48 protein-coding genes and 1 tRNA gene (2 of these 49 cut by a window edge) are annotated in these 57,671 nt (G+C 28.9%); 8 read left to right on the top strand and 41 right to left on the bottom strand.

Features of this window, described 5'->3' with window-relative positions; all coding sequences use genetic code 11:
* From oraE to lon, 7 genes are all read right to left on the bottom strand, one after another.
* Positions 1 to 1,396: the 5' portion of a D-ornithine 4,5-aminomutase subunit OraE gene (gene oraE, locus MARPI_RS07555; RefSeq protein WP_014297002.1), read on the bottom strand. It extends 803 nt beyond the left edge of the window; the window shows 1,396 of its 2,199 coding nt (coding positions 1-1,396); its start codon is at positions 1,394 to 1,396; its stop codon lies beyond the left edge, outside the window.
* A complete protein-coding gene (locus MARPI_RS07550) occupies positions 1,393 to 1,764 on the bottom strand; it encodes an ornithine aminomutase subunit alpha (RefSeq protein WP_014297001.1) in 372 nt (123 codons plus the stop codon). Before MARPI_RS07550 ends, oraE begins: the two co-directional genes overlap by 4 nt.
* Complete coding sequence (gene ortB / locus MARPI_RS07545; protein WP_014297000.1) at positions 1,764 to 3,176, bottom strand: 2-amino-4-oxopentanoate thiolase subunit OrtB; 1,413 nt, start codon at positions 3,174 to 3,176, stop codon at positions 1,764 to 1,766. The genes MARPI_RS07550 and ortB overlap by 1 nt, the downstream gene beginning before the upstream one ends.
* Entirely contained in the window at positions 3,173 to 3,478 is a 306-nt protein-coding gene (gene ortA / locus MARPI_RS07540) for a 2-amino-4-oxopentanoate thiolase subunit OrtA (RefSeq protein WP_014296999.1), read from the bottom strand. Before ortA ends, ortB begins: the two co-directional genes overlap by 4 nt.
* A 20-nt stretch (positions 3,479 to 3,498) precedes the next feature.
* Positions 3,499 to 4,512, bottom strand: coding sequence for a 2,4-diaminopentanoate dehydrogenase (gene ord / locus MARPI_RS07535; RefSeq protein WP_014296998.1), 1,014 nt, complete (start codon positions 4,510 to 4,512; stop codon positions 3,499 to 3,501).
* 241 nt (positions 4,513 to 4,753) lie between these two features.
* Positions 4,754 to 5,332 carry a ribosome biogenesis GTP-binding protein YihA/YsxC gene (gene yihA / locus MARPI_RS07530; RefSeq protein ID WP_014296997.1) on the bottom strand — a complete coding sequence of 193 codons (579 nt, stop codon included), beginning with the start codon at positions 5,330 to 5,332 and terminating at the stop codon, positions 4,754 to 4,756.
* Between the two features lie 2 nt (positions 5,333 to 5,334).
* Complete coding sequence (gene lon, locus MARPI_RS07525; protein ID WP_014296996.1) at positions 5,335 to 7,695, bottom strand: endopeptidase La; 2,361 nt, start codon at positions 7,693 to 7,695, stop codon at positions 5,335 to 5,337.
* A gap of 199 nt (positions 7,696 to 7,894) precedes the next feature.
* Here lon and MARPI_RS07520 point away from each other — a divergent pair, with 199 nt between their 5' ends.
* Positions 7,895 to 8,629 carry a WecB/TagA/CpsF family glycosyltransferase gene (locus MARPI_RS07520; protein WP_041639012.1) on the top strand — a complete coding sequence of 245 codons (735 nt, stop codon included), beginning with the start codon at positions 7,895 to 7,897 and terminating at the stop codon, positions 8,627 to 8,629.
* Between the two features lie 35 nt (positions 8,630 to 8,664).
* On the opposite strand, the gene MARPI_RS10790 is transcribed toward MARPI_RS07520, so the two are convergent.
* On the bottom strand, positions 8,665 to 10,752 hold the full coding sequence (locus MARPI_RS10790) for a HAMP domain-containing methyl-accepting chemotaxis protein (RefSeq protein WP_014296994.1): 2,088 nt from the start codon (positions 10,750 to 10,752) through the stop codon (positions 8,665 to 8,667).
* Positions 10,753 to 10,963: 211 nt separating this feature from the next.
* Between MARPI_RS10790 and MARPI_RS07510 the strand changes: the two genes are divergently transcribed.
* On the top strand, positions 10,964 to 13,099 hold the full coding sequence (locus MARPI_RS07510) for a hypothetical protein (protein WP_014296993.1): 2,136 nt from the start codon (positions 10,964 to 10,966) through the stop codon (positions 13,097 to 13,099).
* 40 nt (positions 13,100 to 13,139) lie between these two features.
* Positions 13,140 to 14,342 (top strand): flagellin N-terminal helical domain-containing protein, encoded by a 1,203-nt coding sequence (locus MARPI_RS07505; RefSeq protein WP_014296992.1) that lies wholly within the window; start codon positions 13,140 to 13,142, stop codon positions 14,340 to 14,342.
* A 42-nt stretch (positions 14,343 to 14,384) separates the two neighbouring features.
* Here MARPI_RS07505 and MARPI_RS07500 read toward each other — a convergent pair whose 3' ends face one another.
* Both MARPI_RS07500 and MARPI_RS07495 read right to left on the bottom strand, forming a co-directional pair.
* Positions 14,385 to 16,508, bottom strand: coding sequence for an efflux RND transporter permease subunit (locus MARPI_RS07500; RefSeq protein WP_014296991.1), 2,124 nt, complete (start codon positions 16,506 to 16,508; stop codon positions 14,385 to 14,387).
* Positions 16,509 to 16,521: 13 nt separating this feature from the next.
* The gene (locus tag MARPI_RS07495) at positions 16,522 to 17,118 is read right to left on the bottom strand and encodes a TetR/AcrR family transcriptional regulator (RefSeq protein WP_014296990.1); all 597 of its coding nucleotides are present in this window, start codon (positions 17,116 to 17,118) and stop codon (positions 16,522 to 16,524) included.
* 184 nt (positions 17,119 to 17,302) lie between these two features.
* On the opposite strand from MARPI_RS07495, the gene MARPI_RS07490 reads away from it, so the two are divergent.
* A complete protein-coding gene (locus tag MARPI_RS07490; RefSeq protein ID WP_014296989.1) occupies positions 17,303 to 19,825 on the top strand; it encodes an adenosylcobalamin-dependent ribonucleoside-diphosphate reductase in 2,523 nt (840 codons plus the stop codon).
* Positions 19,826 to 19,847: 22 nt separating this feature from the next.
* Here MARPI_RS07490 and MARPI_RS07485 read toward each other — a convergent pair whose 3' ends face one another.
* The 18 genes from MARPI_RS07485 to MARPI_RS11330 all read right to left on the bottom strand — a co-directional run bounded on the left by MARPI_RS07485 (position 19,848) and on the right by MARPI_RS11330 (position 38,360).
* Entirely contained in the window at positions 19,848 to 20,075 is a 228-nt protein-coding gene (locus MARPI_RS07485; RefSeq protein WP_014296988.1) for a hypothetical protein, read from the bottom strand.
* 166 nt (positions 20,076 to 20,241) lie between these two features.
* Complete coding sequence (locus tag MARPI_RS07480) at positions 20,242 to 22,449, bottom strand: methyl-accepting chemotaxis protein (protein ID WP_014296987.1); 2,208 nt, start codon at positions 22,447 to 22,449, stop codon at positions 20,242 to 20,244.
* 62 nt (positions 22,450 to 22,511) lie between these two features.
* Positions 22,512 to 25,244, bottom strand: a complete 2,733-nt coding sequence (locus MARPI_RS07475; RefSeq protein ID WP_014296986.1) for a hypothetical protein — start codon at positions 25,242 to 25,244, stop codon at positions 22,512 to 22,514.
* Positions 25,241 to 26,383, bottom strand: a complete 1,143-nt coding sequence (locus MARPI_RS07470) for an Ig-like domain-containing protein (protein ID WP_014296985.1) — start codon at positions 26,381 to 26,383, stop codon at positions 25,241 to 25,243. Before MARPI_RS07470 ends, MARPI_RS07475 begins: the two co-directional genes overlap by 4 nt.
* A 28-nt stretch (positions 26,384 to 26,411) precedes the next feature.
* Entirely contained in the window at positions 26,412 to 28,178 is a 1,767-nt protein-coding gene (locus MARPI_RS10785) for a tetratricopeptide repeat protein (protein WP_014296984.1), read from the bottom strand.
* Entirely contained in the window at positions 28,175 to 28,444 is a 270-nt protein-coding gene (locus MARPI_RS07460) for an EscU/YscU/HrcU family type III secretion system export apparatus switch protein (protein ID WP_014296983.1), read from the bottom strand. Before MARPI_RS07460 ends, MARPI_RS10785 begins: the two co-directional genes overlap by 4 nt.
* Complete coding sequence (locus tag MARPI_RS07455) at positions 28,437 to 29,609, bottom strand: hypothetical protein (RefSeq protein WP_014296982.1); 1,173 nt, start codon at positions 29,607 to 29,609, stop codon at positions 28,437 to 28,439. Before MARPI_RS07455 ends, MARPI_RS07460 begins: the two co-directional genes overlap by 8 nt.
* Positions 29,610 to 29,663: 54 nt before the next feature.
* A complete protein-coding gene (ylqF, locus tag MARPI_RS07450; RefSeq protein WP_014296981.1) occupies positions 29,664 to 30,488 on the bottom strand; it encodes a ribosome biogenesis GTPase YlqF in 825 nt (274 codons plus the stop codon).
* Positions 30,489 to 30,542: 54 nt separating this feature from the next.
* Positions 30,543 to 30,617: transfer RNA gene (locus MARPI_RS07445), tRNA-Arg, on the bottom strand.
* A 214-nt stretch (positions 30,618 to 30,831) separates the two neighbouring features.
* Entirely contained in the window at positions 30,832 to 31,554 is a 723-nt protein-coding gene (locus MARPI_RS07440) for an ABC transporter ATP-binding protein (protein WP_014296980.1), read from the bottom strand.
* Positions 31,555 to 31,565: 11 nt separating this feature from the next.
* Positions 31,566 to 32,378, bottom strand: coding sequence for an ABC transporter permease (locus MARPI_RS07435; RefSeq protein WP_014296979.1), 813 nt, complete (start codon positions 32,376 to 32,378; stop codon positions 31,566 to 31,568).
* Between the two features lie 2 nt (positions 32,379 to 32,380).
* Positions 32,381 to 32,542 carry a hypothetical protein gene (locus MARPI_RS11140; RefSeq protein ID WP_156865423.1) on the bottom strand — a complete coding sequence of 54 codons (162 nt, stop codon included), beginning with the start codon at positions 32,540 to 32,542 and terminating at the stop codon, positions 32,381 to 32,383.
* Positions 32,526 to 33,866 (bottom strand): radical SAM/SPASM domain-containing protein, encoded by a 1,341-nt coding sequence (locus MARPI_RS07430; RefSeq protein WP_014296978.1) that lies wholly within the window; start codon positions 33,864 to 33,866, stop codon positions 32,526 to 32,528. The genes MARPI_RS11140 and MARPI_RS07430 overlap by 17 nt, the downstream gene beginning before the upstream one ends.
* Positions 33,863 to 35,158, bottom strand: coding sequence for a radical SAM/SPASM domain-containing protein (locus tag MARPI_RS07425; RefSeq protein WP_041638561.1), 1,296 nt, complete (start codon positions 35,156 to 35,158; stop codon positions 33,863 to 33,865). Before MARPI_RS07425 ends, MARPI_RS07430 begins: the two co-directional genes overlap by 4 nt.
* A gap of 653 nt (positions 35,159 to 35,811) precedes the next feature.
* Positions 35,812 to 37,080: a radical SAM/SPASM domain-containing protein gene (locus tag MARPI_RS07420; protein WP_014296976.1), complete on the bottom strand. Its 1,269-nt coding sequence runs from the start codon at positions 37,078 to 37,080 to the stop codon at positions 35,812 to 35,814.
* A gap of 11 nt (positions 37,081 to 37,091) precedes the next feature.
* Positions 37,092 to 37,823, bottom strand: coding sequence for a GNAT family N-acetyltransferase (locus MARPI_RS07415; protein WP_014296975.1), 732 nt, complete (start codon positions 37,821 to 37,823; stop codon positions 37,092 to 37,094).
* 60 nt (positions 37,824 to 37,883) lie between these two features.
* A complete protein-coding gene (locus MARPI_RS11135; RefSeq protein WP_014296974.1) occupies positions 37,884 to 38,027 on the bottom strand; it encodes a hypothetical protein in 144 nt (47 codons plus the stop codon).
* A gap of 201 nt (positions 38,028 to 38,228) precedes the next feature.
* Positions 38,229 to 38,360: a hypothetical protein gene (locus MARPI_RS11330; RefSeq protein ID WP_014296973.1), complete on the bottom strand. Its 132-nt coding sequence runs from the start codon at positions 38,358 to 38,360 to the stop codon at positions 38,229 to 38,231.
* 300 nt (positions 38,361 to 38,660) lie between these two features.
* Here MARPI_RS11330 and MARPI_RS07410 point away from each other — a divergent pair, with 300 nt between their 5' ends.
* Positions 38,661 to 40,106 (top strand): hypothetical protein, encoded by a 1,446-nt coding sequence (locus MARPI_RS07410; RefSeq protein WP_014296972.1) that lies wholly within the window; start codon positions 38,661 to 38,663, stop codon positions 40,104 to 40,106.
* Between the two features lie 12 nt (positions 40,107 to 40,118).
* Here the strand turns inward: MARPI_RS07410 and MARPI_RS07405 are convergent, their stop codons facing one another.
* On the bottom strand, positions 40,119 to 40,985 hold the full coding sequence (locus MARPI_RS07405; protein ID WP_014296971.1) for a VIT1/CCC1 transporter family protein: 867 nt from the start codon (positions 40,983 to 40,985) through the stop codon (positions 40,119 to 40,121).
* A 629-nt stretch (positions 40,986 to 41,614) separates the two neighbouring features.
* Here MARPI_RS07405 and MARPI_RS07400 point away from each other — a divergent pair.
* Positions 41,615 to 42,691 (top strand): chorismate synthase, encoded by a 1,077-nt coding sequence (locus MARPI_RS07400; RefSeq protein WP_014296970.1) that lies wholly within the window; start codon positions 41,615 to 41,617, stop codon positions 42,689 to 42,691.
* On the top strand, positions 42,639 to 44,102 hold the full coding sequence (locus tag MARPI_RS07395; protein ID WP_014296969.1) for a shikimate kinase: 1,464 nt from the start codon (positions 42,639 to 42,641) through the stop codon (positions 44,100 to 44,102). Before MARPI_RS07400 ends, MARPI_RS07395 begins: the two co-directional genes overlap by 53 nt.
* A 23-nt stretch (positions 44,103 to 44,125) precedes the next feature.
* On the opposite strand, the gene MARPI_RS07390 is transcribed toward MARPI_RS07395, so the two are convergent.
* From MARPI_RS07390 to panC, 12 genes are all read right to left on the bottom strand, one after another.
* Entirely contained in the window at positions 44,126 to 45,217 is a 1,092-nt protein-coding gene (locus MARPI_RS07390) for a tungsten cofactor oxidoreductase radical SAM maturase (RefSeq protein ID WP_014296968.1), read from the bottom strand.
* Between the two features lie 447 nt (positions 45,218 to 45,664).
* Positions 45,665 to 46,894 (bottom strand): molybdopterin molybdotransferase MoeA, encoded by a 1,230-nt coding sequence (locus tag MARPI_RS07385; RefSeq protein ID WP_014296967.1) that lies wholly within the window; start codon positions 46,892 to 46,894, stop codon positions 45,665 to 45,667.
* 4 nt (positions 46,895 to 46,898) lie between these two features.
* On the bottom strand, positions 46,899 to 47,387 hold the full coding sequence (locus MARPI_RS07380; protein ID WP_014296966.1) for a MogA/MoaB family molybdenum cofactor biosynthesis protein: 489 nt from the start codon (positions 47,385 to 47,387) through the stop codon (positions 46,899 to 46,901).
* Positions 47,384 to 47,866 (bottom strand): cyclic pyranopterin monophosphate synthase MoaC, encoded by a 483-nt coding sequence (gene moaC, locus MARPI_RS07375; protein WP_014296965.1) that lies wholly within the window; start codon positions 47,864 to 47,866, stop codon positions 47,384 to 47,386. Before moaC ends, MARPI_RS07380 begins: the two co-directional genes overlap by 4 nt.
* 4 nt (positions 47,867 to 47,870) lie before the next feature.
* A complete protein-coding gene (moaA, locus tag MARPI_RS07370) occupies positions 47,871 to 48,815 on the bottom strand; it encodes a GTP 3',8-cyclase MoaA (protein ID WP_014296964.1) in 945 nt (314 codons plus the stop codon).
* Positions 48,816 to 48,820: 5 nt separating this feature from the next.
* Complete coding sequence (locus MARPI_RS07365; RefSeq protein WP_014296963.1) at positions 48,821 to 49,597, bottom strand: ABC transporter permease; 777 nt, start codon at positions 49,595 to 49,597, stop codon at positions 48,821 to 48,823.
* Positions 49,569 to 50,231, bottom strand: a complete 663-nt coding sequence (locus MARPI_RS07360; protein WP_050899164.1) for an ATP-binding cassette domain-containing protein — start codon at positions 50,229 to 50,231, stop codon at positions 49,569 to 49,571. Before MARPI_RS07360 ends, MARPI_RS07365 begins: the two co-directional genes overlap by 29 nt.
* A gap of 2 nt (positions 50,232 to 50,233) precedes the next feature.
* Positions 50,234 to 51,154 carry an extracellular solute-binding protein gene (locus tag MARPI_RS07355; RefSeq protein ID WP_014296961.1) on the bottom strand — a complete coding sequence of 307 codons (921 nt, stop codon included), beginning with the start codon at positions 51,152 to 51,154 and terminating at the stop codon, positions 50,234 to 50,236.
* A gap of 21 nt (positions 51,155 to 51,175) precedes the next feature.
* Positions 51,176 to 51,619, bottom strand: a complete 444-nt coding sequence (locus MARPI_RS07350; protein ID WP_014296960.1) for an MOSC domain-containing protein — start codon at positions 51,617 to 51,619, stop codon at positions 51,176 to 51,178.
* A gap of 136 nt (positions 51,620 to 51,755) precedes the next feature.
* Positions 51,756 to 52,220 carry a chemotaxis protein CheW gene (locus MARPI_RS07345; protein ID WP_014296959.1) on the bottom strand — a complete coding sequence of 155 codons (465 nt, stop codon included), beginning with the start codon at positions 52,218 to 52,220 and terminating at the stop codon, positions 51,756 to 51,758.
* Entirely contained in the window at positions 52,198 to 54,084 is a 1,887-nt protein-coding gene (locus tag MARPI_RS07340) for a methyl-accepting chemotaxis protein (protein WP_014296958.1), read from the bottom strand. The genes MARPI_RS07345 and MARPI_RS07340 overlap by 23 nt, the downstream gene beginning before the upstream one ends.
* Positions 54,085 to 54,095: 11 nt before the next feature.
* A complete protein-coding gene (panC, locus tag MARPI_RS07335; RefSeq protein WP_014296957.1) occupies positions 54,096 to 54,938 on the bottom strand; it encodes a pantoate--beta-alanine ligase in 843 nt (280 codons plus the stop codon).
* Positions 54,939 to 55,149: 211 nt separating this feature from the next.
* Here panC and MARPI_RS07330 point away from each other — a divergent pair, with 211 nt between their 5' ends.
* A protein-coding gene (locus tag MARPI_RS07330) for a glucodextranase DOMON-like domain-containing protein (protein ID WP_014296956.1) crosses the window boundary here: on the top strand, positions 55,150 to 57,671 show its 5' portion. It continues 1,249 nt past the right edge of the window; only the first 2,522 of its 3,771 coding nucleotides appear in the window; its start codon is at positions 55,150 to 55,152; the stop codon falls past the right edge of the window.

Here is a 57,671-nt window from a genome sequence, read left to right as displayed (position 1 = left end):
TACATCCACCAATTAAGTCACATGGCTTTTCAAGACCTTCTGGAAGGTTGTTATAACCAAAGTGGTGACATACAGGTGCCATGTAGTCTTTGTCTCTTGGAACAACAGAACCTGCTCCAATTCCTCCATCTTTCTTTCTTACAATACCATCGCCCATTCTTTCTGGATATTCGCCATTGTCAACGAACATTCCATTTTCAACAGCTTCAAAGTATCCGCCCATTTCAATTATTTCTTCGAGCATTAATATAGCTCTCATCTTTAATTCTCTAACTTTGTCTCTTACATTATCCCAGTTAATCTGAACCATTTCTTTAATGCCGTCTAAAGCAATTAATGTGTGTTTTGCAGTTTCTACACCACGGATAGAGTTAATGTGCCATGGAACGTTTCTTCCTTCATCTGGTGTAATTGTTGATTGTATATCTGCCTTTGTTAATCTGGAAATTAATGTATCCAATACGTGTATTCTTGTTGCGTCAAAGAGATCGGATTCTATATATCTTGTATTCATTTGTGCCCTAAATTTATAATCTTTGAATAATTCCCTTATTGTTATTGCATATACGAAGTTTAATCTAAATTCTGGTGTTGGTGAAACTATTGGCGGAACTGTGGATAAAGCGATATTTTCTTTTTTCATTCCAGCCTTTACTGAGTATAATGAGTTAATTGCATGTTGTACCAACAATTCTGGCATAACCTTCCATGCAAATTTTGCTGATGCATTTGCATTGTGAGCTCCGTCAATTTGAAGCATATCAACCGATGCCATAATCTTTTTTGCAACAGCAGCATCAACAAATGATCTGATCATATTAATGCCTCTGTATAATACGTTGTATTGTGGATCCTGATGAGCTCCGTTTACACCTTCTTCAGCAAATAATACAGCAACTTCCGGACCTGCAACACCAGAAACATAACTGTGGAAGTTTATAGGTCTACCCACTTCTTCTTCTATTAAGTCAAGAGCCTTTCTTGAAGCTCTTAATTGCTTTCTTGTAATTGGTATACCACCAATACCCTCTGGTGTTCCTTCAATTAAACCGTCCATATGACTTTGACCTAATGTTCTAATAACCATAATATGGTCTGCACCATGCCATGCGGCCATTCTCATTCTTCTTATATCTTCTTCAAATCTACCTGAAGCAATTTCTGATGTAATTACTTCCTGTGGTTGTGGATCAATATTGTTGAAATAATGTGCTGCTGGTAATGCAACAAAGTTTTTTAGAGGTTCGCTTACTTCATAATATTCAAATTCTCCTATTTTGGTTCTTGGAGGTAATTTTTTTCTCCATGTCCAACCTTTTCTTTTTGGTCTGTATTTATCTAAATCCTTTAAGATTTCTTCTACATTTAATTTTTTGTTAGGCTCTAATTTCATCATTTATCGCCTCCATGAATAAAAATTCTATCCACATCGTCCCAGTATTTTCCTGCAATTAAGTCTCTTCCTGCCTGTATATAATCAATATTATGTTCTTTGGCTATTGTATATACAATATTTCCAGCACCTTTGCCAAGTATATTCTTTTCAAAGAATTTATCAACTAATGCTTTTGCTTCCATACTGTTAAAACCCATTCTCAATAATACAGATCTTTCAACAGATGGTGATGTATGTGTTGAAGCTAATTCAATTAGAGGATCTACTACTTTTTCAACAAGATCCCAGAAATATTTATCTAATTCCTCATCGGACATATTCATTAAATGTTTTGCTCTTTCTTCAAAATCTGATTTTCTTGGTTCCATTAGCTCAATACCTCCTTAATAAGGTTTTTCACTTCTTCTGTAGAAATCCTCAAATCTTCTGCAATAAATTCAATTTCCTTTTCTGTAAATTCTGTTTTTCCAAATCTCTTTTTTAATTCTTTTATATATGATTTTCTCATTTTTTCTATTGGATATTTTATTACCTTTAACTTTGATGGATGATCAGGCAATACTATGTTTTTACCTGGTTTATCCTCTTCAATTGGATCTCCAAATTTTATTTCAATACCATTTTCCTTTGCAAATGTAAGCTGTGCTGAAGGCAATTTACCTGCACCTGTATATTCTGTTTCGTTTACAACAATTATCTGGTCTTCTTCCATTTCCATTGCCAATGCAAATGCAGCAGCTAATGATGTGTTCCCGGCAGGTCCTCTCTGCATACCTTCTATATTTGCAAGCATTTCTGTAATATAGAAGACTTCACCCTGAGTTACAAGCACATATTCATCCATATATCTCAAAGGTCTTGCGGCATTTCTTGGAACATCTGATCTATCCGGAAATGTTGCAAATGGTATTCCAAATCCTGTATGACCTGTTGTAAATGATTTTTTGTTAAAGTCTGTATCTGATGCCATATGCAATCCATGAAGATCCACACTGGCACCTATAATTTTTGTATTAACAGCACCAGCTTTTTTCAATCCTCTGGCTGTTCCTGTTACATTACCACCACCAGCATGAGTAATAACAACAGCATCAGGATACTTTCCAAATTGATTCATTGATTGTTCTGCTATTTCATATCCCAATGTTTCAACACCAGCTATACCAAATGGTGTATAAAGTGAAGCATTAAAATACCCCGTTTCTTCAAGGAGAACGAGGAAATAGTAAAAGAGTTCGGGTCCAACACTTAATTGCACAACTTCTGCACCATATGCTTCACATGCTCTTGCTTTTTCAAGGATTTCTGGTTGTCCAATTCCTCTGCTGTCAAAACATTCTTGAACAATTATTGATTTTAATCCTCTTTTTGAAGCCTGAGATGCAACTGCTGCACCATAATTACCGCTTGTAGCAGCCATTACTCCTTTGTATCCCATAACTTTTGCTCTGTATGCACTAACAGATGCTCTTCTGTCTTTAAACGAGCCTGATGGATTTGTTGCTTCATCCTTTACAAATATTCTTGCACCTTTTCCTTTAGGAGCTATTTGTTTTATTAATTTATTTATATTCTTTAATTCTACAAGAGGTGTGTTTCCAACACCTGTTTCAAGCTGTATTTTTCTTATTTCTTCAATTGAATATCCAGCATCTTTCATCATTGCTTCATAATCAAAGGCTATTCCCTCTATTTCGTATTTTGTATAATCTACTCCTACTGATTGTTTCATTATTTCATTTTTTCTTGCCATTACTGCATCATAACTCATATCTCTCATTGCTGATCACCTTCGATCATATTTCTTAATTGCTTTCCCACTTCTAAAAGTTCTTTTACAGGTTTTCCAAAGTTGTGTTTATATTCAGGATATATTTCTTCCAATTTCCCTTCAACTTCTCTTCCAACTGGCGTTTCTATCTTTACAATATCTCCAATATTCGCTTCATCATTTAACAGAAAACCTTTTATTCTAATTTCCAGAGGAACACGTTTTGTGTCCTCTGGAAGATTAGCAGCTCTTTGCTGTGGATTTAATCCTACAAAATATATTTGAACCCAATCGCCTTTTCTGGCTATCATTGTATCAACTCCTTATGAGCTTATATTGTAAGATCACCTATTAATGATCTTGGAACTGGTAAATCTGCCATTGATAATAATCCTGATTCTGCTTCAATTACTGAAGGAATCATATTTGTAGCAACAGCAATTGTTCCTTTTCCACCAGGTATTTCTGGTTTTATTGCTAAGTTAAGGTTAGGATCTCCTATAATTTCAATATAATCTCCTGTATCTACATTTTCCAATTCAGGTCTTACCTGTTGTGGATGTTTTAATTCAATAACGAGTTTATCTCCCATATATGCTCTTGCAACATGATTACATCCTGCAACCATTCCTGGTTCAACCTTTACATATTTTGTTTCCCTTAAAACATTTGAAATTATTGGTTCTCTTGTCTGTTCAATTTTGTCTATATTCCAACCTAAGGCGTCTGCAATCATATAAATTGATTGTTCAAAACCAATATGTCCTACGATTTTTCCTGATTTTAAACCTTCTTCGAATTCTTCAACTGTTGTTCCAACACCCTGAGTTTCCATAACTGTTGGACCAAATGGTGATAAATCATTAATTCTTGCAGCCTTTATTTGTTCAACATTTAATGCTGCACCTGACAATGCAAGAATTAATGTATCAAGAACAAAACCAGGATTTATACCTGTTCCTAAAACAGAAACTCCATATCTTCTTGCAAGACTATCCATTTCTTCTGCTTCTTCTGGATGTGTATAGAATGGATATGCCATTTCTTCTGCAATTGTAATTACATTAATATGTCTTTTTACAGCAGTTATGATATGTTCTTTCACAACTTTAACAAATGAGTTTGTAGCAATTACAACTAAATCTGGATTTGTTTCATCTAACATTTTTTCTGGTGTGTCATAAACAGGTATATTGATATTTCCAATTCCCAATAATTCTCCTACATCTTTTCCAACATATCTTGTGTCATGAACACCTACCAATTCCAATTCATACTTTGATAAAATATTTTTTGCAATTCCGCTACCCATAGCGCCAAATCCCCATAAAGCTACTCTATACATGTTTTAGGCCTCCCTTTAAAATTTTTATGAATAATTTCTCAACAAAACCTTTACATATTAATTTTATGAAATTTCTTTCATATAGTCAAATTCGCATACTCAAACATACTCACTCATACTCAAGCATACTCTATATTTTTACTAATGATAGAATTTATTCAATAAATTTGACGATTTTTAAGCAAATTTGGAAATATGTACTATAAAATAAAGAAATCTCTCGAAAATTCGAGAGATTTCTTTATTTTAAAAACTTTATTATTTCATTTTTTAGCTGTCCAATACCTTCTCCTGTTTTGGATGAAACAGGGAAGTATATATAATCCCCATATTTTGACAAATGGGATTTTATAAGGTTTAACTGTTTTACTCTTTCGTTTTTCTTTAATTTATCCAGTTTTGTTAAAACAATCATAAATGGAATTTCGAGTTCCTTTAACCATTGTATCATTTCTATATCTTTTTTTTGCGGTTCATGTCTATGATCAATTAGAAGGAATACCATTTGTAATGAATATCTGTTTTTAAAGTAATCCTCCATTAAATCTGCCCATTTTTTCTTTTCGGATTTTGAAACGTTAGCAAATCCATATCCCGGTAAATCTACAAGATAGCCTTTATTATCAACATTATAGAAATTTATGGATCTTGTTTTACCAGGATTGGAACTGATTTTTGCAATTTTAATTCCAAATAATTTATTTAATAAACTGGATTTTCCAACATTTGAACGTCCGGCAAAGGCTATTTCCGCATTTAATATTGGTGGATAATCACCTTTCGTATAGGCTGTTTTTACCAGCTCAATTTTTTTAAACATTCCTATCCCTCCATTAAGGCTATTTTTAACACCTCATTTATATTCTCCACTTTATAAACTTTGAGTTTTTCTAATATTTCTTCTGGAATTTTTTCCAGATCCTTTTCATTATGCTTTGGAATTATTATGTTTGTAATTCCACTTCTATATGCAGATAAAAGTTTTTCTTTTATTCCTCCAACTGGTAATACTTTTCCCATTAAGGTAATTTCACCTGTCATGGCAACATCATTTCTAATAGGTATATTTAGAATAGAGGATATTATAGAAGTTGTTAAAGTTACCCCGGCTGATGGACCGTCTTTTGGAACTGCTCCTTCTGGAACATGTATATGAAAATCACATTTCTCAAATTTTTCCAATAAACTTTCATCTTTTTTTTCTATGATTTTTTTAGACAACGTCAAAGCTATTTGTGCAGATTCTTTCATTACATCTCCAAGTTTTCCTGTTATTATTAACTTTCCCTTCCCTGATGTAATTAATGTTTCTACCTGTAAAATTTCTCCTCCATATGCTGTCCATGCCATACCTGTTGCTACACCAACTTCTGGTTTTTCAAGTTTATCTGATCTGAAATATGGAGGTGTTCCCAATAACTCTTTGACATTATTTATTTTTACATGAACACTTTTTTCACCTTCTGCTAATTTTAAGGCTACTTTTCTCATTAGTTTTGCCAATATTCTTTCAAGGGAACGAACCCCAGATTCTCTTGTGTATTCTGAAATTATTTTTTGTAAAGCACCTTTTGTTATTTTTATCTGAGTTTTTTCTATTCCATGTTCTTTAAGTAGCTTTGGAATAATATAATCTTTGGCGATATAATATTTTTCTGCATCTGTATATCCTGGAATCTGTATAATTTCCATTCTATCTCTTAAAGCACCTGGTATAGTATGTAATACATTTGCAGTTGTAATAAATATTATTTCAGAAAGATCAAAGGGTATTTCAAGATAATGATCTACAAAAGCATTATTTTGTTCCGGATCAAGTACTTCTAATAAAGCAGAAGCTGGATCTCCCTGATATGAGATTCCCATTTTGTCTATTTCATCAAGTACTATTACTGGATTTTTTACACCAAGTTTTTTTATTAATTGTATTATTCTTCCCGGCATAGCTCCAACATATGTTCTTCTGTGACCTCTAATTTCAGCTTCATCTCTCATTCCACCAAGCGAAATTCTTCCAAATTTTCTTCCCAAAGCTTCCGCTACAGATTTACCTAATGAGGTCTTTCCAACACCAGGAGCCCCAACAAAACATAATATTGGAGAACGTGGTTTTTTTGATAATTTTCTAACTGCTAAAAATTCCAAAATTCTCTCTTTTGGCTCTTTAAGGCCATAATGATTTTTGTTTAATAATTTTTCTGCTTCTTTTATGTTTAATCTATCTCTCGTTTTCTGTTCCCATGGCAATTCCAGCAACCAATCTATATATGTTCTTGAAACATTAGCTTCAGGCGAAAATGGTGACATTTTCTCTAACTTTGAGAGCTCGTATTCCGCTTTTTCTTTTACATATTCAGGTGCTTTTAATTTTTTTATCTTTTCTTTTAATAATGTAAATTCATTTTCCGCTTCACCGGTTAATTCTTCCTGTATTACTTTAAGTTTTTCTCTTAAATAAAATTCCTTCTGACCTTTTTCTATTTTCTCACGCACTTTACTTTCAATTGTTTCTTCTATTTCCAGTAATTCAACTTCCTGAGTTAAAATTTCAAGTATCATTTCAAGCCTTTTTTTAGGATGTAACTCTTCAAGAATTTCCTGTTTTTCAGTATGTTCTATTGGCAATACAGAAGCTACTAAGTCACTTATTACTTCTGGATCCTCTGTTTCTTCTATAATCATTATAGCTTCCTGTGGAAATTTCTTTGTATGACTGATATACTTTTCAAATAATGATTTTACTCTTCTAACAAGAGCTTCTAAAACCTTTGTTTTTTTATATGAAACATTTAGTGGTTTAATTTTACATTTTATTACTTCATCAAATTCTGTAAATTCCTTTATTTCTGCTCTTTTAAGTCCTTCAACAAGAACTTTATATTCTCCTTCAGGTCCCCTAATTATTTGAACAACTTTTCCTATAGTACCTATTCTATAAAAATCATCTATTGTTGGCTCTTCTAATTCTATATCTTTTTGAGAAACAAAGAACATTAAATTGTTATACTTTTCAAGCGATTCTTCCAGAGCAGCTATTGATTTTTTTCTTCCTATTATCATTGGTATTATTGAGTTTGGAAATACAACAAATTTAGCCCTGGTAGGGATCAGAGGCAGTTCTTCAGGAAATGTTTCGCTTAATGTCTTGTCTATAAATTTATCTATAGCACTTTTTTCTGCCATATGCTCAACCTCCATTATTATTGTAATTTTAACAATCCTATCAATATTTTAATCATTTATTATGGTAAAATAAAAACAGAAATGCATAAAATATTTTAACACATATTAATGTAATTTATAGGTATTATAGGTAAAGATAAAGAAAAAATAAATAGAAGCGTTTATTAAAAAACATAAAGGTGGGAATATAGTGACTCAAATGGTTCAGTTGTTTGGTCTTAGATTGTTATCGGGGAAAAAAGAAGATATGTGGAATTTTATAAAGCATAAAATGGAAACAGATGAAAAGGTCTGGATAGTGACCTTAAATGCTCTTATGTTTCTTGAATATTTCAAAAATAATGAATATAAGTATGAATTGCAAAATTCAACCATTTCTATTCCTGACGGCATAGGTGTTGTAAAATATCTTGAAAAATGGGGATATCATACAGAGCGCTGTCCAGGAATTGATACAATGCTTAAAATCTGCGAATGGCAAAAACATAACATATTTTTACTTGGTTCAGAGCCAGGGATAGCTGAAAAAGCAAAGGAAAACCTTGAAAAAAGATTTGAAAATATTTCTATTGTTGGAACACATCACGGATATTTTAAAGATAATGAAACAGAAGATATTATCGATATGATTAATAATAGTGGTGCCGAGGTTTTATTTGTTGGTATGGGTGTTCCAAAACAGGAAGAATTTATATATAAGAACTTACATAGATTAAATGTTAAATTAGCAATGGGTGTAGGCGGTAGTATAGATGTAATTTCCGGAAAGGTTTCAAGAGCTCCAAGATTTTTCCAATTATTCGGTCTTGAATGGTTATATAGAATGATAAGAGAACCAAAGAGATTTAAAAAGTTTCCAGATTTAATGTATTTTTATTTTAAAATTTATCGTTCAAAAGAGGTTCCTGTAAATTTAGAGGTTATAAATTTATAATAAAAGGGCATGCGATTTGCATGCCCTTTTATTATTTATATTTTAAATTTTTTAATAAGTTCCATCAATGATTGCGATAATTTATTACTTTCTTCTGCTGCTTCATTTACCTGTCTTGAACTTTCTGTTTGTTGTTCAATCGCGGAAACCATATGTTTTACCTGCTGAGAAATTTCATCTATAACTCCAGAAATTCTATCCATAGCAGCAGCCATTTCTTCTGTTGATGCGCTCTGTTCTTCTGCTCCCGAGGATAATTCATGAACTTTCATATTTATATCTTCAACCTTTTCATGAATTGCTTTAAATTGTTCAAAAACATTTTCGGATTCAATATCAATATCTTTAATTACCTTTGCTATATCGTTCATAGCTTCATTTGCATCCTGAGCTCCTTCTTTTACTGATATAAGTATCTTTGCAATTTCTTCAGTTGCAGATTTACTCTGTTCTGCCAATTTTCTAATTTCATCTGCAACTACCGCAAATCCTTTTCCAGCCTCACCAGCTCTTGCAGCTTCTATTGCGGCATTTAATGCCAATAGATTTGTCTGTTCTGTAATTTTTGTTATTGTTTCTACAATATTTCCAATATTTTGAGCTTTTTCAGACAAAGCCTGTACTTTTTCCTGTGTAACTTTCGATTCTTCAACTGCTTTTTCTACTATTTCTACAATTTTTTCTACAGATTTTTCACCATTTTTAGCTGCTTCTGATGTTTCAGTAGCTTTAAACGCTAACTCTTCTGCACTTTGCGAAATTAAATGAGCTGAATCTGCGATTTCTTCAACACCTGATGATACTTCTTCAACAGACGCTGATGCATCATCTGTGTTACTTTCAATTATTCTGGATTGAGACTGTAAATCTTCAGAAATAGCATTTTGTTCTTCGGAAACTGAAGCCAAAGCGTCAGCTGATAAAGCCAATTTATTGGATGATTCAGATATTAATTGCATGGATTTTCTTAAATCTTTTGCCATTACTGCAAGAGAATTTGCCATCTGTGCAATTTCATCTTTTCCACTTAAAGAGAAGTCTACTGTTAAATCACCTTTACCAAATGCCTTTATCTTTTTCATAAGGATATTTATTCTCTTTGAAATATTTGAGCTTATAATAAGTCCAAGTAATATTGAAACTATCACACCTGCAATTATCCCTGTAAGAACCATAAACAATGCTTTTTGTGATTTAGAAAGAGCATCTTCGCCTTTTTTCTCCGCTTCTGCTTTATTATATTCAACTATTTTCTTTAATACTGCTGTGGATTCTTCAAACAACGGTAAATCTACATTTAAACTTTGATATGCCATTTGATCTTTTAACTTTAAAGCCTCATCTGAAATATTATTAATTGTATCAAAAACATCAAATATTTTATCTAAATATGGCATTAAAGCATTATTATATATTTTCTGCATCATTTGTGTTTTACTACTATCCTGCTTTTTTAAAAATCTGTTTATTGTACTTGCAGTTTTTAATAATCCAGAATTGTATTTTTTCATATCTTTAAACATATCTGCAAGATAATCATTTTCTGTCTGGTAACTATCAAGCCATCTTCCAAATGGGTTTTTGTGGGGATTTAATTCTTCATTAAATGGTTCATTTTCAAGTATGGATTTCTCCAGCATCCAGGCAAAGCGATATAAATCTGCTTCATATGTTTTTATATCTAACTTTAATGATTTTGGATCCAATATTTTGGTTTCATCTAATTTTTTTGATAATGCCATGAAATTTGCATGTTCTGTTTTCCAATTTTGTAATTTCTTTTTATATTCTACCCAATATTTTTTTTCCTGATCTGTCAATTTTATCTGTTCATATTCACTAATTAATCTGTCTATTTCCTTCCATGTTTTAGAAATTTTTCCATATTCTGCTGTTCTTAATTTTTGATCAGTAAATCCCAATAAAGCCATTTCTGATCTTTCAATTTCGGTTTGCAATTGATAAATTGACATAATCTTTTGTACTTTTGGAAGATTTTCGCTTGCAATTTCAATTACAGAAGTTTTTATATCGTTTGTAGAGTATATTCCAAGAACACCAATTATAACAGAAATAATCACAATAAGGAAAAAATCAAGTAAAATACGTTGTTTTAAATTCATCATATCACCTCTTCATAAAATTTTCTTTGGTAATTAATTATACTCTTTTTAGTTTAAATTTTAAAGTGTGAAAATTAAGATTAATATTGAATTAATACTCATTTTTTACATACAGGATAATATATTAATTATTTTTGAAGATTCTTATTTTTAGGAAAAAAATTTTTTCCAAAGAATGATATATTGAAAGAATTTCCATGGAGGGATCCGTATGAAATTAAAAAACATATATCTTCTTGTTTTTATATTTATTCTACTTTTTTCAGGGTGTACTAAACCTGCAAAATCAAAATTCGAAGTTAATGTGGAAATATCATATAGTAGCGAAAGTGTTTCTGTTATTAACAAGAGTGTTTCAGAAGCAAATGAATCTATCACTCTTAAAATTTCTTCTCCACTGGCAGATATTGGAAGTGCGACATTAAAAATTGAAGATATGAATAATACATCAAACATAAAATCAGTAAATATGACTGCTGTCGATCAATATACATATACTGCTTCTTTTAAAATTAATGAAGCAGGAAAATATAAGATTACAGGAATATTTTTGTTGGGTGGAGATACGTATGAAAGCAATAATTCATTAATTTTGAACATTTATGACTACCAAAAAGAACTAAACCCAAATTTGAAATTTAAAAATATTAAAACCAACGAAATTATTGATAGCACTGAATTATATGATCCATATAGATACTATACAGCTCTGGTTTCATTTGACAACAATCTATTATATAATAGCGATTTTACATATAAAATATACTTCGATTCTAATTTAATTGAAAGTGGCAGTTTAAAAAACAAAACCTTTGAATCAACTCCTATGTTTTTTGAAAATAAAAAACACACTATTAGCGTTGAAGTTTATGATACACAAAATAACGGTTTTGGAAGAACAACCGTTGAGGTTAACCCTAAAAATATAGATACTACTTTTAATTTTTCCTTTGAATTACATAAAGATTCTTTTAACGGAGACTTAGTTTCAAAAAATAGCACATTAACCACCAATGAACCGTTATATGCATTAATAAACTTAAATGAAAAATATGATTTACCAGCTTCGTATACATATAAGATTTCAACAGAAGATACAACTATTGAATCAACAATGTTAGCAGAAAAAAGTTTTAAGTATGGTCCATTTTATCTTAAAGACGGAGATATTAATCTGAATATTTCAGTAATAAATGAAGTTACGGAATATTCTACAGAAATTATTTATCCTTTAAAGGTTAAGCAATTTGATGAGTTTGATGCAACTCTTGAAATATATAAAAAGGATTATATGAATAAAAATATTTTAATTACTGATGATACTACATTAACAACCAGGGATCCTATATTTTTTAAAATAAGAGTAAATAAAAATTATGATTTTTCAAATGATTTGAAATACCAGATTATATTAAAAAAAGACGGAAAAGATTACAAAGAACCTATAGAATTAACCTCCAATGCAACAGAATTAGAAACAAATACCATGTTTTTTGAAAAAGGAAGCTATGAATTGGATTTAACCATTATAAAAGAAGATACAAAATATACCAAAAAATATTATAAGTATTTTAGAATTTCTGAAGTTATAAATAATTTTGAACTTGAATATACTTTAGAACAGAAAAAAAGTGATGGCTCAATTATTTCGTATTTTATGCCAGAAGAAATAAACGTTGACCCTCTGTCAGATAAGTTAAACGAATTCAATATTAAATTTAATTTAAAAACAGCTTATACATACCCAGCTACATATGTATATACATTTTCAGTAAATGGAAAAGATGAATATGTGTCTGAACCTATACAAACAAGAACCAATACAGTTTTTACTTCTTATAAATTCCCATCTGGTCATAACTTAGTGGAAATTTCTGTTAAAGATGTTGATAATAATTTTGAAGTAAAAAAGTATTTCGAAGTTCTTGTAAAAGAGGATCAACCACCAGATTTATATAGAGTTACCCTGGACAATCAACTTGTTTATTCTTATGATCCTGAGAATAATATATCAACAATAAATAATATAATCATCTCAACGCCAACAACAAATCCAATAATAAATATAGAATTTATAGATGAATCATTTATTAAAACAAGAAGTTCTTTAACTATTTCTGTAAAGGTTTATGAAACAAATAAAAATTATCAGTTTTCATTATTAAAGGATAATCTTCCAGAAGGTAAAAAAGTAGGTTTTTATGGTGTTTTAGAAGGAATAACTCTTGATTCAACCCAAACCTGGGAAATAAAAATTGATTCTTCCCAGATTGTTGATGAATTTGATAATTCTAAAGCTGATAAATATGACAGTGAGCCATATTCTGTAATATTCAAAACAAAATAAATATTATAATCAATTATAAAAACATGGAGGTGTAGTTTTTATGAGAATCTACCATAACATGGAGGCTTTAAATGCCTGGAGAACGTTAAGTAATGTAAAAGGTGAGATGAGCAAATCACTCGAAAAGCTTTCTTCTGGTCTTAGAATTAACAGAGCAGCAGATGACGCAGCAGGACTTGCAATTTCAGAAAAAATGAGAAACCAGATTAAAGGGTTAAACACAGCTATCAGGAATGCACAGGATGCTATTTCAATGATCCAAACTGCTGAAGGTGCGCTTGATGAAGTTCATTCCATTTTAAAACGTATGAGGGAATTAGCAGTTCAATCCTCTACAGATACTAACACAGATGTTGATAGAGATCAATTACAAAATGAATTCACTGAATTAAGAAATGAAATTAACAGAATTGCTAAGACAACTCAATTTAATACAAAAAATCTTCTTGATGGTTCAATTAGAGGAACAAGAAGTGCAGAAGCTAAACTTGTTTCTCCTGGTTCAGCTCATTTTGAAATTAAAAGTGGAGGAAATTTAAATAGTATAGACGTTAATGCTAATGTTATTATAGAAGTTGGACAATTTGCTGGTGGAGCAACAAGTCAACTTGATGTTAAGGTTACTGTGGTTAAAGAAGATGGAACAATTGATACATCAACTTCAATAGTATCAGTAAATGCTAATAGTATTACTGTTGATATAGGCAGTGGATCAATTATAATTGGATGGGATCAAACACAGATTTCTAAAATCACAGATTATGGTGGAACTCTTGCTTCTGGAACAAAAATCGATGGTGGTGCAATAGCTGTATATGGCCTTGTAACAGCAGGAGCAAATGGAGTAAATCCTATTCAGTATCATATTGGTGCCAATGAAGGTCAGGTTATATCTTTAGGTTTTGAAAGTATGAAAGCTGATAATATTGGTATTGTAAGTAGTTTGAAGATTAACTCTCAAAGTGACGCAGAATTTGCTGTAAGTGCTATTGATGCAGCTATTTATAAGGTATCTGCATTCAGGGCAAAATTAGGTGCCGCTCAAAATAGGCTTGAACATACAATTAAGAACTTAGGAGTAGCTTCAGAAAACTTAACAGCAGCAGAATCACGTATCAGAGATGCCGATATGGCAAAAGAATATGCAGAATATACAAAACAACAAATCTTACTCCAGAGTGGTACTGCAATGTTGTCACAGGCAAATCAATTACCACAACAGGTTACACAGTTATTCAGATAATATCCTCAATAAAATTAGAACCCTTCATACGAAGGGTTCTAATTATTTTATATCAAATCTCCTGAAAAAATATGGTAATAATATTAATGTAAACATTGATGCACTAAGCATACCAAACCACATTATTACTGAAAGATGTGAATGGAATGTAAATGGAGAAAGGTTTAATATAGACAATCCTAAAGACAATCCTATTGCATTTGCCATAATTGGTTTTTGAACAACATTAAATGTTTCCTCAATTGGATTTTCGCTTCGAGATTTATAATATCCATATGTTCCTATCATATGAATTGCATAATCAATTCCAATACCTATTGTAATGTTTGACATTAAAGCACTTATAATATTAAGCGGAATTTTAAATAATGCCATTACACCAAATTCTATAATTAATGCACCAAATAATGGTAATATTCCAAAAAATGATATTTTTAAACTTCTTACTATGACAAATAGTGATAGAAATACAAATACCACACTAATTATAAGACTGCTTATCTGACTGTGTAATACTGTAGTATTCATTTCATTGAAAACAAAAGGCATTCCTGTTATATTTATTGATTTAAATATTTTCTTATCTTTAAGTTTTAATACATCATTTTCTATTTCTTTTAAAGTTTCTTCTGAATTATCCTTTGGAGTTATTATTGCAAGATAATCCCTGTTTTTAACAAGATCAAATAATGGATTATTTTTCAAACCTTTTTTCATAATTAAAATCTGTAAAGCATTTGGATACATTTTAAAATTGTATAATTCCCTTCCCATTACATCTAAAAATTCCTGTGGATATGTAAAATCATATATTTTATCTTTAAGCGTTTCTTTTAAACTTCCCATTTCATTTAAATATATTTTATCAAGCGGTTCTCGGATTGTTCCAAAATCTACCATAATAGGAATATTAAAATCAAAAACAGAACTAAGTTTTTCATAGTCTTTTCTTACCTTTGTATATCGTTTAAACATGGAAATCTGATCAAATTTTATTGTTATATTAGTAATTAAATATCCAAAAATTAAAATAAAGATTATGTATATATACACACCTTTTATATTCCAATATTTTTTTACAAAAGAAACATCAAATACATGTGTTCTTTTTCTTTTTAATTCAACATTACCAAAAATAATAAGTGGTAATATATATAATGTTGCAATTCCTGCAAAACCTATACCAAATGATGTCCATATTCCCATTTCTTTCATCATATTTGAATTAATAAATACCATTGAAATAAAGCCAATTATTGTAGTTACAGTTGTCATAATCATTGCAATCCCGGTACTTTTTAATGTTTCAATAACAGCAGTTCTTTTATTAAGACCGCGTTCTATATATTCTATATAATGCGTTAAAAAATGCATTCCATCAGCACTTCCCATAATAATGGTAAAGATCGGAACCAGAACGCTGGCTATAGTTAATTCCTTACCATACCATCCCATTAATCCCAATGTCCACAACGATCCCATACCAGCAGGTATCACAGAGAAAAATGCAGCTTTTTTAGAACCTAATTGTAAAGAGAAAATAATAAGCATTATTATAAACGCAAGAGGCGGAAGATAAATATAAAGATTAAATAAATAATCAAATAATTTTTTTGTAAAATATACCGTTCCAGCACCGTAGTGATTTATACCTTCAAGTTTTTTTTCTATTTCATTAACCACTTTAAAGTCCTCTGTTTTTAATGGTATAGTAAACAGTGTATAGTATTTCCCATTTTTCTCTCTTAAAAACTTATCTTTAAACATTTCAATAGAATCTATCTTTTTTATAAAGTTCTCTGTAATTTCATCAGCATTTTTTATATTGTATCCCGGTAAGTTTTCTGGAAATAAACTGGAAATAAAGTTTACACCATCTATCTCTTCAAGTTCCCTCTGTAATTGCCACAATTTTTTATACGTATTGATATCTTTTAAAGGATCTTTATTAAGTTCAAACATTACAATTAATTGATCTGATAAATCATATTTTTTTTCTATTTCATCGTATGTTGTTAAATACGCAGAATCAGTTGGGAGAAATGTTTTCATATCAACATTCAATCTTATTCTAAATAACCCTATAAGCGCTACAATATTAATTATAGCAAGAAGAATTGATAAACCTTTTCTATGATTTCTTATAAAATCTACATATCTTTCCATATTTATCTCCCCTTTACTTATTTTTATTGATAATGCTTAATGCTCCATGAAGATATAAATCTGCAATATAATCTGCGTAAGTGTCATAAAAATTTTCTGGATATTCTATTCCTGAGACCTGGGGAATAATATCCTTTAAAATAAAATGCGAAAAAATCATACCGCTCAATGCTGGACCTAAAATTTCAAAATGTTTTTCATCTCCAAATCCTTCAAAATGATTTTTAAACACGCTATAAATAATTTCCCTTACCTTAGATGCCCTGTATTCAATTAAATCACTTTCTTCATCAGGAATTTGCATGAGCATAATTCTGAACATCTTTTCATTGTTTTTTATTGATTTTACAAGAGCTTTAATAGCAATTCTTATCCTCTCTTCAAGCGGTTTCCCATCAAGATTTGTAACTTTAAATTCCTCAATAAGCTTTTCAAAAAGAACTTCCATTATTTCTTTCAAAATCCCCATTTTTGAACCAAAATGATAATTAATCATTGATGTGCTTACACCAGCTTTTTTTGCAATTTCTCTAACTCCTGTTGCGGCAAATCCTTTTTTATAAAACAACTCTACTGCTGCATCCATAATCCTTTCCTTTACACCTTTCAAAATCTCACCCCGCTTTCGAACGAACGTTCGTTTTTATTATAATACAAAAAAATCTTTAAGTCAACTGTTTTTTTTATTAATATTATATTATAATATTCCACTATTTCTTGTGTAAATAATTGGTAACTCCCACCATATATTGTGGTATAATCTTTTTTGGAATAAAATCGAAGGGGGTAATGGTGTGACTGAAATTTTTAATCTTGATGATTTTCTTGACCATTTTATAAATATTTCTCCATCTGAAAATGCTGAAAGGATATTACGAGATAGATATTTTCTTAAAGATGGAGAAGGTAATTATCTTGAACATAGCTGGGAAGATATTACAAGGAGGGTTTCAAGATATATAGCCAGCGCTGAAATTTTATATACGGAAGATATTGAAGAAATAAGAAATGTTGAAAAGAAATTTTATAAACTTCTTAAAAGTCGTGTTTTCCTTCCCAATAGTCCAACATTATTCAATTCTGGAAAAACTTTGCCATTAGAAATATTTAAAAAGCCCTTAGAAGAAATGACTATTGAAGATTATAAAAGAATATATAATTCAAGAAATAGACATAATATGTTATCTGCGTGTTTTGTTGTTCCATTAGAAGACTCTATGGAAGGAATATTTGAAGCTGTTAAAGATGCAGCTTTAATTCAAAAATATGGCGGTGGTGTGGGATATGATTTTTCTGTTTTAAGACCAAAAGATAGTTCTATTGCTGGCACAGGTGGAAAATCATCTGGTCCAATAAGTTTTATGAATGTCTTTAATACTACCGCTTCAACAATAGAGCAAGGTGGAGCAAGAAGAGGCGCTCAAATGGCTGTTATGAGATATGACCATCCTGATGTAATTGATTTTATTAATTCAAAAAAGAATAATGATGGTAAGTCTGTATTAAACTATTTCAATATCTCCGTTAATTTCGATAATCCAGAAGAATTCTTAAAAAAGTTAGAAAACGATGAAGAAATTGAACTTAGTCATCCGAATTCAAATATAAAAAAAACAATAAAAGCAAGAGAGTTATTTGATTTAATTGCAAATAATGCATGGAAATCAGGCGATCCCGGAATGCTATTTTTAGGAAGGCACAATAAGTATTATGCACTAAGCGATGTAACTCCTGTAAGTGCTACTAACCCATGCGGTGAGGAACCTCTTCCTCCATATGGAAGTTGTAATCTTGGTTCTATTGATCTGGCTAAGGTTGTGGATTTTGTTAATCTTGGAAACCCTGATCATGAAAATAACGAGCTTTTCAAGGATTTAATTTACTGGTGCAGCCGCTTTCTTGATGATGTTATAGATATTAACGTTTATCCACTTGAAGAAATAGATAAGGTTTCAAAGGAACAACGATTTATTGGTCTCGGTATTATGGGCCTTGCTGATGCTTTGTTTAAAAAGGAATTAGCTTATAATTCTGAAGAAGGAAGAAGGTTTATGGCTGAAAGTACTGCACAGTTTGCATATTATTCACATCTTGCAAGTACTGAATTAGCTAAAGAAAGAGGAAGTTTCCCTCTATTTGACAGATCAAAATACAAAAAAGGATTTATTCCTTTTGCCATGCTCAAAGATGATTTTTCAGAAAATATAAGAAAGTGGAATGAGCTTATTAGAAAACATTTCTTTAATGAAGCAAAAGAATTTAAAAGAAATGTGCAGGTTAATACTGTTGCACCAACAGGATCAATTTCAAATATTGCAGATACTTCAAGTGGTATAGAACCAAATTTTATGCTTGCATATATTAGATATATGACAGACAAAGAAGGTAATAGAGTCCCTTTACCATATATGAACAGAATTCTAAAAGAAAAATTAGATGGAGAACTCACCAGTGAGTTAGAAGCAGAGATTATAGAAAAAGGGAGTGTTCAAAATATTGAAGGTATTTCCGAGGAAATAAAACGCGTTTTTGTAACTGCCATGGACATTTCAGGTGAAGATCACTTAATGGCTCAACATATGATTCAAAGCTATCTTGATGCATCATGTTCCAAAACCATTAACCTTCCTAAAGAAGCAACTGTTGATGATATTAAAAATATATATAAAATGGCTATGGAATTAAGTTTAAAAGGAATTACAATATATAGAGATGGCTCATTAGAAACACAGGTTTTAACCAAAGCAAAAAAGAAAGACGATAAAAAGGTTACTTTCTTTGTTCTTGATGAAAAGCATAAATTAAGAGCAAGGCCAAGAAAGGATACTTTAAAAAGCGTAACAAGAAAATATAAAACAGGATCAGGAACGGTATATATTACAGTTTCATTTGATGATAACGGTGAAGCAATAGAAATATTCCTTTCTGATGGTACAGAAACCGCAGAAATTATAGGAAGACTTTCATCCATCGCTTTGAGATCAGGTGTCTCAGCAGATGAAATTTTAGAGCAGCTGTCAAAAGTAAAAGGTACATATTGTAAAGGTATTTCTGGTGAAATTAAGAAAGCACTTGAGGATTTCGAAGATTTATGGAAAGACAACGAAGGAGATATTGAGGTATTTCATGTTGGAAAACCTTTAAGTAGAGAAGAAGTTGAAAAGTTTGTTCACGCTAATAAACTCGAATATACAAAAGGCTATTATATAGATAACGAAGGTAATACATATTGTCCTACCTGTCTAAGCAAAAATTCCCTGTTAATGACAGAAGGATGTATTTCATGTAAAACCTGCGGATGGTCTAAATGCTCTTAAAATAAATAAAAAGCGGATCTTCCTAATCTTTTTGGGAAGTTCCGCTTTTCTCTTTGATTTCTTCAGAATGTTCACTTAGAGCAATATGCCCATTTATAAGTTCTCCTAATCGGCTTTGAGACTCAGTTTTAATTAAATGACTTTCTTCATCTAGTAATTCTTCAACCTCTTTTAAAAGCTCATTTGCCTGTTTGATCTTATCAGCAATTATTCTTTCAATCTCTTCATGATTATATTGTTTCCCTTTCATACTATCATCCTCTTTGTTTAAACTTATTTTTCACATATGAATTATAACATACTAGTTTATCTCATGTCAAATAATTATTAAAAAGTCCTAATAATTTTACAAATAATTAATTAATCAATGATATATTAATTTAAAAAACACCACCTTAATTGGTGGTGTTTTATTTCTAAATCTTAAATTTTTTAAGTCTTTCGTTTAATTGTTCTACAAGTTTCGATAAATCCATAGCTTTTTCACTGACATTTTCTATTTCCAGACTTTCGTCCTCAATTTCTCTTGTTATATCTGATACTTCTTTTGATATTTCCAATATCATTTGTGCCGTTTTATCTGTAGCTGCAGCCATTTCTTCTGTTGAAGCACTTTGTTGTTGCGCACTTGCTGTTAAATCTTCTACTCTTGCATTAATGCTTTCAACTCTTTCAAGTATCTCTGAGAATTTTCTTTGAATTTCATCTGCACTTATTTCAACCTGACTTATAACTTTTACAGTATCATCTGTAGCCTGATTGGCTTTTGCAGCGCCATCTTTTATTTCATTTAATATTTTGGCTATTTCTTCAGTAGCCTTTCTACTTTCTTCTGCTAACTTTCTAATTTCATCAGCAACAACAGCAAAACCTTTTCCTGCTTCTCCAGCTCTTGCTGCTTCTATTGCTGCATTTAGAGCAAGTAGATTTGTCTGTTCGGTTATACTGGTAATTGTCTCCACAATTTCTCCAATATTCTGAGCTTTTTCAGCCAAAACTGCAACCGTTTTTTCTGTTTCCTTGGATTTTTTTACTGCATTATCTATAATTTCAGCAATTTTTATAATTGATTTTTCTCCATCCTGCGTCAATTGAGTTGTATTATTTACTGATCTTGAAATTTCAGCAGCGGTTTCAGAAACATTTTGAGCTGCTGTAGAAACTTCATTTACTCCTGAAGTTAATTCTTCTGTTGTTGCTGAAGCATTTTCAGAATTAGATTCAATTAATTGCGATTTTTTTAATACATTATCATTGAGAGAAGCCGTTTTTTCTGAAATTTTCGCTAAAATTTCTGAAGATTCTTCTATTTTTTTACCAGCTTCAAGCATCCATAATGTTGTATCTCTTAAATTATCTGACATATTTTTTAATGAATTTGCTATTAAGGCTACTTCATCTTTACCTTCAATTTTAAAATCCACAGTGAAATCTCCAGAAGCAAATTTATCAACTTTTTTGCTGAGATTTACAAGAGGATTGGTAATTTTCCTGGAAAAAATTAGAGACAATAATATTGAAATTAAAATAATAATCAAAGACATAAAAATCAGGGAATTTCTTATCTTTTTAGATGCTGCAAATGCTTCCTCAACAGAAACTTCTGAAATAAACGCCCATTTTACTTCTTTAAATTGAAATGGAGCATAAGCACTGAGGACTTTTTTCCCTTCAAAATTATTTGATACCATCCAGCCTGTTTCACCTTTTAATGCTTTTTCTACAGGCTTTGTATTGGCTTTTTGAGTTAATAATACCTCTTTATCTGGAAGATTGCTTCTTAAATATTTATCTGTTCCCACGATATATGTAATACCGGTTTTTCCCATTCCACTTTTATCTTTTAAAGCAGATTCAAGATAATTTGTATCAATATATACTATAAAATATCCAGATACTTCATCATAATCATTTAAGATTTTTATTCCTGCAAAAAAACCATATTTTTTATTGCCGGCATTATATTTACCTATATCTGAAAAATGTACTTTTGTATCTCCAGAACTTTCTAATATATTAAATAAAATTCCAAGTTGAGTATTTTTATATTTTCCATTTTTCAAATTTGTAGCAAAATCTTCATTCTTTTTTACAGAGTATAGTATATTTCCGTCTTTTGACACAAGATAAATATCATAATAAATATCTTTTGTATCAACAAATTTCGTTAAAAGAGGATGTAAATCTTCATGGGTTGAATTGTAGGGATATAAATCTGTTTGTGCAGCATCTGAAATTTTTGATTCATCGAAATTTTCATCGTAAAAAAAGTTTATCAGCTTTTCTCTTTCTTTATAAGGATTTTTTTCATAATATACTTCTCTTAATTCTTTTAAGAAATTTTCAGTATCCCCCATACTTTTAAACATTGTTTCCTGAGCTACAATATCATTAAAATCCTGCATTATTACTGGAAGTTTTGAAAAATACTCAAGATCTTTTTCTATTAAAGATAAGGTGTTTTTTAAAAACATACTCTTTGAATCACGCGCAACTATCAATTTACTAACAAAACTTTCTTCCAAAGCATTTTGCGATTGAATAACGCTATAAAAAAGAAAAACAGAAAAGGAAATAATAAGTATGAGAGAAACAAACAACAGAATCTTTCCGTTTATTTTCATTATTACCCCTCCCTGAAATAGAATACCCCTTCATATTTAATATTATAACATATTTTTTACTATTATTTTTCATCTGTAAAATTTGAAAGAATATACTTTTCTGTTGTTTGAATAAATATAATATCTCTTAAATTAGGACTTTTATATTCAGAAACTCCTGCAATTATCATTTTATTGTTTATAAATCCTATATCTGTAAAAATAGTATCCTGTTTTTTTATAGAAAAACTTTTTGCCCAGATTTTTTCTCCGTTAAAGTTGAATTTTGCAATAAATCCTTTTCTTATTAATGTATTTTTATCTCTAACCCAGCCAACAGTATATATATACTCTCCTTCTTTTATAGCTTTTACAATATTTATATCATTTACAAATGGAATAATTTTCCCATATGTTTTAAATCCATTTGAATCTAATCTAACAAAATATGGCTGAAGGACATCTCTAAATGATGTTCCAATCACAATAAATTCATTTTTAGAAATAGGAATTATATTTGAAACAAAATCGTCCTTTGAAGTACCTGCTGTTAAATCCCAGATTTTTTCACCTAATTCATTGGTTTTTATTATATAAAAGTCATATCCTCCATTCCCAAATGATTTTGTAGATCCTGCTAAAATAAATGAATATGGATCCAATTTTATTATTTTGGATGCAAATTCAAGATCATATCCTCCATACTCTTTTGACCATATTCTATAACCTGTTAAAGAATATTTTGAAATTTGTATATTTGTCTCAGAGCGATCATTCCCAATTGTACCTGTGGTGTATATGTATCCTTCATTTTTATCAAAATAAAAGTCTTCAAACGAATCCCTTTTGGTACTTCCAGCAAATGTTTCCCAGAGAATTTTTTTATCTTTTGTATTTAATAAACATAAATACATATCCCCGCGAATATCTTTTTTGCTGGAAAAACCTATAATCATTGCACTTGAGTCATCTGTAACCTCTATCTTTTTTCCATAATTTTCAAATTTCTCCAAATATATTTTTACATCTGGATTTGAAAATTTAAAATCAATTTCACCATATAATAAGTTCAATATTTTATATTCGGGATTTTCGCCATAACCTGTAAAATATACTTTTTCATTGTTGATATATAAATCCAAAAGCATCTGATCTGCTGCCATATTTAGCCTTTTTAAAACAAAGTCCATTTTGCCTGTTAAAAATTCTTTTTCAGAACTTTCAACTTTACGTTCATTTATAACAGCTATTACTTTCCAGATATATCTTTTTTCTGGTTTTAAATTTATTGTGTATTCATTATTTTTTATATTTTTTATTTTTTGTTCTTTTATATATCCATTTCCTATTTCTTTTAAAAATATCTCATATCTTATATTTGTCGCATTTTCTGAATGTGGCATTTTCCATTTTAGTGAAACAGTATAAGTATTTATAATATCTCCATTTTCAGGATATAAAAGTATAGGTGTTGATATTAAACTTTCTTTTGTTTCATTTTTTAATATATTTTCATCTGATATAGTATTTTCAGCTATGATTTCATTATTCTCTTTTTTACCGATATCGTAATCATATATTTCAACAATTTTATTGTAATTTCTGTCTTTTAATATAAATACAAAAGTTTGTCTTTCTGTTTTTATAACTTTTGAAACAATTATATTCCCCTGAAAATAATGTTTCCATATTATATTACCTGAAAAGTCCTGAGCATATGTGTATTCACCAAACACATAAATGATATTGTTTATTATTTTCACATCTAAAAAATCAGAAAAACTTTTAAATTCAAGAATTCTTTTGGTTTTATAGTTATAAAGCTTTAGATAGTTTTTTTCATAATATATAATATATCCATTTGAAATCTTTATTTTTTCTGCATAAAACGGTAATTTTATCATCTTCCCAGAAAAATCAGACATTATTAACGAATTTGCATTTTTAAAAACAATTATATTATTATCATATTCAAGTATTTGACCGGGAATTTTAAATTCTTTAATTATCTGGCCATTTAAATCAAAAACAGAAAAGTTTTTTTGGGTTTTTACTGCAAAAAAATCTTTTTTAAATATTACACTTTCTATTTCTGAATCGAAGGATATCCTAAAAACCACACTTTTTCCATTTAATTTTTCCAGTCTTTTGCTGTTGTATATAAATATATTATTATTGCTATCAATTTTAATACTGGCATATATGTTATCAAGATTAATTTGGTTAATTAAATTCCCACTTGAAATATCAAATAATTTTATGTATGAATTATTTAAAAGATATATAAATTCCCCTTTAATATCTATATCTACAAATCTTTCTTTTAATGAAAATTTTATTTTTTTATTTTCATCATATATATCTATAACGTTATTCCCAGCAGTAACAGTATAATTTTCATATGAAAAAATTTGAGTTTTATCCTTCACAAAAGCTACCCATATTAACTCGCCATTATTGTATTTTCTTGTTTTAAATTTCAAAATAGGGGTTTCATATATTTTTTCACCATTTTCTTTAACAGCAATTTTCCAGAAATATGTTGTTTCCGGTTTTAAAAATTTTACCGGATATATATTTGTTGGAAGATTTTCATTATACAAACGGGGAGAATTATTCTCCCCTAAATATATATCATATGTAATTTTTTTATTTTCCGTATTTTCAAAGTTCCATTTTAATATTACACCTGTTGGCGAAATGCCTTCGCTATTATTTTCTGGAAATATACTTTTTAATTTAAGTGATTGTCCAAAAAAGAGCTGGAATAATATAAGATAAAACACAAACAAAATATATTTTTTTATAATAATCACCACTCTTTTACTATTTTAAATCTCTTTGTTGGTGAATTTTCATTATTGACTATAACAATTTTAAATCCTTTCGAAACAATATTACCGGCTCTATCTTCAGCTTCGATTATAATCCTTGTTTCTGAATCTTTAAGCTCCACATTGTTTTTAGTTATAAAAACCTTTTTTACATATTCTTTCTTTTTAAATTCATCAAGCGTTAATGCTGGCGCATCAAGTGATTTTATATGTATATCTCCGTTTATATCTACATCATTAACCAATAATCTTACTGACTTTATTTCAACATCATCTGTAACCATTGCTTCTATATTAACAATTGTTGCACCTGAGGATAACATATTTGGTTTTATAATTGTTATCTCCGGAGCTTTTCCCCCAACTTTTATTTCCTTTTCTAAAGTTACTGTATTTGATGCTCTATCAGTTGCTGAAATTTTTAACTCAAGTGTATCGCCAACAGGATATCTATATGCTTCAAATGTTTGCGTTGTAACCGTAGCATCCTTATCGTGTTCATTGTATTTCATTTCAACTGGAGAAAGTGTTGAATCTATTAAATTACCTTTATGATATAAGTTTATTGAATATTCGCTTAAATCCTCTTTCCCTTCAGCATCTATATCTTTTATATATGCCATTATATCAAATGTACCTTCTACTGTGTCATATGCTTCTTCCGAAGGAAGTAATTTAATAATAGGCTTTCTAACAACCTTTAAGTCTTTTTCCAATTCTGTTTTATTATCAATATTATCTTCAGCTGTTATAAGTATATGTAATATTTCCCCATCAGGGATTTCATCTATAGGATATGGTTTTAATGATATTAATTCTATTGACTTATCGTTTAATACATTAATTTTAAAAGAACTCATTAAATCAAGGCCATCATTTAAAATACTAAATTCAGGATTTCTTACCACTTCTATTTTTTCAGAATTATTTATCATAATCGTCAAACCTTTTAAATATACATCATCTGAAATTTTTAAATGAAAATTAAAACCGCTATCTATAATATCAGAATTAGGCTCTACTAACTGAATAACAGGTTTTTGATCCTGTTTTAACGTACAACCTGCTACAAATAATATCAGGATAATTATCCCCAATAATATACCCCTTAGATTCTTCATTATACTGCCTCCCAACCTATTATTTTAATTAAATTTTTATTAGTTCATCAAGATTGGCTAACCATAATAATAGCGATTGAACTTTTGAATCTTCGAACTCTTCATTTTCAATTTCGCTTTTTAATGGCTTTATATGCATATATGAAATTATTACTTTTATTATATCCTCAAACTCACTTAAATTATATTCTATTAACCCATCAAAATCTATTAAATTTAACTCATAATCTGCAAGCAATCTCGAAAGGCCAAAATGCAAATCTTTCATTTCCTCTATTATATCGCTTATAAACACATCAAGTGTGCTAAAATTGCCAAAAACTTTATCCTGATAAATTCTTAATAAGAATCTTGTTATAAACAGTCCCTTTCCATCTTTCCATAAATATCTCGCCAATAATGTTGCAACTCTTTCGCCTAAACCATAATCTATACCACTTAATAATAACGCATTTGTAATTAATTCTAACCCAGAAATTTCCTCATTTATTTCATCATTTAATAAACTTTCTATTTCAATGTTATTTTTCTTTAAATTTTCATACAATCCTAATTTATCAATAAACCCTTCTTCATCAAAAGAATTGATTAGTGGTATTGTATACTTTTCATCTGCTATACTTTCTAAATAATCTACATACTTTTCAACCTTATCCAATATTGAAACCATATTTCCATACAAACCATAGTTATTTAACTCATTTGCCAGTTGTTTTGCCTTTTCAATTTCACCTTCTGAAATATATGCAAACATTAAAAATGTTTTTGCTGAAACCATAAATTCAGTATCCTTCAATTCGTTATAATATTTTTCTATATCTTCATAATTACCTATTATAGATAATATTTTTATCAAAAATAAAGCTATTAAATTTTTATTTTCTTTTTTAGCAACATTATATGCTTTCTTAGCTGTATCATAAGATTTTATATATTCTCCTATATTTCTATAGGCAATTGCCAATTCGTGTAATATATAATCTGTTTCTGAAATTTCTGCAGCCTTTTTAAGCACTTCTACAGCTTTAAGATGTTTTCCCAAACGTGCATAGGTAAATCCAAGATTATATAACAATTCCACATTTTCAGAATCTATTTTTAATCCTTTTTCCTGAATTAATGCAGCATCTTCATATCTTTGCAATTGATTGAATAATATTCCAAGACGAACATATGCTGCAACAAATCCCGGATCTTTTTCAAGAAGCTCATTAAGCTCCTGAATAGCTTCAGAAAATAACCCATTTTCAATATATACATCAGCTATCTTTAATTTTGGCAAAAGGAATTCAGGATTCAATTCAAGGGCATTTTTATATGCTTCAAGAGCTTCATCATATAATTTCCTTTCAAACATAAGGTTACCAAGTTCAAAATGACCAAGATGAAAATTTGGATTCTTTACAAGAGCTTCTTTCAATTCAAGTTCAGCTAATTCTTCCTGCTCGCTTTTTTTTAACAACAAAGCCCTATAAAAGTTAAAACGATAATCTTCACCACCAAGCTTTTTCGCTGCATTAAGATAATAATTTGCCTGTTCAAAGTCATCTTTATTAAGCGCTTCTTTAAATGCTTCATAATAGAAATATACAAGGTAACTCTTATAATATTCATCTTTTGATATTTCATATTGAGCTTCCAAACCCCTTAAGATGACATCGAGAGGCAATTTGTTTTTATTTGCAACCTTTTTCATATCTTCAACAAGCACTGGCAATTTTACTGGAAGATTATATAATTTTGCATATTCTGGTTTTAAATCAAGATATACAATTGCATATTTGTAATTTTTCATAAAATACCTCCTGTATTTTCATTATCGAGTTTCATAACATAAGCAATTATCTTTGCCACAATGGAATACATATCTTCTGGAATTTCTGAAGGAATATCCATTGAATACAGAGATTCCACTACTTTTGTATTTTTCATTATAGGAATATTGTTTTCCTTTGCTATTTCAAGTATTTTTTCAGCTATATGATTTATGCCTTTTGCAATAACTACTGGCACTTCATCTGTTAGTTCATCATATTTCATTGCAACAACCTTTTTATCCATATAAACCATCTCCAGAAAGGTTGGAATCTTCTTTTAATTCTGTAATCTTTAATCCTCCAACGGTAAATCCTTCTCTTCTTATTTCATCAATAAGCGTCTCTATTTTATCTGAAAACTTTTTGTTTTCTTTTTCAATTTCAAAGGAAAGATTCAGGGATTTATTGATTTCATATATAATACATTTGATATTTCCAAAATTTCTGGTTAATATGGAAAAGGAGATCCTTTTTACTTTCACTGTATTTTTAGTATGTTCATCTATTTTAAACTCATTGCCTATATTAAAAAATATTGGAAATCCGAAAAGTGATAAAAATATAAAGTTTTCTTCTGGTTTCATATTTGAAAAATTTTGATATGCATTTATTGCGTTTTTGACGATATTATTATGTGTTTGATTTTTTAGTATAGGAATATCTTTCTTTTCTCCTAAAATATCGTTTTCTTTTTTAATATCTTCATTACCCTTTCTATCTTCTTCTTTTTTTATCCCTGCATTATCAATGATTTTACTTTTATTAATATTTAACTGTTCTCCCTTATTTTCAAAACTCTGAATTTTAGAATTTTGAAAATTGTCATTATACTTTTGTTCATTATTTTTAGAAATTGTATTGCTTTTTTTAAGTTCTTCTTTTAAATCGGTTATAATCAAACTTTTTATTATATTGGCACTTTTAACAGGATCTGGAATCTTTAACGATTTATTATTTGTTAGAGAATTATATATCTCTTTTAAAAATGACATTAGGAAATTTTTCTGGCTTTTATTAAAAACTATCTTTTCCTGAATATTTTCATCGGATTTATAAACTTCTTCATTAAATGTATTAATGAACTTTCCAAGCCAGAATAAAAATTTTTTTGTGTTATTATTTATTGAATTATCAGGCAAAATTAAATCAATGTTATTTTTAGCGTTCAATAAATTAAAATGTATATACTTCCCATCTATTTTTAAAATTTCTCTGGTCTGTACAATATCTTTTTTTTCGCTTTCATTATTTAAGATATTTATATAATCACCGGGTTTTATATCTTTAAAATTCTTTCCGGGATTTTTTATAATAATCTGTTTGTTGTTATTAATCTTTAAATGGACAATATCAGAATCTATGGCTTCTACAATAGCCAGTAATGTTTTTATATTCTTCTGTTTTATCAATTCTTTAAATAGGTTTATTCCAAAAATATTTACCTCATTTAAAATATTAATCCCTCACTTTAATATCTCATAATCCTCCGGATAATCATATACAACCTTTCCAAATTTTCCATCTGACAATTCCTTTAAAAATGTACTCATGGCTCTTTCTATATCGTATTCATTTCCAGACTTTATAAAGTTTCTTTTTTTAGCAAACATATTTAAAAATTCATAATAGTCCTCCGGCGGATTATCTCCTTTAAGCGCTGTTTTTAAAATCTCTGGATATTTTTCCTTGAAAAAGTTAAATCCATACTCTATTGCAAACTCTTTTTCATCATCTTCTGGTTTTACTGAACCAATAAGTATTAATTTATAGAGAATTTTTTTATTGTATATATCAGAATATAAAATTCCAGGTGTATCAAGCAACATAAAATTATCATTCACACTTATCCATTGAACGCCTTTGGTAACTCCTGGTGTATTTCCAACGCGTAATGATTTTTTACCTTTTAAACTATTTATTAGCGTAGATTTACCAACATTAGGAATTCCAGCAACCATTACACGCAATTCTCTAAACTTTTTAGGAAATGTTTTATAAACAACTTTAGTTAAGAAGCTTTTTATACTTACCTTCTTTAAAGAAGTTTCTAAAACCTTATATCCTTTGGATTTATAATAATCTTTCCAGAATTTTAACTGTTTTTCGTCTGCAATATCAATTTTATTAAACAATATTATTCTATCCTTATCTTTAAATAAATCCTCAAACTCATAAGCCCTGCTGGCATATGGAGCTCTAGCATCAACTAATTCCAGAACACCCTGAACAGTTTTTAAATATGTTTTAATTTTCGATTTTGCCTTTTTTATATGACCGGGATACCACATAATGTCACACTCCTTTTTGTAATAACAAAAAATCCGGGAAGTTCCCGGATCTTGTGGTGCCCCCAGGAGGAATCGAACCTCCATTTGCGGATTAGGAATCCGCCGTTCTATCCATTGAACTATGAGGGCGCATATATTATTAGAACCAAATATAATTTTACCAGAATTTTTTTGTATTTGCAATAAAGGAAATATAAATAATTAATTAAAAAAACTATAGAATTTCAATTCTGCAAATTTTTAATTAGTTTCTCACTTTCGATGGATTTTCAAAGTTCGTTTTTATAAACCACACATTCTACTCTTCAATTATACCATATCAAAACAAAATGAGGCTTTCGCCTCATTTGATTAATTCCAGCAATTTTTCTTCATTTTTTCTCGTTGTTTTTTCCAGGATTTCTCCTGTTTTTTTGTCTGCTGTTATTTTCCCTTTTTTTAATACCACTATCCTGTCTGTTTTTTCTATTTCACTTACATCATGACTGGCTAAGATTATTGTTTTTCCTTTTTGACTTAGCTCTTCCATTATTTCATATATCTTTATTTTCGTTTCTATATCCACTCCATTTGTCGGTTCATCAAGTAAATATATTTCCGCTTCTTTTATTAATGCCCTTGCTAGATTTAATCTCCTCTTCATCCCCGTTGATGCTTCCATATACTTTATTTTTCTGGTTTCATATAGCCCCATTTCTTTTAATCCTTTTTCCACTTTCTTTTTTAATTCTTTTCCTGTTAGGTTGTTTAACATTCCAAAGAAGTTTAGATTTTCTTCTAAGCTTAATCTGTAATAGAATGACCTTTCATTTGATGTCGCTATTGATATTAATTTTTTTATTTGTTTTGATTCTTTTTTTATGTCATATCCTTTTATTGTTATTTTTCCTTTATCCGGTATTATGAACATTCCTATTGTTTTTATTAATGTTGTTTTTCCTGCTCCATTTGGTCCAAATATTGTTATTTTTTCTCCTTTGTTTATTGTTAGATTTATATTTTCCAGCGCTTTTATCCCATTTTTGTATATTTTTGTCAGGTTTTTGATTTCTATTATTTTTTCCATTGTTTCACTTCCTAATACTGCGATATTGTGCCATATTTCCTGGCTTTGTTAAATGATTCTCTGAACCAGTATATCCCTATTGGTAATATTATTGCTGTCATTATTACCAGGATTATTATATCCTCTTTTATTTCGTATAGACTGTATCCTTTTATTAATGTTTTTCTCAATCCATCCATTGCATATGTTGTTGGCAGTATATACGATACTCCCCTTATCCATTTTGGCAATATTTCCACCGGATAGTATATCCCTGAAAACATTCCTGTTAAGAATGAATATACCCAACTTACTGGATCTCCTTTTTTGGTTAGCATTATGAACCCTGCACTTAATAATCCTATTCCACTTAAACTTATCATTGTTATTATCAATAATATTATTGATGCTATTATATTCATTTTTATTTCTACATCAAATGTGTATATTAAGAATATAAATACTATTCCTGTGTTTATTATTGTAAATACCAATCTTGAGAAGATTGTGTATATAAATACTTCCCATAATGGTGTTTCCGACAGGAGCAGGTATTCTATTGTTCCCATTACCTGCTCCTGTCTTATTACACTTTTGAATGTTGTTAAGGAGAGAGTAGTGTAACTCATGAATACGCTTCCTGATATGAAATATGCCAGTATGTTTCCTCCATACTGCTCTATCATTGGAAAGTAATTCCCCTGGGCTATAAACCTTCCCATGAATCCAAATTGCAATAATCCTAAGAATCCACTCAGTATCCCCAATACTGCCTGTGTTTTGTAGCTTTTCCATATTAATATATCCCTTACCAGAAAATACAGGAATTTTTTTATTTGTTTCATGTTCAGGAATCACACCAATCCCAGAATCCTTTGTCTTCTCCTTTGCAACTCGCATTTTGCTCACATGCTTGATTAAAGCATTCGTCACAATTTTCAACTTTGTCTTTTCCAAAGTCACAGAATGAGAATAAATTTTCTTCTCTTGGTTCATTTACGAATTCCATTTTTTCGCCTCCTATATGTTTTTTCTGTTAATACTATCATTTCTTCCAGATTATATTTTATTGGAAGGCATCTTTCTCTTCCATATTCTATTACGCCATATTTTTCTGCCAGCACTTTTCCCAGTATGCATCCCCCCATACAATATGGCAATACTTTACAATTTTTACACTCTTCATCAAATGGTTCTAAGGCTAACCATATATTTTTTCTGTGATTTAATTCTACTTTACCGTTTTCCTTTAATTCACCTATTTCTTTTGATATTCCGCCTATTTCTCCCCAGCATTTGTATAATTTCCCATCTGCATCAATTACAAGAGAATTTACACTGGTTGCATCGCATCTTGCCTGATTTATTCTTACAAATGGATTGAAGTTATAATATTCTATTTTTTCTATTATATAATTATATAATTCACTTTCCACTTTCGCAAATTCTTTTAATGTAAATGATTTTAATTTATTGTTATCTGCCATTTCTCCCTGTCTTAAATCTATTTCAACTTTTAAATTATCTTCTGATATTTTATCTATCAATCTTTTTATGCTATTTACATTATGTGGAAATACATTTATTCTTATTTTTACAAATATTTCTTTTGATGCTTTTTTGATATTTTCATATATTTTTTCAAATGTCCCATTTCCATTTTTTAATATTCTTAATTTATTATGCTCTTCTTCTGTTCCATCAAGAGTTATTATTAATTTCCCTACTCCAGCTTTTTTTAGTTCTTTTATTGTCGTTTCATTAAGTAAATAACCGTTTGTTATTATAAATGCATCGTATTCTATATTTTCTTTTTCACAGATATTTTTTATATTCTTGCTTATTTTTAATATCTTATTTTTTTCAAGTAATGGTTCCCCACCCCAGAAGGTTACGCTGAATATTTTTGGCTTTTTTTCTTTTATTTTTTCTTTTACCAGCATTATTATTGAATCTATTGTTTGTTTTTTTATATTATTTATTTGAAATGGTTTTTGACTTATTTCTTTTGCCTGACTTTGATAACAGTATTTACAATTGAAATTACAGTTTGTGGTCATGGTTATTGTTAGATGAAAATATTCATTTGAAAATTGAAATTTTTTATATTTTGCTATTATATCGCTTAATTCGTCTCTGTCATTTTCTATTATGAATCCACCTTTTTTTAATATACTTATCTCTTCTTCATTTTCCAGTTTTCCGTTTAATATTTTTTTTATCCTTTCGGCATTCTTTTTTTCAACTTTTAATATTGCATTTGTTATTCCATTAAAAAGAAGAAGACTTCCGTCTTCTTTTTCTATAATGGTATTGTATCTGGAAGCTTTCATCTAACCACCATCTTTTTTTCAAACTTTTTTACCTTATACCATAATTTTATAAAGCTTTCTGTTTCTCGCTTTTCTTCAGGACATCCTCTATTTCCATTTAATGCTGCATTTCTACACCCACCATGACATAATGGTAATATTTTGCACTCTTTACAATTTTTATCTTCATATCCATTATGACTATGCCATTTTAAATGTTTTTTTGTTTCCAGTTTTATTTTTCCGTTTTCTATTTTCCCCATTTCCATTCCTTCTTCTACTGCAACTGTACATGGATATATTTCCCCTTCCGGTCCTATTACCATATTATATACATTATCAAATTCACAATACATATCTCCATTCAATATTGGCAACATTACTTTATAACCTCTGTTTATTGCCATTTCATATAATTTTGAGAGTTTAGTAAATGAATTTTCTTTTCTAAAATCTCTTACATGTACATGAAAATCTTTATTTTTTTCAGATGCTTGAAATATCCATCTAAAATATATTTTCATTCTTTCTTTTGGAAATTTTTCAAGATACTCAAACAATTCTTCTATTTTATCATAATTTTCCGGACCAACATTTACCCTTATTGATACATTTGTTTTTTCTGTATTTTCAAATAATTTTTCTATTCCTTTTATTATTTTATCAAATGTTTTTCCGCCACCTATTAATGGTCGATATTTATTATGTGTTTCTTCTATTCCATCAAGAGTTATTTGCACATTTTTTATTTTTAACTCATCAAATTTTGATACATCTATATAATTTAATAAATATCCATTTGAGGACATTGATGAAAATAATTCTGCTTCACTTTCTCCTATTATTTTCATATTTATATGTTCAATAACTTTAAAATTCATTAATGGTTCTCCACCAAACCACCCTATTGAAATCGTTTTTTTGTTTTTGCTTATATTTATAATATAATCTGCTATTTCTTCCGCTTTTTCTATTGTCATTATTTTATTTCTTTTTGTTTCATAACAGTATATACAATCAAAATTACACTGAAATGTTGGTATTATTGTAAACATTGCTTTTGAATTATCAAAACGCGCTTTATAATTTCTCATCTTTATTTCTTCATATTCATTATATCCTTCTTCTACTATATAACCACCATATTTTAATTGTTCAAATAATTCTTCATCAACTATATTCCCTTTTAATATTTCTTTTATTTTTTGAACATTTTCACGCTTTACTTCTGCTATCGCTCCTGTTCTTAAATTAACCAATACTGGAACTTCATCTATTTCTAAAAAATAATTGTAGTATGATTCCTTATACATTTTTTCACCTGCCATGTTATCTTTATAAGAACTTATTTTCATTAGTTTTCAATTATTTCTGTTCTTATATTTTTTGTTATAATAATTTATATATTTAAAAAAATATAAAGTATTTAATTAATGAAATTTATTTAGACAATTTAAATTACATCTCTTATTTTGAATTTTACCATTTCTAACATGACTTTCAAGTGTTTTTTAAAGTAAAAATTCATTATTCATCAGTATTCCAAAATCACATTTTTGACTTTTCCAAAAATTTTAAATATTTTTCAATATACCAATTTTTTTAGCTATTCCTTTTATTGTTCCTGTTTCCTTACACGTTGTAATAATTTCATGTGCTTCCATATTGTTTCATCACCCTATTCTTCTTTCAACGAGTTATATTTCTATTTTACTACCCATCAAAAATTTTTTCTTTCCAGGAGGGCAATTTTTTACCCTTTTCCTTATAAAGGGGCAATTTATGTTTTTTTTCGGAAAACACTTAAAAACTTTTATTAAAATACATTTATATACCAGGTTCAAATGAAAAATATAAAATTCTCCATATTATTTATTTAAACCTAAATATAATATTATTTTTAATCATTTTCATCAAATAAAATCAGAAAGAACCAATTTATTTTACCGTATACACTAAAAAACTATTATAACAATTTTGTATTTTTCCAAATGGTTTTCAAAGATAGTATAAAATCTTTTCTTTGTTCTACATTCAATTTAGTGATTAATTTAATAGTTTCTTCATATATTAAGGTTTTTTCTGTGCATTCTCTTTCAACAACATCAAATTCCGTTTTATTATTTATATATGAATAATGGTAACATGCTCCACCACATAAAAATAAAAATGGGCATTTATTGCATTTATGAGTTAGGCTATTCATATGATAATTAATAATATTTTTTCTTAATTTTTTTATATGATAATTTATATCTTTAATTTCAAGATTATTTATATTACCTAAAAGAAAATCTTTTTCATCTGTAAATCTAGGACATCTATATATATTACCATTTGTAGCTACCGAAAAATAGGTTAATCCTGCATTACAATGGTTTATTTTTTTTATTCTAAATAATATATTCATTAATACTCGAGTTATGTTCGTTATATCAATGTATTCCTTTTTTAATATTAAATTATAATAATATTCAAATAATGAAGATAAACTTTCTAAATATTTTTCAAAATTTTCTTGTGACAAATTATAATCAGGTGCAAAAGTAAATCTTCTAAAACCTAAATTTTTGAGTTCTTTTATACTCTTTAATATATTATAATTTTTATTATTAATTGTTATTCTTGCATTCACTACAAATGACTTTAAAAGTAATTCGAAATTATTTTGTATTACTTCAAAACTTCCTTTACCATTAATAAATTTTCGATTAGAATTATGAAGCTCTTTTCCTCCATCGATACTTAATGTAATTTGGAATTTGTACTTTTTCATAAATTTAATTTTTTCAAGGTCAAACAATGTTCCATTTGTTGTTATTAAATATTTGATCTCTAAATTATCACTTTTTGTTTTCTCTGCATAGTCAACTACTTTTTTTATCAAATCAAAATTTAAAAGTGGTTCTCCTCCAAAAAAAGCTATTGTTATTTCTTTATTACCGTTTTCTATTGCAGAATTCAATAACAGATCTACAGCCTTTTTAGCAATTTCAAATTTCATTACTGTTTTTCCATCTTTATAATATCCAAAATTTGCAAAACAATAATCACATTTTAAATTACAATCATTTATTACATTTAATGCTAAAGTTCTTAAACCTTTTTTATCTATAAAAATCGTTTCATCTGCATTTTCTATATTTTTTATATTATTTTCTTTTTTTATTATTATATTGTTTCCGTCAAATACATATTTAATAGAATCAATCTCAAAATTCCAAACTCTATTCATAAAAAATCCTCCTATTTCCTTACTTTTATTTTTAAAACTATTTCTCTTTTTTTAAATAAAAGTTCTATTTTTTCTGCAATACGGATAGAGTTACTATTATTTTCTGATACCCTATATATTGGTAAAATATTATTATTAATACACCATTTTACAGAGGCTCCTGCCACTTTTTTACCAAATCCCATATTTCTCCATTTTGGATTAGTATATACTATAATATTTCCTCCATTAAAATTAATATCAGAAATGTATGAATATGACACAATTTCACCATTTTTTTCTATGTAAAAAAAACGTTTTTCTAAAATTTTTCTTATATTTCTATTCCATAATTTTTCTAAAAGTATTTTATCGAATTTCTTATTTTTAAATATTGTAAAATATTTTTCTTTTTCTTCTAAATTTAATATCTTTACTTCTTGTGTATCAAAGGTATATTCATTACTTTCAAATGTATATATTCGCATCAAATCAATATTTTCATTTTTTAATCTATTTTTCAAAATATTATATAAAGATAATACTTCCATTTCTTTTTGTAATATAAAACTTGTATAAATTATGTATTCTTTATATTGTGGCGAAATCGAGATTAATAAATTATTATTTAAGTTACTTATAATAAAGGGATATTGGTATACATTATTTATTATAATATTTCTATTTTTTGTTAATATAATCTTCTTGCTTTTTGCTCTATTAATACCTATATAATTTAAATAATAATTTTTAAACTTTATCATTTTTCACCTCATTATAATACATAATCACATATAGATATACAGGGCCCTGTATTCATTATTTTATCCTAAATCTCCCTCTTGACCTCCTTCACATATTACAATAACACTTAATGAAAAAAGTTCATTTAATTCATCATTACTTATTCCAAAATCTAAAATCTCTTCTTTGTTTATTATATTTTCATCCTTTCTTTCATTTAACATAAAAAAGCACCTCCTTCTATTTATTAAGTTACACACTTATTACAATTTTATATATATACTCATAAAAAATGCTTTCAAATTTAAAGATATAAATAATGTATATGATAAAATAAAACAGATTTCTTTCAGCCGGCTGAAAAGATTTAATTTTTTGATATAATATCTACGTAGATATAAAAATTAAAATTAGATTGTGTTTAATTATTTAGAAAATTCAGTTTGAATTTGAGGGTTGGCTGAATGAGTAGCATACTCGTCATCATTATCCCCTGCAAATATTATTGTTGAAAACATAATAATTCCTACAATTATTAATATAATTATTTTTTTCATTGTCCCACCTCCTGCTTTAAATTTTATCATTTCTAACATGACTTGCAAGTGTTTTTTCTAAAATAAAAATCCGCTTTTATCAACATTTGAGAATCGGATTTTTATTCCATTTTAATTAATTTTCATTTTTTTAATTTTTGTTTTTTTTTTTGTAATAATTATAAAAGAAGCTTATTTCCTATTTTTGACTATTTTTATATTTTTATTTTTCAAATTTCATTCCAAAAAGTCCATAAAGTTTCTTGGTTTTCGAATTTTATTGAAACATAATAATTAACTCTTTGTAAAAGGATGATTAACATGACTTCTCATATAAAGGATATTGTTTCCATTGTTAGATACGGATATTATTCAAATCCAATTTCTAATTACATTCTTTCTAAAACTAAAGAAAAATCTGTAGAATATTATTTATTATTATTAAAAAATATTTGGAAGAAAAACAAAAATATGGCAATATTTTATGCAAATAAAATTATTGCAACAACAACAACAACAACAACAATATTAAGAGAACTTGCAAGATTTGAACTCATATCTCTTTATGTAAAAAATAATCAATTTGATATGGCTAAAAAAGAATGTGAATATCTAAGAAATAACTTTAAGAATATTTCTGAATATGCCAGGAATTTAATGATTCCTGGTTTAAAATTATTGAATACAAAATATAATATCCTCGATAAGGATTTTAAAGCGTATTCTGATAATTATGAAGAAAATAATGTAGATAAAGCTATCTTAAAATATTCTCAAGCAAGAGAACATATTAAGAATAAAGAATATAATAAAGCATATGAATTATTCATAGAAGGTTATTTTCTTGCAAAAGACTTTCCACATCCAACTATGATGTGTAATGGTTTAAATGGTGCTGCATGGTGGATGAGAAATGAAGATAAAAAGAAGGCTTTAATTCCTGCAAATTTACTTGAATATTATATTGGCTATTATTTCGATGATTTAAATTATACCTATAACTGGTTTGATACGATTTTTGAGGTATATAAAATAAATAAGTCTTTAAATTTATTTGATATTTCATCCGTTGTTATGAATTATAAGAATAATGTATCTTTTGAGATTAAATCTGATTTTGAAGAGGTTTATAATAATAAAAGCTTTTTCAGAAATAGAAGTTTTAAAAAAATTATCTCTCATAATTTCAGAGATAACCTTTCCATCATAGAAAAAGTTAAAAATCATAAAATCCCAATATTATTCTTCTCAACATATACAACATTAATAGAAAAACCATTTTTTACAAAGAGTCATATTTTGAAATTGATTTTTGAAGGTAATAAGGAAAAAACCATTAAATATTTTTCAAGGGATTATGAGAAGATGTATTTTTTTAATGTTATGATGAGTGATTTTGATTTGAAGAAAGCTGAAAGAAGATTATTGAATTCTGAAGATGTTGAAGATTCGGAATATAATATTTCACCATTTTATTTAGCAAGAAAAAAACTCATCACTGAGCTTTTTAAGAAAACAAAGAACTTTAAGGAATTTGTGTTTAACTATTTTAAGCTCAGTGATGAGGAAATGAAAATCTTTGATGTGTTTTTAAGAAATTGTGTTCGATACGATATTAAATGGCCCATTACTCCTTATCCAAAAGGTAAGGTTAGGGATTTTGCTATTAAATATGGTCTTGGTCAAAAACGCGTTGCTTTAGGCTATTACTCTTTTGAAGATGATGAAAGAGTTTTGATTGATGATATTATTGAGAGGTTTTTATAATTGATTTTTCTACTAAACTTCTATATTAAAGAAAGCCCTTGCTATAAGACCTATTACAAAGGATAATGCCATTACTCCAAAGCTAATAAAGAGCATTTCAAAGAAATAATGTTTAAATGTTTTTTCCTGAACCACAGAAACAAAGAATGAAAAGAATACAATTACTATAACTGCATTAATCATTGTAAATATTAATGAAATCATTGGATTTGAGAAGATAAAATAAGGAGCAACAAGCAAAATTACAGTAAATATATATGCAATTCCCGTATAAATAGAAGCTTTTAAAGGATTCTTGGAATTTTTATCCGCTCGTTGAGATAAATACTCTGATGCCGCCATTGAAAATGAGGCTGCAATTCCGGTAATTAATCCTGATAATGCAACAAGTCTTGAATTTTGAAATGCAAAGGTTAAACCTGCTAATGTACCAGTTAATTCAACAAGTGCATCATTTAACCCCAAAACCATTGAACTTACATACTGTATTTTTTCTTCATCAATAAGACCTAATAATTTCTTTTCATGAACATTTTCATCAAGGATAATTTCTTTGAATTCAGGAATAACATCTTTTGCTTCTTCATAAACTCTTTGAGCATTTTCTTCTCCTTTTTCCATTGCATTTAAGGCAAAGGTTAGTCCAAAGATGTAGGATAATAAAACATACCAGAATACTAAAAATGAATTAGGAGATACTTCGGTTTCTGTATATTTTTTTAAGATGTTATAATGCTTATACTCATCTTTTGCTATGTTTTCTAAGATTTTAGCGTTTTTTCCTTTAATTCTTTTGGAAAGGTGTTTATAAACATGGTGTTCTGTAATTTCATTTTTCTGAAATGCCATTAATTTTTTCTTTAGCTCATTATCAATCATACTCTCACCTCAAATTTGTATTTAATATAATTTTTCAAGTTTAATTATATCATAAAACTGGAAATATATCCAAATTTGTCAGATTTTAAATGATATATTGTGAAAAATAAAAGCTTTTTCAGGCAACTTGAGTGCTAATCTTCGAAAAATCTCTTTGAAAGTAGAAAAATAATATTCTCTCAGACGGCAAGAATTTCTGATCCTTGCTCTATAAAAAACACTCCTAAAAAGGTTTCTTCAGGCGGTGAAATTTCTTATAATTGTGAAAAATAAAAAACTACTTTCAGACAACTCGAACGCTGATCCTCAAAAACTGCTCATATTCGCGGGGTCGCTTAGATTCTGCATCCCTGCAGAAGCTGCGCTCAAAAAAACATCCTGTTTTTTTGACCCTCTCCATTCGCAGTTTTTTCGGGCGTTCTTCGAGTCTTCATTCGTTTTTATTTTTCACAATACTTTTGCTGTTCCGGCTCACGCAATATTTCCGTTAGGGAAATTTCAAGACTTCATTCACTTTTTTACTCGTGTTTTTTATTCTTAAACTTAACTTTTATTTTTCCAACATAAAGAAACTTCCAATGAAGATGGTATAATTTACACTGAAAACAATTGTTTATGGAGTTGATAGTATGGATTTTGTAATTTCAGGTGATTCTCATGGGCCGGTGATGATTGGCACTTTAACTGGATTTCCAGCAGGATTAAAGATAAATATTGAAAAGATAAATGAAGATTTAAAAAGACGCCAGGAAGGATATGGCCGTGGAAAACGTATGAAAATAGAAAATGATAAAGTTGAAATTGTCTCAGGAATATGGAAAGGCATCACCACAGGCGCTCCAATTTCAGTATTAATTGAGAACAAAGGTAAAAATACAGAAAAAGAAGTTAGAAGCATTCCTCGTCCCGGCCACGGTGATTATAGCTCATATATGAAATATAAGTTACCTGATTTAAATATATATCCTGAAAGGAATAGCGCTCGTTGGACCGTTGTTCTTACAGCTCTTGGAAATATTGCAAAGCAATTTCTCAATCTTTTAAATATTGAAATAGAAGGATATGTTGAAAGTATAGGGAAGATAAAATTAAAAAACGATATTTTAACAGAGGAAGCAAAAGAGTATATTGATAATGCTAAAACAAATGGCGATACGCTCGGAGGAAGCGTAAAAATCATTGTAAAAAATATAAACCCTGGAATTGGTGGATACTCAAGCATATTTGAAAGATTGGATTCACAACTTGGACAAATTATAATGACAATCCCTTCTGTTAAAGGATTGATAATAGGCAATAATGACTTTTCACTTTCAGGAAGAGAATATCATGATGAATTTTATTATGAAAAAGAAAAAAATAAAATCAAGAGAAAATCAAACAATGCCGGTGGAATTGAAGCAGGTTTTACCAATGGTGAGAATATTGAGATTACTGTTTTTCTCAAACCAATCCCTACACTTGCAAAACCGTTAAATTCCATAAATCTTGCAACAGGAGAAAATACAAAATCTCCATATATTCGATCAGATGTAACTGTTATTCCAGCGAGTGTGGTTATTCTTGAAAATGCTGTAGCATTAGTTATTGCAAAAAGTATTATTAATCAATTTGGAAATGATAATGTTGAGGAAATAGCAAGGAGGTATAATAGTGCCAATTTATCTAATTGGAATGATGGGTTCTGGCAAGACCACACTTGGTAATAAATTAAGCAAGATTCTCAATATGTCCTTTATAGACCTTGACAAAGAAATTGAAAAGATTGAAAACACCACCATTAATAACCTTTTTTCAAAAAAAGGAGAAGAATATTTTCGAAATTTAGAATCAAAGGTTTTAAAAAATACAGAAGCGAAAAATGCAATTGTAGCAACAGGTGGGGGAATTATCTTAAGAAAAGAAAATAGATTATTCTTAAAAAATCATAAAACTATTTTTTTATATGTTCCTGTTGAGGATTTAATCAAAAGAATTAATCCTGACAATCGTCCATTGTTAAAAGATGGAAAAGATAGATTGTATAAAATATGGGATATGAGAAAAGCTTTATACAATGAATTTAAAAAGATAGATTTAAGCAATTTAAATATTCAGGAAAGCCTGGCAAAGATTTTATATGAGATAATAGATGAAAAAGAAGAAATACTGGAAAATGATTTTCAGGAAGTTATTATAAAATACAAAGGATTAATGGATTTAAAGAATAAAAAATACGTATTTGCAAGTAAAAACGTTTATAGAATATACAGGGAATTTTTCAATAAACCATTTTTGCTTAAAGAAGGAGAAGAAAAAAAGGATTATAAAAATCTGGAATATATATATCAATATCTCATTGAAAATGAAATTTCACGAAAAGATGAAATTTATGGTGTTGGTGGCGGAAGCGTTACAGATTTAACGGGATTTATTGGTTCTACATTTAAAAGAGGGCTTGATTTTTATTTTTATCCAACCACATTATTATCCCAAATAGATGCATCAATAGGCGGAAAAACGGGAATAAACTTTTCAAAAATTAAGAATGTAATTGGAACATTTTCCATTCCTGAAAAGGTTATTATAGATCCTATTACCATTATTTCACAGGATGAAAAAAATTATCTCAGTGGAATTATTGAAGGATTTAAAATAGCGATAATAGACGGAAATACTTCATTGTTCACTGAAAATATAGAAAAAATAAAAAATAGAAATCTCAATATTCTGGAAAAGATTATTAAATACGCTGCAATTACTAAACTAAAAATAGTTTCAAAAGACCCTTATGATAATAATATAAGACGATTATTAAATCTCGGTCATACTTTCGGGCATGGATTCGAGAGTATTACAGGAATTACTCACGGATTATCCGTGGGATGGGGAATAAAAAAAGAAATAGAACTTTTTGAGGATAAAATCAAAGAAAAAGATAAAAAGATTATTCTGAATTTCCTTAAAAAAATATTACCTGAAGAAATATTCAAAAAAGATATACCAACTGAAAAACTTAAAAATTATATTATTCAGGATAAAAAGATTAATAATAATAGCATTATTGATTTTCCAATAATTAAATCTATAGGAAATGTGGAACTTGAAAAAATAAAAATAACTGATATAATAAAATGAAGCCATATATTGGCTTCATTTTATTATGGACACATAATTATATTTCTCCACCATATACAATCTGCGCATGAAGGAGTATTTCCCCAACAATCTAGATCGGTATTTTCTATAAAATGGCAACCATCCTTTAAATCGCAATCTGTACAAGAAGGGAATAATGCATTTTTTACCTTATATCTAAACCATGAATAATCCTTAGATGTCCATATTTCATATAATGATTTTTTCTCTACATTACCAAAGGAATATGCCCTTATTTCTTTTTTCTGACCATAAACATATTCTATTCCATCGTGTAAAAACCTATAGCATGGAACTACCTCTCCATCCCATCTAATTACAGTGGCATTATTTTCTATAAAATTACAATGACGTTCTGTTTTTAACCTAAAATTTGGTATTATAGCACTAACCTTTGCTGTAACTGCATCTGAAATCTGTTTTCTCAACATTAAATCCTTTTCTTTGCTATCTTCTCTATATAACTCAAGTCCAAGAAAATGCTCATATACAGGTATAATATTCGATATTACAACTTTACGTATTCCATATGGCAATAAAGTCTGAATAATTCCTGGAAAATCATTATGATTTTTTTCAGTTAAAACTGTTTCAATGGATAATGCCGGTTTTCCAGTATTTTTTTGTTTTTTGTAATTATCTATTTTTTCAAGAAGTTTTCTTACATATTTAAAACTCGGATGTCCTACGTCTCCTGTTTCAACAGAAATTACCATTTCATCAATTTTAAGATCTATAAGTTTTAAAATCTGAAGATCATTTAAAAAATATCCATTTGTGGTTACTGTAAGCATATACCCTTCTTCTTTTACCCTTTTAACCATTTCAAAGAAATGCGGATTCATGGAACATTCTCCAATACCACCAAAAACTATGTGCTCAACTTCTGGAAACTCTTTCAGGTCTTCCATTACTTTATTAAACGTTTTTTTAGTCATAAATCCTTCTGGATCTGTAAAGGTGTTTTTAAAACACATTGGACAATCGAGATTACACCTTGAAGATAATTCCAGATAAACCTTCTTTATATCCGGTTCAGGTTTTAAAATCAACTGAGCGCTTTTCATTTCAAAAATATACTCTTTCTTTTTCATCATGTCATCTCCAATCTTAACTCTCTATGTTGTGAGAAAAATATCTGATAAAGAAAATAGTACGAATAATGTGAGCGAAAACTTGAAAATTCCCAAGGAGAAACAATGATGATTGAAAAAAATAAAAGTGAATGAATACTCGCAGAGCACCCGAAAAAAACTGCGAATGAAGAGGGACAAAAAAACAGGATGTTTTTTTGAGCGAAGCTTCCCCATGGATGGGGAATCTGAGCGCCCCCACGTATATGAGCAGTTTTTGAGGATTAGTGCTCAAGTCGTATGAATGAACTTTTATTTTTTTCAATCTACAACAAAAAGGACGAACACGGACGTGAGTCTGCAACGGCCGGCGGGAACGAGAATTTTTGAGGATAAGATTTTTCTACGGTTTGGCGAACATTATTCGTACTATTTTCTTCATTAGTTATTTTTGTTTTTCTCACTCCATTAAAATCTATAAAATTCACACTCTTCATCTTTATATAATCCTTCTTTCCCAAGAGGAATTCTCACAACACCATCCGCCATTCTAAACGGCGATGCCAATCCTGATTCTCCAAGAATAGGATGTGCAATAAAACCTTTTTCCGTATATTCCAATCGCACAAATACAAACCTTTCTCTTCCCTGTGCTGCAGGAACATTAGTGCTAATTCTTACAATAGAATCTGGTTTTGGAAGATAATCTATATTCCCGGCAACCTTTCTTATTATTGGAAATAAAAATAAATATGAACTCACAACAAAGGATGTTGGATTTCCCGGTAATCCGAGAATTACCTTATTTTCTGTTTTGCCAAATATTACCGGTTTACCTGGCTTCACCTGAACGCCATTATATAACACTTCACCAAAATGTTCTATTGTTGATAACGCATAATCCCTTGCTCCTAAAGAACTTCCACCTGATATTATCACTATATCACCGTTTTCCAATCCCCATTCTACACCTTTTTTAAACTCATCAGGATTATCTTTCACCAACGGATGCCTTTTTACATTATATCCATAACTTTTTAGCCATGCCATTAATGCATAAGAATTACCATCTCTTATTTGTGTTAACTTCCTATCCTTTTCAGGTTCTACCACTTCATCTCCTGTTGGAATAATACATATTGTAGGTTTTTGATAAACCTTTACTTTTGTGATTCCCAAACTCATTAAATTATGAATATGTCCAATGTTTATTCTTTCACCTTTTTTTAAGACTATAGAGTCTTTTTTTACATCTTCATCTTTTTTTATTATATTTTCACCTGGTGCTACAGATTTATATATTTCAACACGTTTACCTATTTGACTGGTATTTTCTATCATTACACATGCATCAGCACCTTCTGGGAGCATTCCTCCTGTTGGAATTTTTACACATTCTCCAGGATTAATAGGTTTCCCGTCATATTCTTTTCCCATAAATACTTCTCCAACTATTTTTAATAATGCTGGATTTCCATCGGAGGCTCCAAATGTATCTGCAGCTTTTACAGCATAACCATCTATAGTAGCCTTATCAAATCCTGGAATGTTTTCCGGTGCATATATATCCTCTGCAACTGCAAATCCGAAACTTTCTGATACATGTTTTTCAATTACAGATGTTGTTATATTAAGTTTATCAATAAAATTTTCATATATTTCTGTTCTTGGAACAAATTTCTGAAATCTTTTTTTCATCCTTTCACTCCTCGTTGCCACATTCTACCGGTGAGTCATTTATTTTTTCCACAGCATGTGGAATTGCTGGCAATAATACTGCAAGGTTTTCCCTTACGGCCCTTGGACTTCCCGGCAAATTTATAATTAATGTTTTATTTGCTATTCCAACTACAGCCCTTGAAAGCATTCCATGAGGCGTATGTTTTAATGCCTCAATTATCATTGCCATTTCCATTCCATATATCCTTCTTTCTATTACTTCAAGTGTTGCTTCCGGGGTTACATCCCTTGTTGTTAATCCAGTACCTCCAGTTGTTAAAATAAGGTCAATATCTTCTTTTACCAGGTTTCTTAATTCTTCTGCAATTAATTCCTTTTCATCTGGCAATATTTTATATCCTGCCTTTTCTGCATTTATGCTATCCATTAATTTCTCTATTTCTTTTCCGCTTAAATCCTCTCTTTCTCCCTTAGAACCTTTATCGCTTAATGTCAGGATAAAATACTTCATCTCTTTTCCTCCCTTATATAATGACCGCTTTTTCCACCAGATTTTTCCATTAAATATACTTCTGATATTTCCATTCCTTTATCCATTGCCTTACACATATCATATATTGTCAAAGCACTTATGGAAGCCGCTGTTAATGCCTCCATTTCAATTCCCGTTTGTGATTCTGTCTTTGCCAAAGAGAATATTTCTATTGAATTGTTTTTTTTATCTATTTTAAATTCAACGTCTATCTTTGAAATAAATATATTATGGCACATTGGAATTAATTCTGAAGTTTTTTTAGCCCCCATAATCCCTGCTACTTTTGCTGTTGTTAAAACATTACCTTTAGTTATCTTTCCGCTTATAATTGCTTCCAGCGTCTCTTTTTTCATGGTTATTTTCGCATGCGCTTTTGCTATTCTTAAAGTGCTTTTTTTCTGGCTTACATCAACCATTTGTACATTTCCATTTTCATCAATATGCGATAAATTCAATTTATTATCCCCCCATCTTATGCATAGGTGTCTTTTTTCTTAGTTCTGTTAAAAAATGTTGTTTTGGTTTTTTAGAAATTGCAAATTCAATTCTTTCCTTTAATTTTTCTTCATCGTTAATTACATCCTTTATTGGAACATGATAATCAAAGGCTAAACATGGATATATATTTCCATCTGAAGAAATTCTAATTTTATTACATGTAGAGCAGAAGTTATGTGTTATTGCTGAAATAAATCCAACATATGAGTTTAATTCTTTTATTCTATAGTAATTTGATGGACCATATCCAAATTTTTTTTGAATTTTTTCCAGAGTATACTTTTCCTGTATTTTTGCTTTTACTTCATCTTCTTTTACAAACTCATCTTCATTATATTCGGTTCCTATAGGCATAAGTTCTATAAATCTTATAGGTATTTTCAATTTTGCTGAAAATTCTATTAAATCATGTATTTCATCAAAATTTTCCTTTTGCACTACTGTATTTAACTTTACAGGAACGCCTATTTCTAAAGTTTTGTATAATCCTTCTAATGTATTTTTCAACATATTTCTTCGTGTAATCTTTAAAAAGTTTTTTTCATTTAATGAATCCAAACTGAGATTTACAGAATCCAATCCATATTTTTTCAAATCTTCAACTATATTTGAAAGCATAGCTCCATTGGTTGTAATACTAAAACCAGAATAATATTTATTTATAACCTTTGCAATTTCTATAATATCCGTCCTGATGGTAGGTTCACCACCGGTAATTCTTATCTTTTCAATTTTCATATCTTTTAATGTTTTTACCAACTTCTCTATTTCCTCTAAAGACAATAACGCATTTTCTGGAAGAAATTCTGTATTTTCTCCCATACAATATATACATCTAAAATTACATCTATCGGTTATTGAAAGTCTTACATATTTTATTTTTCTGTTAAATTTATCTACATACATTAATATTACCTCGTTTCAGAATATTTCCAGAGATTTTGTATAACCCTTATTACTACAAATATAATCATTGACATTATAAAAATTAAAGCTGTAAGCGCAAGAGATTGTTTTAATCCATATCCCTGAAATCTATCATAGGTTAAAACAGATAATGTCATTGGATAATATGCCAGAATTGCTACAGCACCAAATTCAGATATACCTCTTGCCCACATTAATAATGCTCCAGTTATAATTTCATGTTTTACCATTGGAATTGAAATAAGAAAAAATACCTTTGATGGCGTTGCTCCAAGGGAACGTGCCACTTTTTCATATCTAATATCCAGTTTTCTAAAACCTTCTTTTACAGAATTAACAAATATACTAAAACTCAAAAATCCCATAGCGGCAACTACACCCCAGAATGTTTGAACAAAGGATATTCCAAAATTATCTGCAATTTTACCAATAGTTGAAGCTCTTCCAAGCGTCATTAATAATGCAATACCTGCTGCAGTATGCGGAATTGTTTGTGGTATATCTACAATAGCTTCAAGAATTGATTTAAATGGAAAATTATATCTGGTTATTGCATATGCAAAAGGAATTCCAAATATTATTGCTATAAACGTTGCAGTAAATCCAGCAAGAAATGTTGTTTCAACAGCATCTAAGAATTCCGGGCTTTTTGATATTTCAATTAATAAATTAAAATCAACATTTAAAAAAACAACTATAAATGGAAGGGTTACTGCCAGAACAAATATTATGCTAATAAATATTATTATGTGCTTGAACATTTAAACACCTCTTCTTTAATTCTCCATCTTTTATAATATATACAGGACTATTATTTATAATTTCTTTTTCATCATGAGTTACATGTATGGTGGTTAAATTATATTCCTGATTTAATTCATGCAATAATTTAAGAATTTCATTTTTTGTGTGTGCATCTACAGCTGAAAGAGGTTCATCCAACAATAATAACGAAGGTTTTATAGCAAGTGCTCTTGCTAAAGCTACTCTCTGCTTTTCGCCTCCAGAAAGCTTTTGAACTTTTCTATTGAGTAATTTTATTATCCCCAGCTTTTCACAGAGATAATTTATAAAATCTTTATCGTAATTATTTCTCATTCTTGTTCCAAATTCTATATTTTTTCTTACATTTAAATGAGGAAAAAGATGATAGTTTTGATACATAAACCCTATGTTGCGTTTTTCAGGTGGAATATTTATTACATTTTTTCCCTCAAAATATATCCTTCCTTCATCTGGACTTAAAAAACCTGCAAGTATTTCAAGAAATACAGTTTTTCCTGATCCTGTAGGACCAAGTATATATACATATTCTCCTGACTTTATATTCATCTCTTTTACTGTTAATTTAAATGCATCAATAGCTATTTCCAGATTTTCTATTTGTATCTTCAATCTCAATAACCCCACAATTCCTTAAATTCTTCTGGAAGATTTTTAGGTCTGTCTACATTTGCAAATAATTCCATTCCCATATTTTTAAATATTTCCTTTCCCTTTTCAGAATACATAAATTTAACAAATTCAATTGCAAGATTTCTATGTGGTGCATTCTTTAATAATGTAAAACCATAATTAATAGGTTTTCCATATATTTTTATCTTCTTTCCTGATTTTCCTGGCACTTCTACAAATGCTGTTTTATAATTTTCTTCATACTTCAAAGATGAAAGATCTATTTCTTCAGGCAATTCTATATACTTTAAATTATGCTGAAATGCTTCTGATTTATATAAAAATGCATAATCCATTTCATTTGCTTCAAGATATGCTATTAAATCTATAGATTTTTTTAACACCATACGATTTTTTGTTTTAAGAAATTTATCGTATATTCCTGGAAGATTGTAATATTTTTCCGCTAATTGCATTGTCATTAATGTTCTATAACCACATGGATCAAGATCAGGATTGGAGTGACCAAATTTAACTCCATTTTTAAATAGTATTTCATACCAGTTTTTTTCATTTATTTCTTTACTATATTTCGATTTATCGTTATACGCTATAATCATGCTGTTTGAAGAGAAAACAACGTTATAATCAGCATATTTATCAAAAAAGAATTTTGGTATTATTGTATAATCTGCCACAAATGCCAGATCTGCTCTTTGACCTAATTCTGTAATTTTTCTTGCAACAACAAGACTACCTGATCCCATTAGCTTCACCTTTACTCCAGGATTTTCCTTTTCAAATTCTCTGGCAACTGCATTTAATACATTGGTCAAAGAACCTGCATGAAAAATTACCAATTCTTCTGCCATCATAATAGATACGGTAAAAAGAATAACGAATAAAAATAACACTTTTTTCATCCATAATCCCCCTTTACTTTTTTATTTATTTATTAAAAACTCTACTTTATCTCCTATTTTTACTTTTCCCCCTTTTATTACTTTAAGAAATATTCCTTCTTCAGGTGTTATACATTTTCCCGTTAATTTCAAAACAAGATTATCTTCATGGCATTCTTTTCCTATTTGCGTTATTTCAAGCAATGCATCATTAATTTTAACCTGTGTTCCAACAGGAAATTTAAATATTTCAAGGTCTTTGACAACAATATTTGCAGCAAAATCTCCATATTTTAATTTTTTTCTTATTTCAGGATCAACTTTTTCAATACTAACTGTTGATAACATTGAAACCTGCCTATGCCATTTTCCTGCATGTGCATCACCTTTAATCCCCCAGTTCTCTATTAATTCACACTCTTTAACTTCTTCTTTTGGAACTCCTTTTTGCGATGAAACGTTTAATGATATTATCACACTTTTCATATACGCCCCCCTTTCTTTACAAATTATATCATATTTTTGCCATAAGTTTACGTTATCAATAACACGAATAAAAGATTAACTTAATTGAAAAAATAAAAAACTCGAGCTATCTTAAGCCCGAGTTTTTTATTAATATCTAACTTATTAGCTTTTCAGGATTTATCACCATAAATGTTTCCATATTATATGAAAAAATTTTATCCACAAAAAAATACTCTTTAAACTCTTCCCCGGCATCCTTTAATATATTTTTATCTATAGTTATTACATCTATTATATTATTAGTAAATATAGAATACATTTTATCTTCTATAGAAAATACAATATTAAAAGTTTTATCTGTATACTCCTGAGATTGCTGATTGAGAAGTATGCTCATATCTATTAACGTAATTGGAATATCTTCATAAATAATAGTTCCCTTAATATATTCTGGCATATTTTCTACATTTTTTACTTCTAAATATGGAAGTATATATTTAACATAATCTGTTTTTAATGCATATTGCATATCTTTAATCTTAAATATAATAAAGCTATCCATTTTATCTTTTAACAGAATTTTCTTTTTTAAATCTTTAAACGGATTGGTTTTCATCATTACTTTCACTTCCAATATTTTCCTTTTTTTCTATTTCTTCTAATTTTTGAAAAATCTCCTCAAGATTCTTTGTAGCTTTTTTGGTTACAAATGCCTTTTTCAACTCTTTAAAGTTTCTTTCTATCATTTCAAAATTCGATACAATATCGTTCATAATATTCTTATTCTTTCCTATTACTACTTTTAAAAGATTTAAAACGTTTTTAATTTGGGCAGCAGAAAGATTATGTTCTTTTATTGAAGTTTCTATTTCTTCGAAATTACCGGATATTTTTCTTAATTCAGAAATATTATTATCAATATTATCAAATAACTCATTAAGGTTTTCTTTATAGTCGCTGAGATTCTCATTAATATGATTTACATGAGAAACGGTTTTATTATTAAACTCTTTCAATGTATATGACATATCTCGCATATCTGCTGCAATAACAGCAAAGGTTAATGAAGATTTTTCTTTTGATGCTTCTAATGCTGCATTCAAAGACAAAATCTCTGTTCTATACGACAAATCACTAACCTTTTCAGATATATCTATAAGTTTTTTGGATAAATCAGAAAAATATGATATCTTCGATTTTGATTTCAGTAATATATGGCGTAATTCTTCTAATTCATCATCATAATTATTTAATTTGGATTTATAGCTTTCAGAAATCTTTTGTGAATCGGAAATGGATTTTGATATTGCTTCAAAGGTTTTTGAAAGCTTTTCTACTGTTTCCTCTTCTTCACCTATTCTCTTTAATTCTTCATTTATTAATAATCTATTTTGTGCAAGAAATTTTTCTAATGCATTTACTTTACGAGAAAATGATTCAAAATTTTCTTTCAAATTTACTATGGTAAGTTGCAAATTATCTGTAAAGTCTATAAACATAGGTTCCTTAACTGTAATATTTGTTGAATTGAAATTTAACTCATTTAATTTCTTTAATTCTGATTTTAATACATCTATTGATTTATTAAAACGTTTTTTCAATACTATATGATTAGCTAAAATTTCAAACAATATCAACAGTAGAGTAAATATTCCTCCATATATATAATATTTTGTAAATTTTGGGGAAATCATATCTTTTTTTACATAATATCCTATATTCCAATCAAGAAACGAAATCTTACTTAGAAACAAATAATAATTTTCCTTGTTCTTTTTTACTTCCATATAACCTTCTTCATTTTTTAAATCCCTTATAATATTATCTCTAAAATTTTTCGCAAATGTTCCAGAGTCAATATCTCCTTCATTTTTTATACTAAAATAATTTCCCAATTTATCTATAAAAAATATCTCTCCATAATCCTTGAATTTATATTTTTGAATTTTTGAAAATAAATCCTTTAAATTTAAAGCACCACCAAAAAGATATTTTTTACCATTCTTTTCTACAGAAGTTGCAAGGATAATTGCAACATTACCGGAAATTTTTGAAATATATAAATCACTTAAAGAATTTTTTTTATCTGTATTAAATATATCTCTGAAATATCTATATCTTGAAATATTAGTAAAGATATTTGAACTTGAAATACTTTCTCCTTCGCTATTTGCCACAAAAAATTCTTCAAATTCCGGAAACTCTTTAAGAGTATCTTTTAAACCTTTTAATGTTTCAATAGTATTGGTAGAACTTATAGTTATTTGTGAAGACGCAGTTTTGAGTTTTAGCATTTCATTTTCAAAATACATGGATATAAAATCTCCTGTCTGGGAGATTTCGTTCATAATGCTTTCTGAAAGCGGAGTATATACTTTTGATTCAAGATCATATTTTAAATAAAATATTGTAGCAAATACAGCAATTATTATAATTATCATTGAAAAAGTATTTAATAAAACCTTCATTGATATGCGAGACACTTTCGCCACCCCTATCCTAATATTATATTATCAATTAAACGCGCTTTACCAACAAATGCAGCAACAGCTACGAGAACTCTTTTTTCAATTTTCTCAACTGGTTCAAGATTATATTCATCAACAATTTCAATATAATCAACTTTTACAAGCGGATTTTCATCAAAAACCTTTTTCATTTCTTCTTTAATCTTTGTAGCATCTCTTTCACCATTTTCAAATAATTCTTTTGCTTTTAATAATGATTTATACAATGCTAATGCCTGAACTCTTTCTTCGCCTTTTAAATAAATATTTCTTGAACTCATAGCCAATCCATCTTCTTCACGAATAATAGGCATTTCAACCATTTTTACATCCATATTTAAATCATCAACCATTTTTCTTAATACTCTAAATTGTTGTGCATCTTTTTGACCAAAATAAGCTCTTGTTGGTCTAACGATATTAAAAAGTTTTGAAACTATTGTTGTTACTCCTTTAAAATGCCCAGGACGTGACTTTCCACATAATACATTTGTAAGTTTTGTTTCTTCAACATATGTAGAATATCCGTCTGGATACATTTCCATTACATCAGGATGGAAAATATAATCAACGTTAAATTCTTTTAATAACTCCATATCCCTATTTAAATCTCTTGGATATCTATCAAAATCTTCATTTGGACCAAATTGCGTTGGATTTACAAAAATACTCACAACAACAATATCATTATCTTCTCTCGCCTGTTTTACAAGAGATAAATGTCCTTTATGAAGATACCCCATTGTTGGAACAAAACCTATAGTTTTGCCTTCCATAATAAGCGAATTTCTAATATCCTTCATTTCATTAATAGAATTTATTACTTTCATACTTTTTCCCCCTCTATTCAAATTCTTTTTCTAAAAGAATTTTACCATATAAAAAACATAAATCAAAATATAATAGGTTATAAATATTTTATATAGAAAACAGTTAAAAACTTGAAAAAATATTATATTTTGGTGTATAATTATCTTTGAGTGAAGATATATATATTAAAATACCGTATATCACAAATTTTAAAAGGGGGTTAAAGAGTCTATGAAAAAGACACATCTTCGTCATGGCTATGTGCTCATGATCTTATTAAGTATTTTATCATTGGTATTATTTGTTGGTTGTGGTGCTCAACAGCAATCTACTACCACAGCAATTACACCACCAGAAACATCTGTTGAATCAAATGCAAAAGTAGAAAGCAACACCTCAGAAGTTACATTAACCTTTAAAGTAGCTTTACCTTCAAACACACCTGCTGATGAAAAGGTTTATATTGTAGGTTCCTTTAATGATTGGAATCCTGGCGATGACGCTTATGTATTAAACAGAGATGGCAATACAGGAACTGTTACTATCACTGTTAATAAAGATACAGAGATTGAGTATAAATATACACGGGGAAATTGGGGAACAGTTGAAAAGGATAAAGACGGAAATGAAATAGCAAATAGAAAAGTTATTGCTGATTCTAACAAAATTGTTGAAGATACTGTTGAAAGCTGGGCAGATATTCCTGCTGAAATAAAAACTGCTGCTCAGCCTGGTGAAAAAGCCGTTGTAAAATTTGAGGTAACCCTGCCTCCAAACACTCCAGAAAATGATGTTATCTATATAGTTGGTAATTTTAATAATTGGGATCCTGGAAAGCTGGCAATGAAAAGAAATGGATTAAAAGCAACATTTGAATTAGAAACAGAAGTTGGAAAAAGACTTGAATATAAATATACAAGAGGAAACTGGGATACTGTTGAAAAGGATGAAAATGGAGAGGAAATTCCAAATAGAGTTGTTATAGTAAAAGATATTGAACAGGAACAAAAGGATTCTGTTGCTTCCTGGAGAGATTTACCTCCTCAAGCTACAGCTTCTGATAATTCCAATGCACCAGAAATTAATGAAATTAATGAAAAAAGCGTAGAAGCATTTTTAAATTCAGTTCCAAAAGGAAATGAAGATAAGGAACCTTTAAAAGTAGTTATTATCTGGCATCATCATCAACCTGCCTATAAAATACCTGGCGAAAAGGATGCTGAAATGCCATGGGTTAGAGCTCATGCCGTAAACGATTATCCATATATGGCTGATCTTGTAGATAAATACCTTACCTCTGGAAGAGTAACCTTTAATATCACACCTGTATTATTAATGCAATTAATGGATTATGTAAAAAACGGCGGAGAAGATAAATATCTTAAATTATCATTAAAAGATAATCTTACAGATGAAGAAAAGGATTTTGTAAAGTGGCACTTTTTTGATATAAATCCTCAATTTGTAGATACACATCCAAGATATGTTGAATTAAGGGAAAAAAGAGATAAAAATGAAGAATTCAATTCTCAGGATTGGCTTGATTTAAAAGTAATGTGGAACTTATACTGGATAAATATAGAATATATAAATGCTGACAAAAGATTAAAAGCACTTATGGAAAAAGATAGAAATTATACAAAGGATGATCTTGATTACGTAATTTCAAAACATTATGAATTAATGAATAGTATAGTTGAAAAATATCAAAAATTATGGGAAGAAGGAAAAATTGAATTAACCACAACACCTTATTATCACCCAATTTTGCCATTATTAATAGATATGGGTTGGCCAGAAGACGCAAAAGCTCAAATAGAAAAAGGTTTAAGTTATTTCGAAGAAATTTTTGGAAAAAGACCTGAAGGTATGTGGCCTTCTGAACAGGCTGTAAGCACTCCACTTGTTCCAATGTTTGCAGATAATAATGTAAAATGGATAGTTACAGATAAACAAATACTTCAAAAAGCTGGAATAAATACAGGCGATCCACATCAATTATATAAACCATATAAAGTAACAGTAGACGGAAAAAGTGTAGTGGTATTCTTTAGAGATACAGACCTTTCAGACAGAATAGGTTTTAAATATTCTAATATGTCTAAAGAAGGAGCTGTAAAAGATTTTCTAAGCGCTTTACATAATATTCAAAAGATGAATGATGAAGGTGATATGGTTGTAACTGTAGCTCTTGATGGTGAAAACGCCTGGGAACATTACCCAAATAACGGTAATGATTTCAGAAAATTATTCTATGAAGCATTATCAAATGATCCATATATAGAACTTGTTACACCTGAAGAATATATTGAAAATTACGGAGTAAATAACGAATTAAATCAATTGCCAAAAGGTTCATGGGTTGGTGGAAGCTTAGATACCTGGTACGGAGAAAAGGAAGAAAATGAAGCATGGGATAGACTGGCAAAAGCAAGAGAAGTTTTAATGAGTAATAAAGATAATATATCTAAAGAAGATTTCAAAAAGGCATTAAATACATTATACGCTGCAGAAGGTAGTGACTGGTTCTGGTGGTATGGAAGCGATCAGGATGCCGGACCAAATGAAGTATTATTTGATATGCAATTTAAGAAACTTTTAATTCAAATATATAAACTTGCAGGAGTTCCTGAAGAAAAAATCCCTGGATATTTATATATAGCAAACAAACGCCCTTCAACAGCAAGTAAAGGTAATATTGGAAAAGTTGAAATTGTTCTCGATGGCGAAATATCCGATAATGAAATGGAAAA

This window comes from Marinitoga piezophila KA3 (genome assembly GCF_000255135.1).
GTDB lineage: Bacteria > Thermotogota > Thermotogae > Petrotogales > Petrotogaceae > Marinitoga > Marinitoga piezophila.
Note: the sequence above shows the minus strand (reverse complement) of the source record. Positions and strands in the feature narration are given on the sequence as shown.

Excerpts from the sequence above, each read along its gene's own strand:
- MARPI_RS07430 (WP_014296978.1), bottom strand. The coding sequence starts at position 33,866 with ATGAAAGCTTCCAGATACAATACCATTATAGAAAAAGAAGACGGAAGT.
- MARPI_RS07405 (WP_014296971.1), bottom strand. The coding sequence starts at position 40,985 with ATGATTGATAATGAGCTAAAGAAAAAATTAATGGCATTTCAGAAAAAT.
- MARPI_RS07355 (WP_014296961.1), bottom strand. The coding sequence starts at position 51,154 with ATGAAAAAAGTGTTATTTTTATTCGTTATTCTTTTTACCGTATCTATT.
- MARPI_RS07480 (WP_014296987.1), bottom strand. The coding sequence starts at position 22,449 with ATGAAAATAAACGGAAAGATTCTGTTGTTTGTTTCTCTCATACTTATT.
- yihA (WP_014296997.1), bottom strand. The coding sequence starts at position 5,332 with ATGTTTAAAAAAATTGAGCTGGTAAAAACAGCCTATACGAAAGGTGAT.
- MARPI_RS07520 (WP_041639012.1), top strand. The coding sequence starts at position 7,895 with ATGGTTCAGTTGTTTGGTCTTAGATTGTTATCGGGGAAAAAAGAAGAT.
- MARPI_RS11140 (WP_156865423.1), bottom strand. The coding sequence starts at position 32,542 with ATGGAATTCGTAAATGAACCAAGAGAAGAAAATTTATTCTCATTCTGT.
- MARPI_RS07350 (WP_014296960.1), bottom strand. The coding sequence starts at position 51,619 with ATGAAAAGTGTGATAATATCATTAAACGTTTCATCGCAAAAAGGAGTT.
- ylqF (WP_014296981.1), bottom strand. The coding sequence starts at position 30,488 with ATGTGGTATCCCGGTCATATAAAAAAGGCAAAATCGAAAATTAAAACA.
- MARPI_RS07470 (WP_014296985.1), bottom strand. The coding sequence starts at position 26,383 with ATGAAGAATCTAAGGGGTATATTATTGGGGATAATTATCCTGATATTA.
- MARPI_RS07485 (WP_014296988.1), bottom strand. The coding sequence starts at position 20,075 with ATGAAAGGGAAACAATATAATCATGAAGAGATTGAAAGAATAATTGCT.
- MARPI_RS10790 (WP_014296994.1), bottom strand. The coding sequence starts at position 10,752 with ATGAATTTAAAACAACGTATTTTACTTGATTTTTTCCTTATTGTGATT.
- MARPI_RS07435 (WP_014296979.1), bottom strand. The coding sequence starts at position 32,378 with ATGAAACAAATAAAAAAATTCCTGTATTTTCTGGTAAGGGATATATTA.
- MARPI_RS07365 (WP_014296963.1), bottom strand. The coding sequence starts at position 49,597 with ATGTTCAAGCACATAATAATATTTATTAGCATAATATTTGTTCTGGCA.
- MARPI_RS07380 (WP_014296966.1), bottom strand. The coding sequence starts at position 47,387 with ATGAAGTATTTTATCCTGACATTAAGCGATAAAGGTTCTAAGGGAGAA.
- MARPI_RS07415 (WP_014296975.1), bottom strand. The coding sequence starts at position 37,823 with ATGATAAAGTTTAAAAATTATTATTTAAATTATATAGGTATTAATAGA.
- MARPI_RS07505 (WP_014296992.1), top strand. The coding sequence starts at position 13,140 with ATGAGAATCTACCATAACATGGAGGCTTTAAATGCCTGGAGAACGTTA.
- ortA (WP_014296999.1), bottom strand. The coding sequence starts at position 3,478 with ATGATAGCCAGAAAAGGCGATTGGGTTCAAATATATTTTGTAGGATTA.
- MARPI_RS07410 (WP_014296972.1), top strand. The coding sequence starts at position 38,661 with ATGACTTCTCATATAAAGGATATTGTTTCCATTGTTAGATACGGATAT.
- MARPI_RS07510 (WP_014296993.1), top strand. The coding sequence starts at position 10,964 with ATGAAATTAAAAAACATATATCTTCTTGTTTTTATATTTATTCTACTT.
- ortB (WP_014297000.1), bottom strand. The coding sequence starts at position 3,176 with ATGAGAGATATGAGTTATGATGCAGTAATGGCAAGAAAAAATGAAATA.
- MARPI_RS07550 (WP_014297001.1), bottom strand. The coding sequence starts at position 1,764 with ATGGAACCAAGAAAATCAGATTTTGAAGAAAGAGCAAAACATTTAATG.
- ord (WP_014296998.1), bottom strand. The coding sequence starts at position 4,512 with ATGTATAGAGTAGCTTTATGGGGATTTGGCGCTATGGGTAGCGGAATT.
- MARPI_RS07400 (WP_014296970.1), top strand. The coding sequence starts at position 41,615 with ATGGATTTTGTAATTTCAGGTGATTCTCATGGGCCGGTGATGATTGGC.
- MARPI_RS07390 (WP_014296968.1), bottom strand. The coding sequence starts at position 45,217 with ATGAAAAAGAAAGAGTATATTTTTGAAATGAAAAGCGCTCAGTTGATT.
- MARPI_RS11330 (WP_014296973.1), bottom strand. The coding sequence starts at position 38,360 with ATGAAAAAAATAATTATATTAATAATTGTAGGAATTATTATGTTTTCA.
- panC (WP_014296957.1), bottom strand. The coding sequence starts at position 54,938 with ATGAAAGTAATAAATTCTATTAATGAAATGAAGGATATTAGAAATTCG.
- MARPI_RS07420 (WP_014296976.1), bottom strand. The coding sequence starts at position 37,080 with ATGAATAGAGTTTGGAATTTTGAGATTGATTCTATTAAATATGTATTT.
- moaA (WP_014296964.1), bottom strand. The coding sequence starts at position 48,815 with ATGTATGTAGATAAATTTAACAGAAAAATAAAATATGTAAGACTTTCA.
- MARPI_RS07425 (WP_041638561.1), bottom strand. The coding sequence starts at position 35,158 with ATGTATAAGGAATCATACTACAATTATTTTTTAGAAATAGATGAAGTT.
- MARPI_RS10785 (WP_014296984.1), bottom strand. The coding sequence starts at position 28,178 with ATGAAAAATTACAAATATGCAATTGTATATCTTGATTTAAAACCAGAA.
- MARPI_RS11135 (WP_014296974.1), bottom strand. The coding sequence starts at position 38,027 with ATGTTAAATGAAAGAAAGGATGAAAATATAATAAACAAAGAAGAGATT.
- lon (WP_014296996.1), bottom strand. The coding sequence starts at position 7,695 with ATGGCAGAAAAAAGTGCTATAGATAAATTTATAGACAAGACATTAAGC.
- MARPI_RS07440 (WP_014296980.1), bottom strand. The coding sequence starts at position 31,554 with ATGGAAAAAATAATAGAAATCAAAAACCTGACAAAAATATACAAAAAT.
- MARPI_RS07345 (WP_014296959.1), bottom strand. The coding sequence starts at position 52,220 with ATGATGAAAACCAATCCGTTTAAAGATTTAAAAAAGAAAATTCTGTTA.
- MARPI_RS07385 (WP_014296967.1), bottom strand. The coding sequence starts at position 46,894 with ATGAAAAAAAGATTTCAGAAATTTGTTCCAAGAACAGAAATATATGAA.
- MARPI_RS07500 (WP_014296991.1), bottom strand. The coding sequence starts at position 16,508 with ATGGAAAGATATGTAGATTTTATAAGAAATCATAGAAAAGGTTTATCA.
- MARPI_RS07460 (WP_014296983.1), bottom strand. The coding sequence starts at position 28,444 with ATGGATAAAAAGGTTGTTGCAATGAAATATGATGAACTAACAGATGAA.